The organism is Bacillus sp. LSHTCR4 (assembly GCF_057197025.1).
Genome location: NZ_JBXUNO010000001.1, coordinates 357,465 through 415,135, shown reverse-complemented (window position 1 = coordinate 415,135; position 57,671 = coordinate 357,465). Strand labels below are relative to the sequence as shown.

Annotated in this window: 57 protein-coding genes and 2 riboswitches (2 of these 59 cut by a window edge); of the genes, 15 read left to right on the top strand and 42 right to left on the bottom strand. The window is 35.3% G+C overall.

Going from position 1 to position 57,671, the window contains the following annotated elements; translation table 11 throughout:
- Nucleotides 1-210 carry the beginning of a 7-cyano-7-deazaguanine synthase QueC gene (gene queC, locus AC2CGR_RS02075; RefSeq protein WP_000711596.1) on the bottom strand. Its footprint begins 453 nt before the window's first position, so the window shows 210 of its 663 coding nt (coding positions 1-210); it begins with the start codon at nucleotides 208-210; its stop codon lies beyond the left edge, outside the window.
- A 93-nt stretch (nucleotides 211-303) separates the two neighbouring features.
- Nucleotides 304-347, bottom strand: a riboswitch (PreQ1 riboswitch).
- A gap of 207 nt (nucleotides 348-554) precedes the next feature.
- Between queC and kinB the strand changes: the two genes are divergently transcribed.
- Entirely contained in the window at nucleotides 555-1,763 is a 1,209-nt protein-coding gene (gene kinB, locus AC2CGR_RS02070) for a sporulation sensor histidine kinase KinB (RefSeq protein ID WP_087965297.1), read from the top strand.
- A gap of 11 nt (nucleotides 1,764-1,774) precedes the next feature.
- Here the strand turns inward: kinB and AC2CGR_RS02065 are convergent, their stop codons facing one another.
- From AC2CGR_RS02065 to AC2CGR_RS02050, 4 genes are all read right to left on the bottom strand, one after another.
- On the bottom strand, nucleotides 1,775-1,891 hold the full coding sequence (locus AC2CGR_RS02065) for a DUF6254 family protein (RefSeq protein ID WP_000038254.1): 117 nt from the start codon (nucleotides 1,889-1,891) through the stop codon (nucleotides 1,775-1,777).
- A 99-nt stretch (nucleotides 1,892-1,990) separates the two neighbouring features.
- The gene (locus AC2CGR_RS02060; RefSeq protein WP_000941964.1) at nucleotides 1,991-2,524 is read right to left on the bottom strand and encodes a DinB family protein; all 534 of its coding nucleotides are present in this window, start codon (nucleotides 2,522-2,524) and stop codon (nucleotides 1,991-1,993) included.
- Between the two features lie 138 nt (nucleotides 2,525-2,662).
- The gene (locus tag AC2CGR_RS02055) at nucleotides 2,663-4,357 is read right to left on the bottom strand and encodes a M3 family oligoendopeptidase (protein ID WP_087965299.1); all 1,695 of its coding nucleotides are present in this window, start codon (nucleotides 4,355-4,357) and stop codon (nucleotides 2,663-2,665) included.
- A gap of 160 nt (nucleotides 4,358-4,517) precedes the next feature.
- Nucleotides 4,518-4,964 (bottom strand): MarR family winged helix-turn-helix transcriptional regulator, encoded by a 447-nt coding sequence (locus AC2CGR_RS02050; RefSeq protein WP_000203348.1) that lies wholly within the window; start codon nucleotides 4,962-4,964, stop codon nucleotides 4,518-4,520.
- 190 nt (nucleotides 4,965-5,154) lie between these two features.
- Here AC2CGR_RS02050 and AC2CGR_RS02045 point away from each other — a divergent pair, with 190 nt between their 5' ends.
- On the top strand, nucleotides 5,155-6,651 hold the full coding sequence (locus AC2CGR_RS02045; RefSeq protein WP_087965301.1) for a DUF3149 domain-containing protein: 1,497 nt from the start codon (nucleotides 5,155-5,157) through the stop codon (nucleotides 6,649-6,651).
- A 29-nt stretch (nucleotides 6,652-6,680) separates the two neighbouring features.
- On the opposite strand, the gene AC2CGR_RS02040 is transcribed toward AC2CGR_RS02045, so the two are convergent.
- Nucleotides 6,681-6,962 carry an aspartyl-phosphate phosphatase Spo0E family protein gene (locus AC2CGR_RS02040; protein WP_000495541.1) on the bottom strand — a complete coding sequence of 94 codons (282 nt, stop codon included), beginning with the start codon at nucleotides 6,960-6,962 and terminating at the stop codon, nucleotides 6,681-6,683.
- A 337-nt stretch (nucleotides 6,963-7,299) separates the two neighbouring features.
- Here AC2CGR_RS02040 and AC2CGR_RS02035 point away from each other — a divergent pair, with 337 nt between their 5' ends.
- Complete coding sequence (locus AC2CGR_RS02035; protein ID WP_484480471.1) at nucleotides 7,300-8,070, top strand: divergent polysaccharide deacetylase family protein; 771 nt, start codon at nucleotides 7,300-7,302, stop codon at nucleotides 8,068-8,070.
- Between the two features lie 66 nt (nucleotides 8,071-8,136).
- On the opposite strand, the gene cbpA is transcribed toward AC2CGR_RS02035, so the two are convergent.
- The 11 genes from cbpA to AC2CGR_RS01980 all read right to left on the bottom strand — a co-directional run bounded on the left by cbpA (nucleotide 8,137) and on the right by AC2CGR_RS01980 (nucleotide 20,785).
- A complete protein-coding gene (gene cbpA, locus AC2CGR_RS02030) occupies nucleotides 8,137-8,760 on the bottom strand; it encodes a cyclic di-AMP binding protein CbpA (RefSeq protein ID WP_001264220.1) in 624 nt (207 codons plus the stop codon).
- 125 nt (nucleotides 8,761-8,885) lie between these two features.
- Nucleotides 8,886-9,515 (bottom strand): class II aldolase/adducin family protein, encoded by a 630-nt coding sequence (locus AC2CGR_RS02025; RefSeq protein WP_000895991.1) that lies wholly within the window; start codon nucleotides 9,513-9,515, stop codon nucleotides 8,886-8,888.
- 247 nt (nucleotides 9,516-9,762) lie between these two features.
- Nucleotides 9,763-12,054 (bottom strand): NEAT domain-containing leucine-rich repeat protein, encoded by a 2,292-nt coding sequence (locus AC2CGR_RS02020; RefSeq protein WP_131101707.1) that lies wholly within the window; start codon nucleotides 12,052-12,054, stop codon nucleotides 9,763-9,765.
- A gap of 411 nt (nucleotides 12,055-12,465) precedes the next feature.
- The gene (locus AC2CGR_RS02015; RefSeq protein WP_000117661.1) at nucleotides 12,466-13,248 is read right to left on the bottom strand and encodes a DeoR/GlpR family DNA-binding transcription regulator; all 783 of its coding nucleotides are present in this window, start codon (nucleotides 13,246-13,248) and stop codon (nucleotides 12,466-12,468) included.
- 40 nt (nucleotides 13,249-13,288) lie between these two features.
- Complete coding sequence (locus AC2CGR_RS02010; protein ID WP_087965306.1) at nucleotides 13,289-14,473, bottom strand: saccharopine dehydrogenase family protein; 1,185 nt, start codon at nucleotides 14,471-14,473, stop codon at nucleotides 13,289-13,291.
- Nucleotides 14,470-15,567: a 2-aminoethylphosphonate--pyruvate transaminase gene (gene phnW / locus AC2CGR_RS02005; RefSeq protein WP_484480470.1), complete on the bottom strand. Its 1,098-nt coding sequence runs from the start codon at nucleotides 15,565-15,567 to the stop codon at nucleotides 14,470-14,472. The genes AC2CGR_RS02010 and phnW overlap by 4 nt, the downstream gene beginning before the upstream one ends.
- 15 nt (nucleotides 15,568-15,582) lie before the next feature.
- Nucleotides 15,583-16,377 (bottom strand): phosphonoacetaldehyde hydrolase, encoded by a 795-nt coding sequence (gene phnX / locus AC2CGR_RS02000; RefSeq protein ID WP_087965310.1) that lies wholly within the window; start codon nucleotides 16,375-16,377, stop codon nucleotides 15,583-15,585.
- A gap of 170 nt (nucleotides 16,378-16,547) precedes the next feature.
- Nucleotides 16,548-18,305 (bottom strand): putative 2-aminoethylphosphonate ABC transporter permease subunit, encoded by a 1,758-nt coding sequence (locus tag AC2CGR_RS01995; protein WP_131101706.1) that lies wholly within the window; start codon nucleotides 18,303-18,305, stop codon nucleotides 16,548-16,550.
- Complete coding sequence (locus AC2CGR_RS01990; protein WP_087965312.1) at nucleotides 18,306-19,307, bottom strand: putative 2-aminoethylphosphonate ABC transporter ATP-binding protein; 1,002 nt, start codon at nucleotides 19,305-19,307, stop codon at nucleotides 18,306-18,308.
- A gap of 20 nt (nucleotides 19,308-19,327) precedes the next feature.
- On the bottom strand, nucleotides 19,328-20,404 hold the full coding sequence (locus AC2CGR_RS01985; protein WP_000750887.1) for a putative 2-aminoethylphosphonate ABC transporter substrate-binding protein: 1,077 nt from the start codon (nucleotides 20,402-20,404) through the stop codon (nucleotides 19,328-19,330).
- A 228-nt stretch (nucleotides 20,405-20,632) separates the two neighbouring features.
- Nucleotides 20,633-20,785 (bottom strand): hypothetical protein, encoded by a 153-nt coding sequence (locus AC2CGR_RS01980; RefSeq protein WP_000240799.1) that lies wholly within the window; start codon nucleotides 20,783-20,785, stop codon nucleotides 20,633-20,635.
- A gap of 148 nt (nucleotides 20,786-20,933) precedes the next feature.
- On the opposite strand from AC2CGR_RS01980, the gene AC2CGR_RS01975 reads away from it, so the two are divergent.
- Nucleotides 20,934-21,269, top strand: a complete 336-nt coding sequence (locus AC2CGR_RS01975; protein ID WP_131101704.1) for a DUF3905 domain-containing protein — start codon at nucleotides 20,934-20,936, stop codon at nucleotides 21,267-21,269.
- A gap of 38 nt (nucleotides 21,270-21,307) precedes the next feature.
- Here AC2CGR_RS01975 and AC2CGR_RS01970 read toward each other — a convergent pair whose 3' ends face one another.
- The 5 genes from AC2CGR_RS01970 to phaR all read right to left on the bottom strand — a co-directional run bounded on the left by AC2CGR_RS01970 (nucleotide 21,308) and on the right by phaR (nucleotide 26,514).
- Complete coding sequence (locus AC2CGR_RS01970; RefSeq protein ID WP_048553823.1) at nucleotides 21,308-22,657, bottom strand: TrkH family potassium uptake protein; 1,350 nt, start codon at nucleotides 22,655-22,657, stop codon at nucleotides 21,308-21,310.
- Nucleotides 22,658-22,680: 23 nt separating this feature from the next.
- Nucleotides 22,681-23,874 (bottom strand): NAD(P)/FAD-dependent oxidoreductase, encoded by a 1,194-nt coding sequence (locus AC2CGR_RS01965; RefSeq protein ID WP_270185369.1) that lies wholly within the window; start codon nucleotides 23,872-23,874, stop codon nucleotides 22,681-22,683.
- Between the two features lie 94 nt (nucleotides 23,875-23,968).
- Nucleotides 23,969-25,054, bottom strand: coding sequence for a class III poly(R)-hydroxyalkanoic acid synthase subunit PhaC (phaC, locus tag AC2CGR_RS01960; protein ID WP_000206336.1), 1,086 nt, complete (start codon nucleotides 25,052-25,054; stop codon nucleotides 23,969-23,971).
- Nucleotides 25,055-25,136: 82 nt separating this feature from the next.
- Nucleotides 25,137-25,880 carry an acetoacetyl-CoA reductase gene (locus AC2CGR_RS01955; protein ID WP_000250412.1) on the bottom strand — a complete coding sequence of 248 codons (744 nt, stop codon included), beginning with the start codon at nucleotides 25,878-25,880 and terminating at the stop codon, nucleotides 25,137-25,139.
- Nucleotides 25,881-26,031: 151 nt separating this feature from the next.
- Nucleotides 26,032-26,514 carry a polyhydroxyalkanoic acid synthase subunit PhaR gene (phaR, locus tag AC2CGR_RS01950; RefSeq protein ID WP_000566952.1) on the bottom strand — a complete coding sequence of 161 codons (483 nt, stop codon included), beginning with the start codon at nucleotides 26,512-26,514 and terminating at the stop codon, nucleotides 26,032-26,034.
- Between the two features lie 198 nt (nucleotides 26,515-26,712).
- Here phaR and phaQ point away from each other — a divergent pair, with 198 nt between their 5' ends.
- The 7 genes from phaQ (at nucleotide 26,713) to AC2CGR_RS01915 (ending at nucleotide 32,187) form a co-directional block, all read left to right on the top strand.
- Nucleotides 26,713-27,165 carry a poly-beta-hydroxybutyrate-responsive repressor gene (gene phaQ / locus AC2CGR_RS01945; protein WP_000939954.1) on the top strand — a complete coding sequence of 151 codons (453 nt, stop codon included), beginning with the start codon at nucleotides 26,713-26,715 and terminating at the stop codon, nucleotides 27,163-27,165.
- Between the two features lie 42 nt (nucleotides 27,166-27,207).
- Entirely contained in the window at nucleotides 27,208-27,732 is a 525-nt protein-coding gene (gene phaP, locus AC2CGR_RS01940) for a polyhydroxyalkanoic acid inclusion protein PhaP (protein ID WP_087965320.1), read from the top strand.
- A gap of 101 nt (nucleotides 27,733-27,833) precedes the next feature.
- On the top strand, nucleotides 27,834-28,277 hold the full coding sequence (locus tag AC2CGR_RS01935; RefSeq protein WP_001067916.1) for a MaoC family dehydratase: 444 nt from the start codon (nucleotides 27,834-27,836) through the stop codon (nucleotides 28,275-28,277).
- 147 nt (nucleotides 28,278-28,424) lie between these two features.
- Nucleotides 28,425-28,610, top strand: coding sequence for an alpha/beta-type small acid-soluble spore protein (locus tag AC2CGR_RS01930; RefSeq protein ID WP_000241212.1), 186 nt, complete (start codon nucleotides 28,425-28,427; stop codon nucleotides 28,608-28,610).
- Nucleotides 28,611-28,724: 114 nt separating this feature from the next.
- Nucleotides 28,725-30,044, top strand: a complete 1,320-nt coding sequence (locus tag AC2CGR_RS01925) for a TrkH family potassium uptake protein (RefSeq protein ID WP_087965322.1) — start codon at nucleotides 28,725-28,727, stop codon at nucleotides 30,042-30,044.
- A 38-nt stretch (nucleotides 30,045-30,082) separates the two neighbouring features.
- Nucleotides 30,083-30,248, top strand: a riboswitch (yybP-ykoY riboswitch).
- Nucleotides 30,249-30,338: 90 nt separating this feature from the next.
- A complete protein-coding gene (locus AC2CGR_RS01920) occupies nucleotides 30,339-31,133 on the top strand; it encodes a TerC family protein (RefSeq protein ID WP_000383320.1) in 795 nt (264 codons plus the stop codon).
- A gap of 202 nt (nucleotides 31,134-31,335) precedes the next feature.
- A complete protein-coding gene (locus AC2CGR_RS01915; RefSeq protein ID WP_000893052.1) occupies nucleotides 31,336-32,187 on the top strand; it encodes a formate/nitrite transporter family protein in 852 nt (283 codons plus the stop codon).
- A gap of 27 nt (nucleotides 32,188-32,214) precedes the next feature.
- Here the strand turns inward: AC2CGR_RS01915 and AC2CGR_RS01910 are convergent, their stop codons facing one another.
- The 9 genes from AC2CGR_RS01910 to AC2CGR_RS01870 form a co-directional block, all read right to left on the bottom strand.
- A complete protein-coding gene (locus AC2CGR_RS01910) occupies nucleotides 32,215-32,526 on the bottom strand; it encodes a cyclic-phosphate processing receiver domain-containing protein (RefSeq protein WP_484480469.1) in 312 nt (103 codons plus the stop codon).
- 14 nt (nucleotides 32,527-32,540) lie between these two features.
- Entirely contained in the window at nucleotides 32,541-33,263 is a 723-nt protein-coding gene (locus AC2CGR_RS01905; protein ID WP_131101702.1) for a prepilin peptidase, read from the bottom strand.
- A 112-nt stretch (nucleotides 33,264-33,375) separates the two neighbouring features.
- A complete protein-coding gene (locus tag AC2CGR_RS01900) occupies nucleotides 33,376-34,086 on the bottom strand; it encodes a LutC/YkgG family protein (protein WP_087965326.1) in 711 nt (236 codons plus the stop codon).
- Nucleotides 34,086-35,507 carry a LutB/LldF family L-lactate oxidation iron-sulfur protein gene (locus AC2CGR_RS01895; RefSeq protein WP_000061914.1) on the bottom strand — a complete coding sequence of 474 codons (1,422 nt, stop codon included), beginning with the start codon at nucleotides 35,505-35,507 and terminating at the stop codon, nucleotides 34,086-34,088. Before AC2CGR_RS01895 ends, AC2CGR_RS01900 begins: the two co-directional genes overlap by 1 nt.
- Nucleotides 35,508-35,523: 16 nt before the next feature.
- On the bottom strand, nucleotides 35,524-36,243 hold the full coding sequence (locus AC2CGR_RS01890; protein WP_000869155.1) for a (Fe-S)-binding protein: 720 nt from the start codon (nucleotides 36,241-36,243) through the stop codon (nucleotides 35,524-35,526).
- Between the two features lie 168 nt (nucleotides 36,244-36,411).
- Entirely contained in the window at nucleotides 36,412-37,101 is a 690-nt protein-coding gene (locus AC2CGR_RS01885; protein WP_254904405.1) for a FadR/GntR family transcriptional regulator, read from the bottom strand.
- A gap of 227 nt (nucleotides 37,102-37,328) precedes the next feature.
- On the bottom strand, nucleotides 37,329-38,729 hold the full coding sequence (locus AC2CGR_RS01880) for a sensor histidine kinase (protein ID WP_087965328.1): 1,401 nt from the start codon (nucleotides 38,727-38,729) through the stop codon (nucleotides 37,329-37,331).
- 3 nt (nucleotides 38,730-38,732) lie between these two features.
- On the bottom strand, nucleotides 38,733-39,404 hold the full coding sequence (locus AC2CGR_RS01875) for a response regulator transcription factor (protein ID WP_087965330.1): 672 nt from the start codon (nucleotides 39,402-39,404) through the stop codon (nucleotides 38,733-38,735).
- On the bottom strand, nucleotides 39,397-40,371 hold the full coding sequence (locus tag AC2CGR_RS01870) for a YncE family protein (protein ID WP_001234164.1): 975 nt from the start codon (nucleotides 40,369-40,371) through the stop codon (nucleotides 39,397-39,399). The genes AC2CGR_RS01875 and AC2CGR_RS01870 overlap by 8 nt, the downstream gene beginning before the upstream one ends.
- Nucleotides 40,372-40,507: 136 nt before the next feature.
- Between AC2CGR_RS01870 and AC2CGR_RS01865 the strand changes: the two genes are divergently transcribed.
- The 4 genes from AC2CGR_RS01865 to AC2CGR_RS01850 all read left to right on the top strand — a co-directional run bounded on the left by AC2CGR_RS01865 (nucleotide 40,508) and on the right by AC2CGR_RS01850 (nucleotide 45,771).
- Nucleotides 40,508-41,623: a CdaR family transcriptional regulator gene (locus AC2CGR_RS01865; protein ID WP_087965332.1), complete on the top strand. Its 1,116-nt coding sequence runs from the start codon at nucleotides 40,508-40,510 to the stop codon at nucleotides 41,621-41,623.
- Nucleotides 41,624-41,740: 117 nt separating this feature from the next.
- A complete protein-coding gene (glcD, locus tag AC2CGR_RS01860) occupies nucleotides 41,741-43,153 on the top strand; it encodes a glycolate oxidase subunit GlcD (RefSeq protein WP_087965334.1) in 1,413 nt (470 codons plus the stop codon).
- Nucleotides 43,150-44,478, top strand: a complete 1,329-nt coding sequence (locus tag AC2CGR_RS01855) for a (Fe-S)-binding protein (protein ID WP_087965335.1) — start codon at nucleotides 43,150-43,152, stop codon at nucleotides 44,476-44,478. The genes glcD and AC2CGR_RS01855 overlap by 4 nt, the downstream gene beginning before the upstream one ends.
- Before the next feature lie 465 nt (nucleotides 44,479-44,943).
- Entirely contained in the window at nucleotides 44,944-45,771 is an 828-nt protein-coding gene (locus AC2CGR_RS01850; RefSeq protein WP_087994482.1) for a CAP domain-containing protein, read from the top strand.
- A 40-nt stretch (nucleotides 45,772-45,811) separates the two neighbouring features.
- Here AC2CGR_RS01850 and AC2CGR_RS01845 read toward each other — a convergent pair whose 3' ends face one another.
- The 11 genes from AC2CGR_RS01845 to inhA1 all read right to left on the bottom strand — a co-directional run.
- Nucleotides 45,812-46,417, bottom strand: coding sequence for a DUF1648 domain-containing protein (locus AC2CGR_RS01845; protein ID WP_087965340.1), 606 nt, complete (start codon nucleotides 46,415-46,417; stop codon nucleotides 45,812-45,814).
- A 91-nt stretch (nucleotides 46,418-46,508) separates the two neighbouring features.
- A complete protein-coding gene (locus tag AC2CGR_RS01840; protein WP_087965342.1) occupies nucleotides 46,509-47,432 on the bottom strand; it encodes an RluA family pseudouridine synthase in 924 nt (307 codons plus the stop codon).
- Between the two features lie 98 nt (nucleotides 47,433-47,530).
- Nucleotides 47,531-47,947, bottom strand: a complete 417-nt coding sequence (locus AC2CGR_RS01835) for a histidinol dehydrogenase (protein WP_087965344.1) — start codon at nucleotides 47,945-47,947, stop codon at nucleotides 47,531-47,533.
- 101 nt (nucleotides 47,948-48,048) lie between these two features.
- The gene (locus AC2CGR_RS01830) at nucleotides 48,049-50,241 is read right to left on the bottom strand and encodes an MMPL family transporter (RefSeq protein ID WP_087965346.1); all 2,193 of its coding nucleotides are present in this window, start codon (nucleotides 50,239-50,241) and stop codon (nucleotides 48,049-48,051) included.
- A gap of 110 nt (nucleotides 50,242-50,351) precedes the next feature.
- Nucleotides 50,352-50,999, bottom strand: coding sequence for a phosphatase PAP2 family protein (locus AC2CGR_RS01825; RefSeq protein WP_131101700.1), 648 nt, complete (start codon nucleotides 50,997-50,999; stop codon nucleotides 50,352-50,354).
- A 59-nt stretch (nucleotides 51,000-51,058) separates the two neighbouring features.
- Entirely contained in the window at nucleotides 51,059-52,108 is a 1,050-nt protein-coding gene (gene potD / locus AC2CGR_RS01820; RefSeq protein ID WP_000772504.1) for a spermidine/putrescine ABC transporter substrate-binding protein PotD, read from the bottom strand.
- Between the two features lie 38 nt (nucleotides 52,109-52,146).
- Nucleotides 52,147-52,947, bottom strand: a complete 801-nt coding sequence (gene potC / locus AC2CGR_RS01815) for a spermidine/putrescine ABC transporter permease PotC (RefSeq protein ID WP_000714205.1) — start codon at nucleotides 52,945-52,947, stop codon at nucleotides 52,147-52,149.
- A 6-nt stretch (nucleotides 52,948-52,953) separates the two neighbouring features.
- Nucleotides 52,954-53,802: a spermidine/putrescine ABC transporter permease PotB gene (gene potB / locus AC2CGR_RS01810; RefSeq protein ID WP_000715494.1), complete on the bottom strand. Its 849-nt coding sequence runs from the start codon at nucleotides 53,800-53,802 to the stop codon at nucleotides 52,954-52,956.
- Nucleotides 53,799-54,782, bottom strand: a complete 984-nt coding sequence (gene potA / locus AC2CGR_RS01805) for a spermidine/putrescine ABC transporter ATP-binding protein PotA (protein WP_000720319.1) — start codon at nucleotides 54,780-54,782, stop codon at nucleotides 53,799-53,801. The genes potB and potA overlap by 4 nt, the downstream gene beginning before the upstream one ends.
- Before the next feature lie 238 nt (nucleotides 54,783-55,020).
- On the bottom strand, nucleotides 55,021-56,388 hold the full coding sequence (locus AC2CGR_RS01800; protein WP_087965348.1) for an aldehyde dehydrogenase: 1,368 nt from the start codon (nucleotides 56,386-56,388) through the stop codon (nucleotides 55,021-55,023).
- 172 nt (nucleotides 56,389-56,560) lie between these two features.
- Nucleotides 56,561-57,671, bottom strand: partial view of a M6 family metalloprotease immune inhibitor InhA1 gene (gene inhA1 / locus AC2CGR_RS01795; protein ID WP_484480468.1) — the 3' end only. 1,280 nt of this gene lie beyond the right edge of the window; the window shows 1,111 of its 2,391 coding nt (coding positions 1,281-2,391); the start codon falls outside the window, past its right edge; its stop codon occupies nucleotides 56,561-56,563.

The following is a 57,671-nucleotide window of genomic DNA, read 5'->3' as shown; positions in this document are numbered from 1 at the left end:
AAGTTGATTTAATAGACTCATATCTAGTACCGTATGTTTAATTCCTAGCTCTTTTGCAATTTCCGCTGCACAATCAATTTCTAGTTTATGACGTTGATTGTAATTAAACGTTACAGCCTCTACTTCTGCAAACTGCTCTATTGCCCAAAATAAACATGTCGTACTATCTTGTCCTCCACTAAAAACAACAACTGCCTTTTCTTTTTTCATTTCACTCATTCTCCTTCTCTACTACGAATAAGAAGAAAGAACGTTCTTGAACTGTCACAATAAAAAAACAAAACAATACCTAAAGATATTGTTGTTTCCATAGTTTTTTATAGAGGGAGTTCGCGAACCTCTCCCGTGCATTGCACGGAATTCCTTCTTTCATTGACAAAGCTTATTGTAACATATTGTATACTACCAGAAAAAATTTCTGATTTTTCCGCTATTTCTAATTTCATTTCTTGCATTTTATAGTATGATTAATCTAATGTGAGAAGAGAGGAGGCACCCCACTGAAACCCTTTATTATTTATCTCTTTTTAAATATATTATTCATCCTTGTTACAATGCTCGTATACCATTTATTTTGGAATCAAAAAGGGAAACGTTCTCCTAGATTAAATTCAACTATATTTATTACATTATGTTGCCTCGCTACCATACTATGTATTACTTTCGGAGCAAAAACAAATTATGGATTTCAATTTGATATGCGCCATATCGTATTAATTGTCGGTACATTAACAGGAGGTCCTATTGCTGGTGGATCTATATTAGTTGTATTAAATATATACCGCTTCTTATTAGGCGGAATAGGTGTTTTTCCATCGCTTATCGGTTCTATCCTTCTATTTATTGTCCTACTATTTACATACAAAGTTTTCAATCGAACTTCTAATCGTATAAAAATAACACTTGCTATTATCTACAGTCTCACATATGGATTTAGTTGGATACCTTTCTTCCTTTCAAAGGTTACAAATAAGGCTGATTATATACCACATATTATTGTGTATGAGTTATGTACGATACTTGGTACGATCCTTATTTTATATTTACTACACATATTGCAAACTCAAGTTCGTCTTCAAAACGAACTTATGAATGCTGAAAAATTTCATTTAATTGGTGAAATGGCAGCGTCTATCTCTCATGAAATTCGCAATCCATTAACTTCAACGAAAGGGTTTTTGCAACTTTTACAATCAAATACATGCACTGAGCAGGAGCGAAAATTATATATCGACATTGCCATCAACGGAATCGAACAAGCAAATCACGTTCTTACAGATTATTTAACCTTTGCAAAACCAAGTATTGAAAAAGAACAAAAATTACAGTTAGAAGAAGAACTATTGCATGCATTATCGTTAATTACACCGCTTGCTAATTTAACAAATGTGCGTACACATTATATAAAGCAAAGCACTTCTTTTTTTATCGCAGGAGAAAAGCAAAAACTAAATCAATGCTTATTAAATATTTTAAAAAACTGCATTGAGGCCATGCCAAAAGGCGGTGATCTTTATTTCACATTAGTTCCTGATCATAAGCATATTCAGTTATATATAAAAGATACAGGAGTTGGTATGGATCAAGAACAAGTAAAACGCCTTGGATCCCCTTTCTACTCAACAAAAGAAAAAGGTACTGGTCTTGGAATGATGGTCGTATTCAGCGTTGTTCAAGCTATGAATGGAAAAATTGATATTATAAGCGAAAAAGGTACTGGTACAACCTTCTTATTAACTTTTCCACTCATACAAAAAACGTGATGAAATACTCATCACGTTTTTTCTGTTCCTTCAACTAATTCAGCAAAAGCTTTCACTTTGCCATGTGGTTTTTGATTTTCTTTACGCGCTTTCCATGCGCGCTCTTCTTCTTTCTTTTTCTTGGACATACTTTTCAACTCCTTCTTATCTTTCTCCATGTAGTATTCCAAAATAAGAAAGAAAACTATACACGTATGAAAAAGAAGTGGTCTCCCACTTCCTTCTGATTATCGCTGTAAAATTGCGTGTTTCGCCTCTTTTAACTGCGTAAGATGTCTTTGTTCGTGCAAATCAAGAAATTGAACCCACTGATACAAATTCAAATCATTAAAAACAGGATGCTTTAATCCATTTTCAAATAGGTCTTTTTCATCTATAACACTATGAAGCGCGTGTAATAGTTCTTGTCGTGAATGTTCTAGTAATTGGATTCCTTGCTGTTTTTTCATTAGCGTTTCTGTTGGTTTCATTTGCTGAGGAGCTTCTCGTTTATGTGTGCGATCCAGCGTAAGTTGGAGGTCTTTAAATGGAGTCGTGTTTCTTTCATTTTTTTGTAAGGCATATGCAAGGGCAGACGTGACAGATTGTTCAACTAAATGCAAGTGATGCAAAATTTGAATAATACTCCATTTATCACGACGTGGCTTTACATTCACTTCTGTATCATTTAACATTTCAATTTCTGATAATAGCGTGCTTCGGGTAGACTGTAATGAGTTCACCAAACTTTCTAAACTCACATCCATATTAGATTGAAGCATACTTCTTTCCCCCCTTTTGTTGGTGAAAAGAGGTGCTCCTTATTAGAAACACCTCTTTAGTATTCTGAATTTTCTTTTATTATCTCATCATTTTCTCGTTATGTCGATGTTAAACATGTGAAAAAAAGCGCATGTTTTTTACAATTTTGTGTCGTCAATTGCTTGTAGCCATGCTTCAATTTCTGTAATAACACTTTTCACACAGCCTTCAGCAAATGGTGATGTTAAATTTGCAACTTCTACTAATTCCAAGAATGATTTACTTCCGCCTTGTTGGCACAGATTCACATAATCTTCCCATGCCTCTTGTCTATTATCTCTTGCACGTTTCCAAAATTGCAGTGCGCAAATTTGTGCTAACGTGTAGTCAATATAGTAGAACGGCGAGCTATAAATATGCCCTTGACGTTGCCAGAATCCACCGCGCTCTAAATAATCATTATCTTCATAATCACGATGTGGCAAATACTTTTTCTCTATATTACGCCATGCTGTCTTACGCTCTTCTGGTGATGCTTCAGGATTCTCATATACATAATGTTGATATTCATCAACAGATACACCATACGGTAAAAACAGAAGTGCTGAACTTAAGTGAGAGAAGTAATATTTATCTGCATCTTCTTCAAAGAATAACTTCATCCATGGCCATGTGAAGAATTCCATACTCATAGAATGAATTTCACACGCTTCATATGTTGGCCAATTATACTCTGGAATTTCAAATTTACGACTTTCATACACTTGGAAAGCATGGCCTGCCTCATGTGTTAATACGTCAATATCACCAGATGTTCCGTTAAAGTTTGAGAAAATAAATGGCGCTTTATAATTCTCAATATATGTACAATATCCACCGCCAGCTTTTCCTTTTTTCGCAACTAAATCTAATAAATCATTATCTAACATGAAATTGAAAAATTCATCTGTTTCAGCCGATAACTCTTTATACATCGTTTTCCCATGATTAACAATCCAATCCGCATCTCCTTTTGGAGTTGGGTTACCTGTAGGAAATTCAAAGTTTTCGTCGTAATACGCTAACTTCTCTACACCGATACGTGCTTGTTGGCGTTTTCTTAATTCCGTTGTGACGGGAACGATATAATCTAGCACTTGCTGACGATAATTCGCCACCATTTCCGCATTATAATCTGTACGGTACATTCTTGCATATCCAAGTTCAACAAAGTTTTTGAAACCTAAAGATTTGGCGATTTTTGTTCTTACTTTAACAAGCTCGTCATAAATACGATCTAACTCTTCTTCATTTTCAGCTAAAAATCCGTAATACGCCTCACTTGCTGCTTTACGTTCACTTCTTTCTTTCCCTTGCATAAATGGAATAAGCTGTGATAACGTTCTTTCTTCTCCTGCAAAATCAATTTTTGCAGATGCTAACAATTGTGTATATTGTGAAGATAATTTATTCTCTAATTGTAAATCCTTCACGACTTCATCAGAATATGTTTTTAAATCACACTCCGCAAGAGCAAATAATTGCTTTCCATAATACGCTTCTAATTCTTCACGGAATGGAGAATGAATTAACGCATTATAATACTTTGTACCATACCCTTGTACAACTGGAGAGAATTCATCAAAGAAATCTTGCTCTTCCTTATAAAAAACATCTGTCGTATCAACAGAATGACGAATGTAACAAAGATTCCCCATTGTACCAAAATCGTTACGAATTTCGTTAATTGAATGAATGACTTGTTTTTGTTCTTCTACAGTTTTTGCGTTATCAAACTTCTCTAAAGCAACTGTAAACTTCTCTTTTAATTCTTCAATATTTGGCCTTTTATATTCATAGTCTTTAAATGACATGAACGAGCCTCCTCTCCATTATATGCATCCTTACTATAATTCAATGCTTACTTACAAATCTCCTCTTATTCTTCAACAAAATGCGGCATATGCCGTCATAATTATATGTAAATAAAAAAGCCTTGGATTTTTTTATCCAAAGCTCCTTTGGAACATACTATTATTTTTCATACTTACCAATTTTTTTTAATAAATCAAGTAATTCATCCTTTTCCTCTTTCGTTAACATTTCAAAAGACTGATGTATAACTTGCTCATGCCCTGGAAAAATAGAAGCAATAAAAGTCTCTCCAGACTCAGTTAATTGTGCATAAATAACACGTCTGTCATTCGGGCACGGAATTCTCTTTACCAGTCCCTTTTTCTCTAGCTTATCTACAACATATGTAATGCTGCCACTAGCTATTAAAATACGCTCACCAATTTGCTGAAGTGGTTGACCGCCTTTATGATATAGCAGTTCTAATACAGCAAACTCAGTTGGATTTAAACCGTTACTTTGTATAGATTTATTTGTAGTATCCATAACAGAACGATGTACACGAGATAATGCAATAAATACTTTTAAAGATTGAGAAATATCTTCTCGTTCATTATTTGATGTCATACAACTTTCAACCCTTCACTTAAATTCTCAGTAATAAAAAGAACAAACTAGTACTTCATATAAATTCCGAATGAGCATTCACTCATTCATTATCTCTCCCCAAATATATTATGAATGATTCTTGAATAAAAACATGACAATTTTAACATAGTTTATATATAATGATAATAAAAAAGAAGGAGTACCAAATTTGAAAGTCAAATTCCACAGCATAGTTTTATATATATTGCTTGTTATCCTACCAACTATAGGGATTGGTGCTACATTTTATTCATATCATTCATATAAAATGAAACAAGAAAACAAACGAGTTGCCCATACGGTTCTCTTTTTATACAGAGACTATTTAGATCACCACCTTGGCGAAGCAATTTCTGCATTAGAAATGCTCTCAAAGGTCGTAGGAACCGAGACTGGAAATATTAATGGAATGAAAGAAATTGTACATGATACAGATGGAAACGATGCACGTTTTTCTGGTCTATATTATGCTACACCAGAAGGTATCATTACAATCGTATCGGAAGGCGACCGACCACCTGTTGATGTCTCAGATCGTAAATATATTCAAAACGCATTACAAACTAAGAAAACAACTGTATCATCCGCCATTACAGATCGTGTTCTTGGTCATCAAGCTATTATGATTGCTTCTCCCATTTTCAATAAACAGAAGGAACTCTCAGGCTTATTGTTAGCAAGTTTACGCTTTGACTACATTTCATCATCTTTAAATGCCATTAAGCCACAATACCATTTTGAAGTAACTGATAAGTATGGTGTAGTTTTTCTAAACGATGATAATAACGAAACAAGTGATGCGCATTCTAATATGCTTACTACTCCACTCCAAAGATTAGATTGGAAGGTCTCTGTTTCTCCGTTACCTATTCATCAAAAAACTTTAAACCAGTGGGTTGCCGTAGAATGTATAGCTACTTTATTTTTAATGTCAATTTTATTTCTACTCGCTCAATATATGTTGTTAAAACGACAAACAAAACTGGAAAGACAACAAAATGAACTACAAAAAATTGAATTAGTTGGAACTTTTGCAGCTAGTACAGCCCACGAAATCCGTAATCCACTTACCGGAATTAAAGGGCTCGTTGCTCTATTAAAAGAGAAATATAAAGATGAACAAGATCAGTTCTATTTTTCCATCATCGAACAAGAAATAGAACGAATTAATGAAATTGTAAGCGAATTTCTTATTCTTGGAAAGCCAACTGCAATCATTGAACAAACATATGATGTGAGAACTATTCTAAATGAGGTAGCATTAATTATTCAATCTGAGGCGAATCTACATAACATTGTATTCCATTTACATTTGCCAGACCATCCTGTTCATATCCGTTGCTCAAAAGACCATATGAAACAAGTGGTTTTAAACATTACAAAAAATGCATTTGAAGCTATGGCTTCTAGTGATACACTAACTATTTCCGTAACAAACAATGCAACACACGCACAATTGCAAATTATAGATACTGGAAAAGGAATTCCAAAACATATTCAAAAACACCTCTTTCATCCGTTCTTTACTAATAAAGATACTGGAACAGGTCTTGGACTTGTCATCTGTAAACGAATTGTAGAGATGTACAATGGGCATATTTTTATTGACAGTATAGAAAACGAAGGAACGACAGTTCATATCGAAATTCCATTACACATAGTATAATTATCCTTATCCCTAAAGGGTAATTATACTTATTTCATAAAACCAGCCACAAGCATTCGCCAAAAATTACTTGATTTCCGTTCATACCCAATTTGAAAAATAGGTACCTTTATAATTGATAACCATTTTGGTGTTTGTTTTTCTTTATAACGCTGGTACTGTAAAATAAGCTTGTCCAATTCTTGACTAACTTGAATCGTCTCCGTACTATTTAACCCACTCGTTAAACCTAATTGAATCATCTCTTCACGTTTCATATGAATATCACGTGAAAGCTTTTCTAGTGTGTACTTCCTTTTTACAGTAAACATTCATATCCCCCTTATTATACTTCCATGCTCTCTACTTCACTTCTCCATCGGACTTTTAACTGCTTAATCGTATTTGAATTTGAAGAATCAGAAAATTTAACATTTTCTCCCTGTAATTTACAAATCTTTACCCTCACTTTGAGAATTATTACAAATTATTCTATCTTTGTAAATACATTCGCAATAATAGACAATTTTTTCATCTTCTTTTTTTACAAACATCAACTAAATAGCGGATTCTCTATTTTCCATATACTTTTCTTCGACATTTTTTGTTTAATTTATATAAAAAAGCAAACCATAATGATGATTGATAATATAGAAAGGAAATATTTATATGCGCAAATATACGATTGCATTGCTTATTTTGACTATGTTCTTACCATCCTGCTTGTTTCCTGTTCAAGCCAAGGCCCATACAAACAAAGTAGCTATTGTCATTGATGACTTCGGCAATAATATGAAGGGGACTGATAAAATGTTATCACTTCCTATTCCACTAACTGTTGCTGTTATGCCTTTTCTTCCTTCCACAAAGGAAGATGCGATAGCGGCTCATAAGAAAGGACACGAAGTTATTATACATATGCCAATGGAACCGATTAAAGGTAAAAAAGAATGGCTTGGACCAAAAGCAATTACAACTGATTTAAGCGACGAAGAAATAAACAACCGACTCGAACAAGCGATTCAAGAAGTACCACATGCAATTGGGATGAATAATCATATGGGCTCAAAAGTGACTGCGGACGAAAGAATTGTACGACTTATACTTGCAGCTTGTAAAAAACACGGTTTATTTTATTTAGATAGCAAAACAAATCCTAAGAGTGTCGTCCCAAAAATCGGGAAAGAATTAGGAGTGCCAATTATTGAAAATCAATTATTTTTTGATGACGTGTACACAGCGGCACATATTTCAAAACAAGCCCAATTACTCATTAATAAACTTCAAGAAAAACCGATTATGGTAGCTATCGGACATGTTGGGCCTCCAGGTGAAATTACATCACGTGTTATAGAGACTTCTATTCCTAAAATTCGTGAACATGCAGATTTTATTTTTTTATCCGATTTAGCATTATCTCCGCCTCCTGTTTCAAAATAAGATTCATGACTCAAACTAAAAAAGGAGCAATCTGCATATAGCAAATTGCTCCCTTTCCTTTTCATCTTAAATATAATCTACATGACTCACCCTGAATCCTTTTTTCTCTATTTTTTCGATTAATTGCTTTAATCTTTTTTCATTTAACTCATCTGTTATATTTACAATAACACGGCGAATATATTGATCGCCGTTATCTAGCGTAAATAGTCCACCGATATGAAATGATTTCAACAATGTCCCAAGTTCTTTAATCGTTCCCTTACAATCTTGTGTTGCAATCGTTAATATATAACCACCCGTCCGCATACCAAATGAGTCTTCAATAACATCAAATATATTGGAATGCGTTAAGATGCCAACAAATTCATTATAATCATTTAGTACAGCTAAAAACGGAAGACGACGAATAACATAAAATGCTCTGAAAAAAGAGTCCTTTTCAAAAATAAATGCAGTGGAATCTTCCAGCATATGTTCCGTACTTAATTCCTCTAATCCACCATTACACTTCTTTTCTAAAAGATCCACTTTATAAATAATCCCCATGAATTTCTTTTCATCTTCTGCTAATACAGGGATTGCTCGAAATCCCGTTTCATTCATAATTTGCAGAGCCTTCTTACCTGAATCGTTCATTTTGCAAAATGTTACTTGCTGTTTTGGCAGAAAATGATATTTAACTCGCAAAATATGTTCCTCCTTACATGTCAACATGTAATCTATATATAATAAGGAGACCTATATTTTATGAGTAAAATTATTTTTAAAACGCTTTCATTTACTTATTGACTTGTAACGACATCACAAATATTTCATATAACAGAGCTCTTTGCACCTTTTATCATTAACAATTTTACATGGTAGTTCATTAAATATTCTATACCCTCCAACCATTTTTTTGCTTCTTCTGGAGTTTTTCCCCACACAATCATGCCATAATTATGAACGAGAACTACTCCTCCACCTTCAATAAAATTCGGCACATTATTCTCTAATAAATCAGCGAATTTTTTCTCATCTTCTACAATGGGAATTGTCATTTCTGTTATACCTTCTTTTCCAAAAACACGTTCCACGGTACGTTTATCGAATGTTACTTCCCCTTCTTCTCCATACAACTCTGATATTAAATGACTATCTACAGTCTGTACTTGTAAAATACATTCTGCACTACTTTTTTTATAAATATCCGCATGCATAAATGATTCCGCAGCTGGTTTTTCTTCATTTTCAAATACTGGTTCACACATACAGTTTACAACAATAAAATCTTCTTCTGAAAATAACCCTTTATCCCTTCCCTCAACGTTTACTAAAAAAGTTAACGGCTCTTTTGACGTACAGAGTGATAAACTAATTTTTGTACCATAAAACCAATCACGAAGTGCTAGTTCAGATTTCACATCTTTTAATTCATTCCACTTCTTTAGAAAAAATAACATTTCGTCACCCCCGGCGTAATATTCATATAATGTTCGAATCCTTTCTATGTAAAAGGAGTATTTTTTGATTATTCTAAAAATTTAATTGAATTATCACATGAGAATGTCTTTTTGTCAATATAGTTTCACAGCTCTTCTTTAAAATGGGCCTTCATATGTCTATACTCCTGTCTATTGACTATTTCATTTTATACATAAAAAATACGTTATTCTTTTTCAATCAAAGAATAACGTATTTTCTCATCTTTTATTTCGTTATTGCGTTATATAAGAACTGTGCATATTGTTCACGTGTTACAAAATCATCACCTAAAAATTTTCCTTTTCCATCACCTTTTGATATGTTATTATCCACTAACGCTTTCACATATCCTTCTGCCCAATGACCAGTTGGTACATCATTAAAGTTCACTTTATTATTTTCATCTTCTTTTAACTGAAATACTTTATATAATACTACAGACATTTCGTATCGAGTTAATACTCCATCTGGACGAAATTCCCCAGCACCATCTCCTTGCATAATTCCAGCTTGCGCAACTGTAGCAATATCTTGTTCAAACATATGCCCTTTCGTATCTGTAAATCTCTCTTTCTGCTCTACTTTATTTTCTAATTTCAAGTACCTTTGTACTAAAGATGCAACTTGTCCACGAGTAATACTATCCCCAAATCCAAATTGTCCATTTCCATATCCCTTGAAAATATTTTCTTTCGCTAAATAGTTAATTGCTTCTTCTGACCAATGTCCTTTTGGCACATCTTTAAATTCTACTTTTTCATCTTCTTTGGAAGTGTTATCTCCTTGGCTTTCTACCACATTTTGAATCACAGATCCTGTGAAGAAGATTCCTGTATCCGCAAATGGATCTTTCACACCAAATTCGTATATTTTCTCGCCTAATGTACTCCACTTAACTGCATCATTACTATACGTACCACCTTCGCTCTTCAAACGAATTTTTGTAGAAATTTTACCATCTTTTTCGTATATAGGTACTTTTACTTCTTTATTTACTTCTGTTTCCTCTAAAAATACTTTTTGATTTTGAACATTGATGTAGGCTGTTTTACTTAGTTCTATCACTGGCCGAACATCACGAATTTCATTTGCAACAAAACTTAAGAATACTAACTTTTTCAAATTACTAGCTGGTGTTAAGTCTGAAATATAATTCGCTTCTAAATCAAGTTTTTGTAAGTTTACTAGACTTGATAATGGCGTAATATCCTTTAACTCATTGTTAGGTAAGTGTAATTCTTTCAACTGTGTCATCTTACTTAGCGGAGTAACATCTTTTATTTCATTTTTCCCGATCCACAATTCTTCTAATTGCTTCATTTGCTCAATGCCGGATAAATCTTTAACTTTATTACGTGTTAATACTAAGTCTGTTAAAGGTAATGAATATAACGGTTTAATATCTTCAATTTGATTACCTGCTAAAGTTAAGTATGTTACATTTTTCAACGCGCTTAATGGCGCAACATTCGTAATTTTATTATTTGCTAAATTCAAGTAATCTAGTTGTTCCATTTTCGCTAATGCTGTTACATCTTCTATTTGGTTACCTGATAGATATAAACTTTTTACATTTTTCATTTCAATTAGTGGTGCAACGTTTGTAATTTTATTATTACTCAAATCAAGAGACTCTAAATGATCCATCTTAACAAGTGGCGTTACATCTGAAAATTCATTACCACGCAATGCTAAATGTTTCAATTGCTTTAAGCTCGTAAAGAATGATGGATCTTTTATCTTCGCATTCGCAACTGTTAAAGATTTTAAATTTGGCATATATTTTAATGCACTATAATCAAGTATCTCATTCGTATTTAAAAATAAATCCTTTACTTGTAATAACTCTTCTTTCGTAATTGGTGTATTTAAATCTTTTCTATTAAATACTTTTTTATTCACAAGTTCTCTTAATTTGTTATCTGTTATCATATTTTGATTATCAACTGGATGATCCGTTTCCGTATTGCCTGAATTAGAGTTATCATCTGGTTTCTCTGTTTCTTTGTTACCTACAGTTGGATCTTTAATTTCAAATTGAACTTGATATTTGTGATCATATCCAATAGCCGGAATAAGTATATGCATTTGCATATTGTGCTTCTTCTCAAACTCGCCAATTTCAAATTGAACTACTTTCGTTCCATTCTTCCTCTTATCTTCTGACAAAACTTTCACATCATGAAATACACCTGGCTGGTTTCTATCTTCTATTCTAAGATATTGAAAATAATCGCTATCCTGCATTGTTACAGTAACAATTTTTTTGCCAGCTGCAATCGTTACTTTAGGATCTTTTATATATTGAGAAACCATAGATGGCTCGTCTTTTTGGTCCTTATATATTTTAATCTCAGTAGCGTATGTACGTTCACTAGCTGCTACCACCGACTGATTTGCTTCAGCTTTTAGTGCTGCTAACGCTGGAGTAGAGTATGCAGCAAATGGAATTGCTAATGTTGTCGCTACTACTAGCGCCTTCATATAATTTTTTTTCAAAATAATATCCCCTATCATATATAATTTTCATAATTGATAAATGTTATCAATTATCCACAAATAAATGATAATGAATATCATTATCATTGTCAACGAGAATATTACATTAAATTTATATTTTTAAAGGTGAAAAATAAAAAAGCCCTTTATTCAAAGAGCTTTTTTACCTATCGTATGAAGAATTTCATTTTTTTCCTTCTCATTGATGACACCGATTTTTTGCAAAATATTCGCGTACAATACAAGTTTATTATATATTCGTTCTGACATGTTCTCCCTTCTTTCCTTCGACCAACTTTTTTTGTATTGGTAAATTATATGAAAGAGATGAGAAAATGTGTCCACTTTTTGCATAAATACAAATCTTTTATCCCGCTGTTTGCTGGCAGTAGAACTCCCACCTTAAAATCGGGTAGGAGTTCAATGTATTTAGCAAATTGTCCATTGAATATTATGTTTTTTAACTTCCTCTTCAAAACTATAGGGCATTTTTTTATCACAAATAACATGCTGAATACGGGAAAATGCTGCTATTCGATAATTCCCTTTTACGCCTACCTTTGTATGATCACATAGAATATATGTTTTTTCCGCTAATTTCATCATCGCTTCTGACAGTTTCGCCTTTTCTAATTCAAAACTAGAAACTCCAAAACCAGGTAATAATCCATCAATCGAAACAAATGCTTTATGAAAATGAAATTGCTGGATTACTTGCTGCGAAATAGATCCTGATACGCGTGAATGTTTTGGAGATACTTTTCCACCAATAAATAAAACTTCACCGTGAAACATCTTTTTATTAATAGAAGAAATTAATTGTGTCGCTACTGGAAATGAACTTGTTACAATCGTTAAATTTTTGCGATGTACAAGATATGGTACCATTTGAAGTGGTGTACTTCCGTCATCAATCGCAATCACATCTCCATCTTCTACAAATGTTGCTGCTTTATATCCAATTCTCTTCTTCTCTTCTATATGCAGCATCTCTCGTTCCAACATTGGTGCCTCTATTCCAGCTCCTGGAAGTTGTACGGCTCCACCATACACTTTTTTTAACTTTTTTTCACGATCCAATTCTTCTAAATAACGGCGAATCGTCTCCGTTGATACAGCAAACTCTCTCGCTAATTCTGAAACTTTTACTTTCCCTTTAAACTCTACCTTCTCAAGGATAGTTCGCTTTCTTTCTTCACCTACTACAGACATAACCTCACCCCATTAATTTCTACGCCATAAACCGCCTTACTTATACAAAGTTATAACTTTCTTTGTAAGTAGAAACTTCTTCATGAATATGAATACCACGCTTTTTTAGTTCATCAAAAATAATTTGTGGTTTGACAAAAGCTTCCTCAGGTGTCACAACACCAACTTTATTTACATCCCCATTTGCGATTAACTCTGTAGCAACCCCAAATGGAATACCGACGTTTCTCGTATAAGCTCTTAATTTTTCCCATCCTATAACAGATCCATCAGATAACGGGTGTGTATGATATAATACGCGTCTTTGTTTCTCATTATTTTTCATACCTATTACTTCTACATGAAGTGCATAACCGTAAATTTCTGTTTCTTGTCCTTCTTTCGATTGCAATAAATACTTCGAAATACAATCCATAATGCCGATTTCTTTTCCATTTATGTCAACCCGATCATTACGCAATATACCATAATCATATAAAGCACGTACGAGCTGCATATTTTGCTTTGGCCAAGTTCCTCTCGTCTCTATCAGTTTAACGCCTTTATTTTCTAATGCTTTTGCTAACGTAATCGTTTCAGAATGCGGTATGATATACTGCATTGCCTTACCATAAGGCGCCGGTAATTCAATTTCTCTTGGACGCGCAAACGGAGGTACTTGTTTAAACTCACCATCTTCATATACTGTACGCGATGGTAAATGTGGATCATATTCATATGTCGTTGTTTCTGTAATGGATGCAGAAAAAGCAATTGGGCGATACGAGCCATGACTGACACGAACTGACTCTACAGTATCTAGCTGATTTGCTGCATGCATTGCCATCATTTGCGTTACACCTGGCGTCATACCAAAACCAGGTAAACACGTTTTTCCGTTTTGAACAAATACAGAATGAAATTCATTTTCTTCACCAAATCCATTCAAATTCACACCGTGACAACCTGCTTCTGCAATACATCGAGTAGACAATCCATTTAATTTAATTGTCGTACCATCCATTACAATGTCATAGCCTTTCATTTTTGCAACCGTATCCCCGTGATTCGTTACATCTACTTTCACAAAATCAACACGAGGATCGTTGAGCCATTCTACTACTTTCAGGCCCTCTTCTTCATTAAAATCAGCTACTGTAATCGTCTCAAAAGATGAAAATTGCACTAAATCTAAAATTGCTTCACGACAAATTTTACCTGCTCCACCTAAGCAAAATACTTTCAACCTATAACAACCCCTTTAGCAATACTATCTACTAAACGATTTATGTCTTCCTCATATACATCCCCAATATTTCCAATGCGGAACGTATCTACTTTTGAAATTTTCCCAGGATAAATAACAAATCCATAGCGTTTTAACTCATTGTATAACTGTTGAAACTCGAAGTTCCCTTCCGGGTAAATGAAAGATGTAATAATAGGAGATTGATATTTTTCATCTACGAGTGGCTTAAAGCCAATTTCCCCCATTCTATTCACTAATAGTTTTTGGTTATTGTAATATCGATTGTAACGTGCGCTTACTCCGCCTTCTTTTTCTAATTCAAGCAAAGCTTGATAAAAAGCATGTACAACATGTGTAGGTGACGTAAAACGCCATTTTCCATTTTGATTTTCCATCGTTTCCCATTGATCGTATAAATCTAAAGATAATGAACGTGCCTGCCCTTTACATTTCAACAATTCATCGCGCTTTGCAATAACAAATCCGAACCCTGGAACCCCTTGAATACATTTATTCGCACTACTAATTAGAAAGTCAATTTGCAACTCAGCGATATCTATTTCAATACCACCAAAACTACTCATTGCATCAACTAATGTTACTTTTCCGTATTGCTTACCTAATTTACATACGTCTACAATTGGATTCATAATGCCTGTTGTTGTTTCACAATGAACAACTGCAATATGTGTAATATCTTTATCTTGTTGTAATATCTTTTCTACTTCTACAATATTAGTAGGCTCCCACTCTTCTGTTTGACTGACCACCACATCTATATGTAACATCTCTGCCATTTGTACAATTCGCTTACCGTACGCACCATTTGTACAAACGAGCAGCTTCCCATTTGCCGAAATAACAGAACCAATTACTGCTTCAACTGAAAACGTACCGCTTCCTTGCATTAACACTGTTGTATATTTCTCTTCTTCCTTCGTCGCTAACGATACAAGTTTAGCTCTTACTTCTTGCACCATCGTATTATATTCAACATCCCACGTACACCAATCGTATAGCATAACTTCTTTTACTGATTTTGTTGTCGTTAATGGTCCTGGCGTTAATAATAAGTAGTGATTTTCAGTCATGATCCTATTCCCCTTTTATGAAATAATAAGTTCTTGTTTTTCGATATGTTCCATTACGCTTTCGAGTTCCTGCATCGTTTCAATCGTAAAGTGTGCCCCATTTTCCACGAAACGATTACGAACTACTTCTATTTTTTCACGAAGTTCTGCTGGATCCATATTCTCCACTTCTTCTTCCGTTAAACCAAGCTCGCTACTGCCAAGAATTACACCAACTGTCCACATTCCAGCATTTCTACCTTCTTTCATATCTGATACTGTGTCCCCTACTTTTATCATATGGTTCATCGGATACACACCCAGTTCCATTGCATTTTTATAGCACATCCATGGGTATGGACGTCCCGCTGGAACATCATCTGGCGTCACAAGAAAATCGGGTTTATACCCTTGTATTTCGGCTTCTTTTGCTACAATGTCCATCATTTCTCTCGTATAACCAGTCGTTGAGCCAATTTTGATTCCTCTTTCACGTAAAGAAGCAATCACTTCCTTTACTCCATGAATTGGCGACGCATAGCGCGGTAAAATAGTGAAGAGGATCTCTTCAAATTCTTCATACATCTCCTGAATGTCTGTTTCTGTTGGTAACTGTCCGAAAACACGATTCCACTCACTCGCGATACGAGGCATCTCTGTAAGTGCCCTTACGTGATCAATTTTTAATAACCCCATTGGCTTACGTGCTTCTTCTGCTGTAATTGCCACACCGCGTTTATGGAAAATCTCCATAAATACTTCCAGTGGTGCAAAACATCCGTAATCAACTGTCGTACCTGCCCAATCAAAAATAACCGCTTCTACTTTCATTCAATCCATCACCCTTCTTATTTATCCCGCGTTAACGGGCAGTAAGACTTCCCCCTCAAAATTCGGCTGGAGCAAAAAAGTTAAGTAGGAGATCAACTGCCCGTAAACGCCCGATTGGTTCAACTAATAATCAGTAGGGGAGAAACACCCCCACTGATTAAAGTTTCACTTTATCTTTTTTGCCATTGTGACGTTCGGTTACGAAGTGCTTTCGTTCCCCATTCATATACAACTCTCACTACAATATTTGTAACAACAATAAGTACACTCATTGCAGCTGCTGGCGCTACATTTCCTGCATCATCCATATTTACGATTGATACGGCAGCTAGTTTAAAATCAGCTGCGTATAAGAATACAACTGCTGACACAGTTACCATTGAATTTACGAAGTAGTACATGACCATTTCTAAAATGGCTGGTAAACACATTGGTACTGTTACTCTAAAGAATGTTTTATAAAACGGAATGCCCATCGACTGCGAAACAAGTTCAAACTCTCGGTCTAATTTCTTTAAGGCAGTCGTTGCCGTGACAAATGTTACAGAATAAAAATGAATGATATTTACTAGTACTAATACAGCGATTGTTCCGTATAAAGAATGAAACGGATTCGTTACTGAAAGTCCAAGTATTTGAATCGTTGGTTGACTAAAGAAAAAGACGTATCCCAATCCAAGTACTAGACCTGGGATTGCTAAAGGTACGATAGAGAAAAAGTAACCTGTTTTTCGGAAAAATTGTAGCTGGTCTATTTTCTCAATTGCATATGCGAATACAAATGTTAAAATCGCCCCAATAACTGCTGTAACTGCTGAGACAATTACACTATTTTTAAATGCTTCAAGTCCATCTCCTGTTAAACTCGAAAAATTAAAATGCTCAAATGTAAAACTCATATTATATGGCCATACTTTCACACTTGCCGCAATGCCAACTGCCACAAATAAAAGAATAATCATAAGTGTAATCACACTACAATATATGAATGAGACTACATCTCTTTTCTTATTAGCCGTTATTCTATATGGCACCGCTTTTGAAGATAAGAAATTTGCCTGCTTTCTTTGCGTAATACGATCAACTGCAAACGCGAATATAGCCGGGATTAATAAAATCATTCCGACAGTTGCACCCATCGGCATATTTTGTTGCCCAATTACTTGTTTGTATACATCAGTAGCAAGTACATTATATTGCCCACCAACAATTTTGGGTGCGCCAAAATCAGTAAAACTAAGTGTAAACACAACGAACATCGCACTAATTAATCCGTACTTTACACTAGGTAAAGTAACAGTGAGAAATTGCTTTGTTTTACTCGCTCCTAACATATTAGAAGCTTCATATAAACGATAATCAGAGCCTTGGAAAGCAATTAGCAATATAAGAAAGGCTTGTGGAAATGTATACATGACTTCAGCCATTACAATTCCTACTGGTCCATATAAAGGGATTTGTATCCCTTCAAACAAGCCAAACATCCCTTTCGTTACTAATCCTTGATTACCAAATAAATATGTCAGTGCGATACCGTGCATCATCGTTGGTGCGAATAACGGTAACAACGCGACATATTGAAATACACGCTTTCCAAACACATTCGTACGAGCAATTGCATAGGCGTAAGCGAACGCAAGTGTCACCGCAATAATTGTTGTCGCGCCCGAAATCCATACCGTATTTTGTAATGATTGAACTAGCGTTGGTGTTGTGAAATATTTACTGAAATTCGCAACACCAATGAAAGCTCCATCTTTATCATAAAAAGCTTGTGTAAACAGTTGTAATAGTGGCAATACAAGCATAACTAAAAAGGCCAGAAGCATACCGATAATTAATAGTCTTTGTATCCACTCTTCTTTACCGATACGTCTCTTAATCTTTTTTTTCATATTTTCTATCTTTAAATTTTCTAACATCTCCATCTATACAACAACCTTCTTTCCATATGACAACATATGATTTTCTGAGAAAGAGATTTGAATCGGCTTTCCTTTCCTAATAGCTGTTTTTTCTACTTCTGATGCCAATATATCTACAACGATTTTCTCATTATATAGATGTGTTTTCTCATCTATAACTCGCACTTCTGTCCGGTATACAGATCCGCGGAACTCCATACTTTCCACAACCGTTTTAATACCATCATTTTGTACAAGCGTCACATGTTCAGGACGAATTGCATGTTCTTCATTATTTTTCGAAAAGAAATTAATAGAACCAATAAAATCTGCCACAAACGGATTGGCTGGTCTTTGATAAATCTCCTCTGGTGTTCCAATCTGCATAATTTCCGCATGATTCATTACAACAATTTTATCAGCCATCGTTAATGCCTCTTCTTGATCATGCGTGACCATAATAGTTGTTACTCCTACTTTTTCTTGCAAATCACGCATTTCTCTACGTAACTTTTCACGTACTTTTGCATCTAAAGCAGATAACGGCTCATCTAGTAACAAAATATCCGGAGACAGAGCGAGTGCACGTGCAAGTGCCACTCGCTGCTGTTGTCCACCAGACATTTGAGCAGGATATTTATCTTTTACATTCAGTAAATCAACTAGTTCTAATGCCGATAGCGCCTTCTCTTTTACTTCTACTTTTCCATATTTTTTTGTCTTTAAGCCGTATTCAATGTTTTCAAGTGCTGTTAAATTCGGAAATAATGCATATGATTGAAACACCATTCCGAAATTTCTCTTTCCAGGAGGTAATGCTGTAATATCTTTTCCATTCACAGCTATACTACCTGTTGTTGCCTCTTCTAGCCCTGCTAAAATTCGAAGCAATGTTGTTTTCCCACAGCCACTTGGGCCTAACAAACATACAAACTCATTTTTTTTCACAGTAAAAGAAATATCTTTTAACGCTGTAAATGCATCAAACTGTTTTTGAATGTGTTGAATTGATAAATATTCGCTCATTTTTTCTCTCTCCCACTCACTTACTTTTTCGGTTCTGCTTTTTGGCCAAACTCTTTTTCCCATTTTTCTAAAATTTTGTCGCGATTTTCTGCTGCCCACTTAAAGTCATTCTTTTTGTATAACTTTTCCGTCACATCTTTAGGGAATCCATCTGGAAGTTTATAATCATTTTTAATTGTCGCAAATCCATTTTTCTCGAAGTATAACTTCATTACATCATCAGTAATTGCCCAATCTAAAAATGCTTGCGCTAATTTTTCATTTTTTGCATTATCTTTTTTAATAAGTGCATTTGCTTCTACTTCCCAACCTAATCCTTCTTTCGGCAATACAACTTCAACTGGTGCACCTTTTTGTTTCTCTTTCAAAGCACTATAAACCATCGATACGCCAACTGGATATTCACCCGCACCTGCTAATTTTGCTGGTTTTGAACCTGAATGCGTATAAGTTGCCATATTATCATGAAGTTTCTTCATGTAATCCCAGCCTTTATCTTCCCCCATAATTTGTAACCATGCAGAAACTGTTAAAAATCCTGTTCCAGAAGAAGCTGGATGTGGCATAACAAGCGTTCCTTTATATTCTGGTTTCGTTAAGTCTTCGTATGATTCTGGCATCGGTAAATTTTTCTTCTTTAATTCTTCTTTATTTATAGCAATCCCCGTCATAAATGCAGTATTTCCTACCCATTTTTCTGGTTGTTTGTCATCTTTAAATTGCGGAAGAACGCGATCCGCTCCTTTTGGAGAGTATCCTTTTAACATATCTTTTTTATCTAAAGCTAATAGACTTGATGCTGCAGTTCCCCACACAACATCTGCTTGTGTATTTTTCCCTTCAGCTAGCAATTTCGCTGTAATAACTCCAGTTGAATCACGAACAATGTTCAGCTTCACATCTGGATATTTCTTTTTAAAAGAATCAAGATAAATTGGTACAAGCTCTTCTTCAATCGCTGTGTAAACAGTTAATGATCCAGATAATTTATCATCTTTTACTTTTGCCCCAGCACTTTCTTCTTTCTTTGCACCACACCCCATTAATAACGAAAATACCATTCCAGTTGCTACAGCTTTAAAGATTGTTTTCTTCACTGTCTCTCTCTCCTTTTACAAATCTTATGTACAACTCAAATATAAACAACTAGTGTAAAAGCAGTATTAAACCAACATTAATCTTTTGTTTGTTGTTTGTTTTTGTGTAATACGTTGCTACTTCTATGTTTTTTCGCATTTTTCTGCTAATAATGAACACTAAATTTACAAATAATTAAAAAAACCTTTATAATCCCACAAAAAAATGAGGCGTTTGTAAAAAACGCCTCATTTTTGTTTACCTTTTTTTGAATTACGATTTGCATACTTCGCGCTATTTTCTCCTTCATACTCTAATGCAAATTCTGCATCTGGTAAGCTTTCTTTCGGAGTTTTATTATTGTTGATTGCCGCATTTTGTTTCACTTTTCTTTTTACCAATACATTCACCTGCTCTCAAGAAATCACTTTCTACTCTAGTTTGAAACAACTTAAAATAATTATTACTGGCAAGTGTTAACAAGTACATAAGAAGCGTTCGATGGAAATACTACGTATGAAGAAATCATTATAAAAAGGAGCGATGATTTTGAAGAAAAAAGAAAAGATTCAATCACCAATTTTAGACGAAACGCTCCCGCATCAAATGAATTTTCCATCTTTTAAAGGAACAGAAAAAACGATGCAACAACCTTTCGTAAATCAATATGATGTTGTAATTGGGGACAGTAAATATAATTCCGAGAACAGTCCGCTTCACAATTGGAGTGATGAAGTAGATCCTGCCATTATGGCTGGCGATGAGTGGATTCATCCTACAAATGATATTGGGTGGATTTCAGAAGAAAATCAAGAGTTGCTAAAAAACGAATCAGATAATAAAAATGAAGCTTTTATGCATCCACAATTTGGAATTAACGACTAAAAAACCATTCTACCTAATGTAGGTAGAATGGTTTCATACTATCCAATAATAATCCGCTCTTTCGGGTATTTATAGCGAGGTGGTTGTTCCCTTCCACCACTAGCTAAAATAAATGTTAAAATACCAACGCGTCCGATAAACATAAGCACAATGAGTACAAGTTTCCCAACAGTTGTTAAATCAGGCGTAACACCTGTTGATAGTCCCGTCGTTCCGAAAGCAGAACAAACTTCAACAATTAAGCTCATAAGCGGTACATTTTCCGTAATAGATAAAATGAATAGCGCAGTAGCACATAACAAAATCCCCATCGTCATAACGACAGATGCTTTCAGTACATCCTCTTCATGTAGCTGACGTTTGAAGACTCTAACTGTTCTACCGCCTCTTGCAAAGGTGTATAGTGACAATATACTAACAGCAAATGTTGTTGTACGTATTCCGCCCCCAACCGAACTTGGAGATGCCCCTATAAACATTAATATACTCATAAATAAAAGTGTCGGTTGTGACAATTCACGTATATCCATCGTAGCAAGTCCACCACTTCGCGTCGTCACAGATTGGAATAATGTATAAAATACAGTTTCATGCCATGACTTTCCTACTAAAAAATGATTTCTCTCCAGTAAAAAAATCATAATTGTACCAACAACAACGAGTGCAAAAAATGTTGTTGTCGTCAATTTTGTAAATAATGAAAAACGAAATAATTGTTGTCCCCTTTTACTAAGGAATTGTTTCACTTCCATTAGTACTGGGAAACCAATCGCGCCTAAAATAATCAGTAACATATGAATCATTTGAACAATGTAATCTTTTTTATACGGAATTAGCGATTGTCCTGTTAAATCAAATCCACCGTTCGTAGTTGCACTAACAGCCGCAAAGAAACCGTGAAAATAAGCTTCTTGCCAAGTTGGAAAGTAAAGTAAGAATCTTGTACCTAATAATATTGCTCCAATAAGTTCTATTGAAATAATTACAATTAAAATGGAACGCATCAATTCTACAAGGCCTGATAAATTCCCTTGATTATGGTCTGCCATAATCAGCCTTCTTCTCTGCAAACCAATCTTTTTTCCTGTTATAATCCAAACGAATGTACCAAGCGCCATAATTCCTAAGCCGCCCAATTGTAAAATAAGGGCTAAAATAATAATTCCTGCTGTAGTAAATGTATCTGAAATCGTAATAACAGACAGGCCCGTAACACTTACCGCACTAACCGATGTAAAAAGTGCATCTATAAATGTCCATTTGACACCAGGCTTCGTAACAAACGGTAAACTAAGTAATATCACCGATACAACTACCGCTAATAAATAAAACAGCACGATGAGTTGTACAGGGCGTAATTTTTGTAAAAACTTTTTTATATCTCTCATTCCATCACTTCGCTACCTTTTTTCTATCGATTAAATAAAGAAAAATCTTTACTTTCTTTATTTGTAAATAACTGCTCAAATAATTTGGCAAAGACCATTCCATATACAGTTCCATTACCTCCATACGGCAATGCGTAAAACAAATTATGTATCTTATCGTCTTCTTTTAAAATGGGGAGACCATCATGAGTACCACCAAATGCGGCTGCCCAATAGTAGTCTGCCTGTATATTTTTATACTGCGGGAACATCTCTTTTACAATATTAATAAGGATATCACGCTTATGCAATAATTTCGTATCACCGATTGTTTGAATTTTCATCGATTCATCTAATCCACCTACAATAATACGATTTTCATACGTCCGAAAATATAAGTAAGGACGTGCTGTTTCCCAAATTAATGATTGTTCATGCCAGCCTTCAAATGAATCTACCTTATTTGTCACAACTGCATATGATGTTTCCACTGCTGTATTTTTTTCTTTCTTTCCAAAAAGCGCTTCATAACCCGTTGCCATAATAATATTCTTTGCTACAATTTGATTTCCTGTTTTCGTGTAACAAATTAAATCATTTTGACGTTTTTTTATATGTATGGCCTCTGTCTGTTCATATATAGTAGCACTCATTTGATTTGCTTTATGCAAAAGGCTATGCACTAATAAATACGGATTCACCTCAGCATCACCTTGCGTATATAACGCTGCTTGTTTTGCAAAAGAATAACGTTTCTTAATATCAGCTTCTGTAAAATATTCAACTGGAAATCCATAATTCTGTAACGTATTATATTCCTCTTGTAAAAATGAGATATCCTCACTTTTACTTGCATAATATAAACTATTTCGCGGAATAAAATGGGGATCAATATCAAGAGTCGGTATAACCTCTTCCATTGTTCTTAGCGCTTCATAACAAAGCTTATATGCTCGTACCCCTTTTTCTTTACCAAATGTATGGATAAGAGAGGTTAACGATTTATCATGAAGAAATTGTAGTAAACCTGTATTAGCAGCTGTGCTACCACACGCAATTGCTCTTTTTTCAATCAGTGTAACACTCATGCCGATTTTCGCTAACGAATGCGCTATATGAGCACCGGCTTCGCCGCTTCCGACTACAAGCACATCACATATCATATCATTTTCTAACGACGGATAACAAGGTACAGAAACTCCTGTATTCCAAAACAACTTACCAGTCATAAGTTTCATAATTATACTCCTAAAATATAAATTTCTCCTCTCTATGTTTTGTTATTTTCCATAAAAAAATCCAACTAACATAGGCTAGTTGGATTTTTTATTTTTAATTAGAACGCTCTTCAAGCCAATTTCCAATCGTCGGATATGTTTGTTTTACAGCTGTTCCACCGTAAACGATAGACATATGCCCTGTCGGTAAACATACATATTGTTTATCTGTGCTAGAAATATGGTCTAGTAATGCTTCTACTTGACATGGCAAAGCGATATGATCACGTTTTCCGGAAATATTTAAGACATTCGCCTTAATATTTGCAAGGTCTACCTTTTGTCCGCGAATCACAAGTTCACCCTTAACCAATTTATTATTTTGATAAAAATCACGAATCCACTGTCTGTATGATTCACCCGGGAACGGAATACCATCACCAACCCACTTTTGAACCAATCTCCAGCTTTCGACGAAGCGCTCATTCTCTGAACGATCTACTAAAGCAACATATGGACCAACAAAGTTTGTAATTGGTTTTAGCATTTTGTTTCCGAAATCAATCATTTCTGGCGGAATATTTCCAAATGTATCAACTGCTTTATCTAAATTGAAATATTTCTCATCTAATAAAGGACCATATAATCCTGTTTCAGAGAAATCAAAAGGACTTGTCATAAAGATTAAGTTGCGAATTGGCATGTGCGGATGAAGTGCCGCATAAATAGAAGTTAGCGTTCCACCCATGCAATAACCAAGTAAAGAAATCTCGTCCGATTTTGCAGTTCGCATTACTTTTTTCACTGCTTTTGCAATATAATCAAACACGAAATCATCAAATTTCAAATGACTATCTTCTAAACCAAATGTGCCCCAATCAAGCATATACACATCAAAACCACGGTCCACTAGATATTCCACTAAACTATTTCCAGGAGTTAAGTCCATAATATATGGTTTATTAATAAGAGCATATATTAATAGAATTGGAACTCTTTGTGTTTTTTCTTGTTTTGGAATGTAGCGATAAAGCTTCGTCTTATTCTTCGTCCAAATAACCTCTTTCGGCGTTAATCCTACTTGTGGCTCTGGTTCACGTAATAAAATTTCACTCGCCCTTTTCACCCGGCGGTATGCTTTTCGGTACTCTTCTGGGTACAGCTCTAATTGCTTTTCCCATTCTGTTGCGAATGTAGTCATTTTTCTATCTCCTTTTTGGTCGATTTCCTTCTAAAAAAAGAAGTGCATTCCTGCTATGGATATGCACTTTTTTCTTACTTCATTACATATATAATCCGCCGTTAATGTTTAATTGCTGACCTGTGATATAAGCACCGTCACGGCATAGGTATACTACACCTTTTGCAATTTCATCAGCTTGACCAAAACGTTTTTTCGGGATTTTAGCAACGATTTTTTGGCGTACTTCTTCTGGTACTTCTGCTACCATTTCAGTATCAATAAATCCTGGGCAAATAGCGTTTACAGTTACATTTGTTTTTGCAAGCTCTAATGCTAATGATTTTGTAAATCCTAGCATACCTGCTTTTGCTGCTGAGTAGTTTGTTTGTCCAAATCCACCCGCTTGACCAATAATAGAAGAAATGCTAATGATTCTTCCTTCTTCTGCTTCCGTTATGTATGGAAGTACAGCGCTTGTTGTATTAAATACACTGCTTAAGTTCACGTCAATTACGCGCTCCCAATCTTCACGATTTAACTTTTTGAATGTACGATCTCTTGTAATACCAGCATTATTAACAAGAATATCCACTTTACCAAAATGATTCACTGCTTCTTCTACAAGTCGGTTTGCGTCCTCTACTTTAGAAACATCCGCTTGAACTGCATAAACGTCATGTCCTTCTTTTCCTAGTTCATTTACTAAGTTTTCAGCTGCTTCTTTACTGCTGTTATAGTTAATAACAACTTTTGCTCCCTCTTGTGCTAGCGCTACTGTAATCGCTTTACCAATCCCTTTTGCCCCACCTGTTACGATTGCTACTTTTCCATTTAATTGAACCATTTCTTTTCCCCCTTAAATGAATTTGTGAACGACTATTATGAATCATTTTGGTACTCATACAATGGAGTCCCTATATCATTATGTTTCGCTGTTTATACATAGAAAAGAGATTCTCCCTCTCTCTTTCATATGTTATAAACAAGCGCTATTATCATTTTTTATTTTCTGGCTTATTCGTAGGTTTTACTTCTTCTTTTACAGGTTCTTGTAGTTTCGCTAGTACTGCATTTTGCTTTTCTAGCAATTCTAAAATTTGATCAACTTTCGTTTCTAATGTGCGAAGATCTTGTTTTACTTTCGTAACATCACGCTTTAATGTAGGAGCTTGTCCTAACGAATCCACTTTCTCTTCTAGAACTTCCTCAATGTTATCTACTTTATTTTCTAAGTTAATAACAAGCGTAGCCACTCTAGCGATATCCTCTTTCGTAGGCACATTTACCTGCTCTAAATAGTTTTTTGTTGTATCATTTAATGCTTTTTGATAAAACAAATTCAAATCTAGAACACTGCCCATCCAAGCAGAATATTCTTCTGTTTTAATTGTTTCATTGAGCGCTTTTCCCCAAAATGTTTCGGTTTGTTCATAAGCATTTTTCCATGCTTGTAGTGGATCGAATTTTTGATCAATCACTTTACCTACACTCCCTTTTTTGTTTTTGAAACAATTCAACCTATTCACTATTTTCTAATATTCTGAATAAAACTTCAAGTCTATATTTTATTTTTCTTTATTTTCCAACAAATGTATTGACATTAAAAACAGATAGGTGTAAATTGCACTTATAAGCAAAAAATTCCATCTAACTGATTCATGAGGTGATGCACAATCATGCTACAAAATGAACCAGAACAACGCGAAAGTTTGGAGAATAACCAAGCGAAACAACCAAACTCCATGCCAAAAAACTTCTTAGTTCCCTTCTTACTTCTATGTCTAAAAGACTGGAGTCTTCATGGTTACAAACTTATTCAAATGCTAATGGATATCGGCTTCTCTTCTGTTGACCAAGGTAATGTGTACAGAACACTACGCAAATTAGAAAAAGAAAACCTTATTTCTTCTACTTGGGATACAAGCGACGGAGGGCCAGCCAAAAGAATTTATTCTTTAACTGAATATGGAGAGCAATACTTAACAACATGTGCGACTTCTTTTGAACATTATCAAAATATGTTGCGGACGTTTTTCACGTTATACACCAATGCATTCTTTCCATTTTCTACTTCTCCAGAAAAGGATGAAAAGGATTCTTCATCTTCACCTGGTGGTACAGCAGAGTAATCTGCGTTCACAATATGTAAAAAAACATTTGGGGGTCAAACAATGGAAACTAAACCATACGAATTAGTCGATGCATTTTGGAAAAACTGGTCTCAATCTCTTTCCCTATTCTCTTCAGCTGGGAAACAATTAGAGCAACTTACTTTAGAAACATTAAAACAACAACAAGATGCTTTGCATAAATTAACATCAGGAGTAGATGAACTAGAAAAAGAACTACAACAATTCACTGCTCAGTTCAATAACCAATATACAGATTACGTGAAGCAATTAACTGGAAACTCCTTAAATGATCAAATTAATGAGTGGCAAGACAAGTGGAAAGAACTTTCTGCTCATATGCAACAACTTACTGTTTCTCCTACAAAAACATCTTTGTCTATTCTTACTCAAACAAGCGGTCAATTTGAAGAAACGACAAAGCAATTTATTGAACAACAACAATTACAACGTGAAGAGGCTCAAAAACAGTTAGAAGGTTTTTTGGAAGAGTTCAAGTCAAAACAGTTGGAACTCGCAAAAAAGTTCGAGGAAAACTCAAAAAATCTATTTACTTCCATCAAGTAAGAAAAATGTGGGAGCTAACTGCAGCACAAACAAAACTCTTTCTTCCTCCTACTACATCAAGATGGCTAACATTTTTCGATATGGAAAAGAAGGAGGACAAAATGAATCCATTTCAAGAAGCACAAACTGTTCCGGAGCTTCGTTATGATGAGATTCAAGTCGGTGATCAAGCATCACTTACAAAAACGATTACGGATGAGGACGTTATCAATTTTGCAAAATTGACTGGAGATGTGAATCCTATTCATATTTTAGACTCTTTTGCAAAAACGACAATGTTTAAAGAACGGATTGCTCATGGTATGCTCGTTTCGAGTTTTATTTCTACCATACTTGGAACGAAACTCCCCGGCAAAAACACGATTTATTTATCTCAAAATGTTTCATTCCGCGCTCCTGTCAAAATCGGCGATACACTTCGCGTTGTGGCAGAGGTCATTAAAAAACGTGACGATAAAAAAATCATTACGCTGCAAACAAATATATATAATCAATCGGATGATATTGTCGTGGAAGGTACAGCGACAATACTGAAAAAAGAGTAGCAAATTTGCTACTCTTTTTTCTATCCAATAACTTCTAATCACACCGATTACTTCCGCGTATGAGTACGCCGGTTCCACATAAAATAACGGTACCAGTTCAGATAAGTACTTAGCTGAACTGGACTACTCATAAGGATGTGTATCAATATGGTAAAAACAAACAAATTACTAGTTCCTGGTGCTGAACAAGCACTTGAACAATTTAAATATGAAATTGCACAAGAATTCGGCGTAAGCTTAGGATCTAATACAGCATCTCGTTCTAACGGATCAGTTGGCGGTGAAGTAACAAAACGTCTTGTCGCTTTAGCTCAACAACAATTACGTGGATAACAATATAACATATGGCTTAGAGGCAGATATTCTCTGCCTCTTTCTATTTTTAACATACATAATCATACTTTTTCACATACTAGTAAGAGCAAACTGAAAGGAACGATATGTAACATGAAACGGATTAACATTCGCATGAGTCCTCCCCGTGTTCTTACTTTTTCTTTTATTATGTTATCAATTATCGGTACATGCTTATTAAAATTGCCAATTGCTACAACGACGTCTATTTCATGGCTCGATGCTTTATTTACAACCGTTTCTGCTTGTACGGTTACAGGTCTTGGTGTTGTGGACACTGGGAAAGTATTTACCTTATTTGGCCAATGTGTCATTTTAACACTTATACAAGTGGGTGGACTTGGCATTATGAGCTTTGCTGTTTTAATTGCGATTATGCTCGGCAGAAAAATTGGTCTTCAAAACCGAATTTTACTGCAACAAGCGTTAAATCAAACGAATATAGGCGGTGTCATTCGTCTTGCCAAAGCATTATTTTTATTCTCTTTTACAGTCGAATGTATCGCTACCTTGATTCTCTCTTTTGAATGGGTACCGAAATATGGGATTGCTAAAGGGCTCTATTATAGCTTTTTTCATTCAATCTCTGCGTTTAACAATGCTGGTTTTTCTGTATGGAGCGATAATTTAATGTCCCATTCTCATAGCATTCTTGTCAATCTCGTTATTTCCTCCCTCATTATTTTAGGTGGGATTGGTTTTACAGTAATCGTAGATATAAAAAGAAAGAAAAATTTTAAAAACCTTACATTACACTCAAAACTTATGCTCTCTTCTACTCTAATCGTCAATATTATTGCAACTGTTTTTATTTTCATATTCGAGTTTCACAATTCTCTTTCTATGAAAGGCTTTACCCCATTTGAAGAAGGAATGGCCGCTTATTTTCAGGCAGTTTCAACGCGTACTGCTGGTTTTAATACAGTGGATATTTCTGCCTTATCAAAGCCTTCCCTACTATTAATGATGCTTCTTATGTTTATTGGCGCTGGTAGTGCTTCAACTGGTGGTGGGATTAAGTTGACAACATTTTTAATCATGTTTTTTGGGGTATTTAAATTTTTACAAGAACAAGATGATATTGTCGTGTTTAAAAAATCCATTAAAGATACTCTCATTGTCAAATCATTGACCATCGCTATTATTTCTATTTCATTTATTTTTTTTGCTATTTTAATTTTAAGTATTACTGAGCGCGTACCTCTATTGATGAGTGCTTTCGAAGTATTTTCAGCATTTGGGACTGTCGGTCTCAGTATGAATTTCACACCACACTTAACTATGATCGGAAAAGCTATTATCATCTTTATGATGTTTTTTGGAAAGATGGGACCTTTAACATTGGCTTTTTCATTTGCACGTAAAAAGAACCGGAAAATAAAATATCCGAATGAAGACATTTTAACAGGTTGACAACCGTATAAATTATCCATATAATGAGAGTACAATAGCATATCTCCAAAGGGGAGTAGCGTCCAAGAATATTTCTTGGAAACAAAGTCGTCATTACGTAGAACTTAGTTCTTCCGGCTTTGTTGGCATTTTCATTACATATGTCTAGCAAGACCTTTGCCTATTAACGGCAGAGGTCTTTTTTGCATTCATTTCCAAATTCTTCCAAAGTTAATAGGCAGGAGTATGGGGAAACTAAATAGTGGGGAAATTCTTCACTTATTTAGTACTTATAGAAATGAGAGGAGAATGTACATGGATGTATCATTATTATTGGAGTATGGTTGGGTATTACTCATCCTAATTGCACTAGAGGGGATTTTAGCGGCTGACAACGCTCTTGTTCTTGCAATTATGGTAAAACATTTACCAGAAGAAAAAAGAAAGAAAGCACTATTTTATGGATTAGCAGGGGCATTTGTTTTCCGTTTTGGATCGTTATTTATGATTTCGTTCTTAGTCGACGTATGGCAAGTGCAAGCAATCGGTGCCATTTACCTTATGTTTATCGCTGGTAATCACTTATTTAAAACGTATGTTAAAAAGAATACGGATGAAGAAACAGAAGAAAAAGAAGCAAAGAAAAAACAAGAGAACTTTTGGTGGACTGTATTTAAAGTTGAAGTTGCAGATATCGCCTTCGCAGTTGATTCAATTTTAGCTGCTGTTGCATTAGCAATGACTTTACCAAAGACAGGATTAGGTACAATTGGTAGTCTTGATACTGGGCAATTCGTTGTTATCTTTGTAGGTGGACTTATCGGATTAATCATTATGCGATTTGCAGCAACTGCTTTCGTACAAATCTTAAAACGTAAACCAGGACTTGAAACTGCAGCATTCTTAATTGTAGGTTGGGTTGGTGTGAAACTAGCAGTTTATACGTTAGCACACCCTGCATTAAATGTAATTCCGCATTCATTCCCAGAATCGACACCATGGAAGCTTATATTCTGGATTGTATTAGTTGGAATCGCAGTTGGTGGTTGGTTCTTCTCGAAAGAAGTAGAAGTAAAAGTAGAAAAGAATTTAGACGAAAAAGCGCTGTAATTACAGCGCTTTTTCTTTTTTCCCTTCCCCTCTCAATGTCCAGAAAAAACTCTATTATACTATCTTTTGTAAACGTTTTCTTAATATATGTATGTCCTTTTTGTGAAACATTGCACAAACTTATTGAAACTAAGACCGAATCCATGTACTTTATTCATATAAGGAGTATTTATAGATGATGTACTAAAGGAGCGTATTACTCATGCTAGAACAAGGATTAGATTATGTTGTCAAACTGGCTAAGAGCAAAAAACAAATGCTAGATACAAACCCGATGCAATATTTCATTCGTGCCACACTTGCAGGTATTTATATCGGTTTTATTATTGTACTATGTTTTAAATTAGGTAACTTTTTTCACATTGCAGATTCACCAGCAACTTATTTAGCTGCTTCTATGTTTTTCGGAATTGCCCTCGTACTTATTATATATGGTGGTGCTGAGTTGTTTACTGGAAACACAATGTACTTCACTGTAGCAACTTTAAGAAAAGAAACAACAATTGCTGATACACTTCGTAACTGGGTTGCTTGTTATGCAGGTAATTTAGCTGGTGCTTTATTCTTTGCCTTACTATTTTATGCAACTGGCATTTTTGAAGCAATTGATCACGGTCATTTCATGAATAAAGTAGTCGAAGGAAAAATGAATACACCTACAATGCAACTATTCTTTAAAGCAATTTTATGTAACTGGCTTGTATGTCTTGCTTGTTTCTTACCTTCTCAAGTTAAAGGTGATACAGCAAAAATTATGATGATGATGATGCTCGTTTTCACATTCTTCTTATCTGGTTACGAGCATAGCATCGCAAACTTATCACTGTTTGCTTTATCTTTAGTTTCACCCCATCCGGAGACAATTTCTTTTGCAGGTGCTATTCATAACTTAATTCCAGTTACAATCGGTAACATTATTGGCGGGTCTGTATTTGTCGGTATGGTTTACCATTACTTAACAAAGAAAGCACCTGACGTGAAACAAGAAGAAACTGAATTAGTAGCAACTCAACAAGAAGAAATCATTCCGTTGCAAGCGCATATGAAACATTAAAAACTCCAAAGTTTTACTTTGGAGTTTTTAGCTCCCCACATATTTAACAACAAGATTAGGATTAATCTCTCCTCCTTCCTTTCCCTTATTAATTCTCTGTTTCATCTTATGCATACCGATGACATCATTCGTATGAAAGTGTATTTCATTTACATATAAACCCTCTTTACAAAAAGCTTCTACAAAATCTAATCCACTTTTTTCTCCCCACCCCATGTTAAAATCAAGAGAAAGAATATTCACATCATAATCCCGCACCATTTGCAAAGCATATTCTACTGTAGTTGCGAGCACATACCCGTACGGACAACTTCTTTGATCATCCATATATACATTCATTTTCTATCCCCTCTCTATTTTGCATACGTGACCAACATGTAACATATTGCCCCGAGGCTAATAAAAGGGCCAAACGGTATTTGAGTCCTCATTTTCATACGTTTTAATACGAGACCAGCTCCAAAGAAACAAAGACTAAAGAAAGATGCTAAAAATAAAATCATAAAAATCCCTTTCAGTCCCGCAATAAATCCAAGTAACGAAAGTAATTTTACATCTCCTCCGCCAAGTCCTTCTGGATATATCTTTTGCATGCAGTATAACAAAATGAATATAACGCAACTACCAACTATACTATCTGTCCAAGTGACTAACGGTACAAAAGCACATTCTAAAATGAGTAAACAGGCAAACCAAGCTAAAATACGATTTGGGATTAACATATATATGTAATCTGTAACTGAAATAATAAGAAGTAACGAAAAAAGTGATAAAACGATAATAAGGTCTCGTTCCACCCCAATCATATATACAGTAAGAAGACATATCATTCCAGTTATAAGTTCAAATACTACGTACAAAATTGAAATTTTCCTCTTACAATTCGTACAACGTCCTCTTTGTATACAAAAAGAAATGATTGGAATCAATTCTTTTGGCTTTAGCACATACTTACAATAATGACAATATGAACGCGGGGTTATGATAGACTCACCTAGCGGAACTCTCATCGCAATTACCATAAAAAAAGAACCAAACACCATCCCCGCTAACAATGCATATACATAAGTGAACATCCCTTCCTCTCCTTTCCAGAAGAACATAGCAAAAAAAGGAGAGAACTTCTACTTCATATTATCTCTATTCTATTAAAAAAGCAGGCCATTTTCTGGCCTGCTTTCCCCTATTTTATACGATGAAATATACTGCTTTTAATGGTCCGTGTACTCCGACAACAAGATTCATTTCTATATCTGCCGAGTTACTAGGTCCTGTAATAAAGTTAATACAAGATGCCACTGTCTCGCCATTTTCTACACGCTTGTTCATATCCTCAACTGCTTGTGTAATACGAGGCACAAGTGTTTCACGTGGAATAATAGCAAAGTATACAGTCGGTAAAAAGTGTAAAGAACGACCTTGGCCTTTATGACTTTGTACAACGATCGTACCAGATTCAGCTAAAGTATAATCACTAAATGCAATTCCAATATTCGCTCTTTCCGCGATACGCATATTCTCTTCTTTTTTCTCAGGATCCCATACGTTCACTTCAACATTTTGCTTTGGAAGTTCTTCTTTAAATAAAGAAGTCAACCCATAAGAATCAAAACGTTCATCAGCCGATAACATAATAGGTCCCCCGCCGTTTTCAACGATTACTTTTTGAATATCTTCACGTAAACGATCGTTTGTCGTTTCCACAACAGTTGTATGAATGTTTGTACATTGATTTTTAAATACTTCTAACAATTCTTCTTGTGAATAATCTTTTAACGTTTCTTTATTTACATTATTTTTCCATACTGGACGTTTTACACCATCCGTTTTACGCGCGCGTCCAAGCTCTTTTGCAATATTCTCTAGAAAGGACTCACGGTTTTGAATTAATCCTGTCATTATTTGTCCCCGCCTTTCTTATGATCTTTATACCAATCACGGAATCGTTCTTTACTTGGAGCCGGGAATTCACGAATATCTGTCCAGTTTTTAAGTGGCCCAACACCTTTTGATACACGGTTACCAGATGTAAATGGACTCATTGCTGCTGGCGCCATTTTTGATCCCATTTTATATAAAGCTGCTGAAGATGCACCCATACTAAACATTTTCATTGCTAATTTTTCTGCAAGTGGAGCACGTCCTTCTTGCTCAACGATAACTTGACGATGTTTTAATAATAAATCATGCAATGGAATTTTTACTGGACAAGCTTCTGTACACGCTCCGCATAAACTAGAAGCATAAGGAAGCTCTTTGTAATCATCATATCCACCTAAAAGTGGTGTTAATACCGCACCAATTGGCCCTGAGTATATAGAGCCATATGAATGTCCACCAACATGACGATATACAGGGCATACGTTCACACAAGCAGCACATCGAATACATTGCAACACTTGACGGAATTCAGATCCAAGAATTTGAGAACGACCATTATCAACCACAACTAAGTGGAATTCTTCTGGGCCATCTACTTCCTCTTCTTGAATTGGTCCCGCTACCGTTACATAACTTGTTAATTTTTGCCCTACTGCACTACGACATAGTAAACCAACTAAAACATCTAATTCTTCCATTGTCGGAACCATACGTTCCATACCCATAACTGCAATTTGTGTTTTCGGAATCGACATGACAAGATCGGCATTCCCTTCATTCGTTACTAAACAAAGGGAGCCCGTATTTGCAACAGCAAAGTTACAACCTGTTACACCAATTTCTGCATCCATAAATTTTTCACGAAGTTGTTTACGAACAAACTTTGTCATTTCATATGGGTCATCAGAATTTTCATAGCCAAGCTTTTCTTTAAATACATCACGAATTTGCGTTCTATTTTTATGAAGTGCAGGCGCAATAATATGTGAAGGTGGATCGTTATCTACTTGCAAAATATACTCTCCTAAGTCACTTTCTAACACTTCACAACCAATTTCTTCAAGCGCATGGTTCATACTAATTTCTTCTGTTACCATCGACTTTGATTTTACTACTTTTTTTGCCTGCTTCTTTTTTGCAACGTCTTGAATATACTTTGCTGCTTCCTCTTTCGTTTTTGCAAAGTACACATGTCCGCCTCTTTTTGATACATTTTCACTTAACTGCATTAAGTAATAATCAAGATTTTCTAACGTATGTTGACGAATTTCTTCACCGAGTTCACGCCATTCTTCCCAGTTTCCTAATTCGTCCGCTGCTTTTAAGCGATTCGTATATAAACGCGTTTGTGCAGAAGATACTGCTCCGCGCATAAACGAATCTTGAATTCCATCGCCAACGCGATCATTAAATTTTTTCTCACTGATTTTCATAGACATAGCTTATGTTCCCCCTTCATGAGCGACTATTCAGTACCTCAGCAATATGCATTACTTTTATTTCTTTTCCTAAACGCTCAATACGTCCGCCAATGTTTAACAAACACCCACAATCTGCACCGATTAAATAATCAGCGCCTGTTTCCATTGCACTATCTACCTTTTCATCTACCATTTGCTCAGAAATTGGAGTCATCTTCACTGAAAACGTTCCCCCAAACCCACAACAATTTTGCACATTTGGTAACTCTCTCACAGTTAACCCTTTTACATTTGATAATAAAATTCCTGGTGCCTCTGTTACTCCAAGCATACGTGTCATATGACATGATTTATGAATAGTAGCAATCCCTGGTAAACTTGCACCAACATCAGTAACCTTTAAAACGTCTACAATAAATTGTGTAAATTCATATGTTTTATCAGCAACTTTTTGTGCACGTGTAGCCCACTTCGGATCATCTTTAAAAACATGCGGATACTCATGAAACATTGTCGCACAAGAACCAGATGGCGTAACGATATATTCTGCATCTTCGAAAGTTTCAATCATATGTTTCATCGCTTCTTTTGCTGCTTCTACATGGCCGCTATTATACGCAGGCTGACCGCAACAAACTTGCGCTTCTGGAAATTCAATTTCACAACCTAAACGCTCCAACACCTCAACTGTTGCTTTGCCGACATTTGTTTCAAACATATCGACTAAACAAGTAACAAATAAAGTAACTTTCATAATTATTACTCCCCCTTTTTACAACTCCACCAACAAACATATGGTCATCAGATGACTGAAGAAAGAAGAAGTAGGCTCAACCATGGCCTATCCTCTCCCTCTTCTAAAGAAAACGCTTACTTAATCTCTCTCTATTTTATCAGAAAATTAGATTTTTAAAAGATTAAATTAAGAATTTATATCGTTTCTACCTGTGACAATATGCTCTACATTTGTTAAATGATCTAGCATTGCTTGCTGCGCTAATTCTACATCTTGCTTTAACACTGCATCATATATAACTTGATGCTCTTCTATAAGTCGTTCTGATGTTGTTTGTTCACCATATAAAATAATGCGTCTTGATTCACCAATCGTTTCAGCAATCATCTCTGAAACATGATTCATAAGTTCAATCAAAATGTTGTTATGCGAAGACTCCGCAATTCCCATATGGAACTGAAAATCTGCTTTTTCACCAGCTTTTTCATCTCCAACGCTCTTTGCCATTTCATCTAACCAATGCTTCATATTTTGCAAATTATCTTCCGTACGTTTTGCCGCAGCTACTCGAACTGCCCCCACTTCAAGCACCTTTCGTACTTCTAATAAATTCAAAATATCTTCTTTCTTCATCAATAATCTATTGTTTAATGATTTTGTTAATGAAGAAGAATCGAAGTTCTTCACATATGTACCTTCTCCTTGTTTCATCTCAATTAAGCCCATTGCTCTTAGCGCGCTTAACGCTTCACGAACAGCAGATCTACCAACTTGAAACTGCTCAGCTAATTGATGTACAGGAAGTAGTTTGTCACCAGGTTTTAACGTACCATTTTTAATCATTGTTAAAATAGCTTCAGATACTTCTTCGTAAATCTTTTTCGGTTTAATAGATTTGTACTCCAGTTAAATCACCTCAGTATCTTCCAAACAACAATTGAAACGATTTATAAGAACTTTGCATCATAACTATTTTAGAACGAATTAGTAAGAAGTACAAATGTTTTGTTCATAAAATCGTCAAAATTCCGATATTTATTACATATTAATTTATATCTTTACGTATAACTATTGTCTGCAATATAAAGAACATGCTCTAAAAATTAGAACATGCTCTCCTCATCCTGTACTTTCAATTTAATACTAACCGTCGTTCCATTCCCTTTTTCACTTTCAATTCGCCACTGTCCATCATGTATATGAACAATCTGTCTTACAATTGCCAGGCCTAAACCTGTTCCACCATGTTGACGACTTCTCGCTTTATCAACTCGGTAAAAACGTTGACCAAGGTTTTCTAAATGCTCTGTATCAATACCAATTCCCGTATCTTTTATGTTCAATTCACAGTAATCATCTATCTGCCTGAGCGTTATCATAATAGCCCCGTTTTGATTTGTATACCGTATCGCATTATCTAACACGTTATGAAGCACTTGTTGCATACGATCCTCATCAATCATTACAATGATTTCTGGATTTAAATTTGTTGAAATACAAATTTTCTTTTCTATAAACTTAATCTCATACGTATCTAACACATCTTCAATCAGTTGTGAAAAAACGATAGGTTGTTTCTTTAATGGAAAATGTTCACCTTCTAATTGTGCTAAATCTAATAAATCATGAACAAGACGCTGCATACGATCAGCTTCTTTATGAATGAGCTGTGTTACTTTTTCCTGCTGTGGTCCCTTCGCTACACCATCTAAAATAGCCTCGCTATAACCTTTTATATAACTAAGCGGTGTTCTTAGTTCATGCGAAACATTAGCTAAAAACTCCTTACGCTTTACGTCTTCTGTCTCTAAAGAATTTGCCATTTTATTAAATGCCTTTCCTAATCGTCCAATTTCATCTTCAGAAGAAATTGTAATTCGTTCTGAGAAATCTCCCGTAGCCAAATGATTGGCAACTCGTTCCATTTGCGAAAGTGGTCTCGTAATAGCAATAATAATTTTTCTACCAATCCATATTGTTAGTAAAGTAATAGCAATTGCTAACGGTGCTAAAATAAGTCCCATATCATATATTAAGTCTTTTATACTTTTTAAAGGAATATAAGAATATACAATGCCAACTAATTTCTTATTTTCTAAAACAGGGATGACAACCCCCATAATATTACGATCAAAATGTTCCTCATATCCTATCTTTGTTACAGTTTTTCCATCTAATAAAGATTGCCTGTCCCCTTCACTTATAAGAGAATGATGATGCACATCAAAAGGTAAACATGCGCTTAAATCACGTGGATTAGATACGAAAAGAACATCTGAACTAGATATTTGATCAAATGCTCTTACTTTCTCTTCAAAAGTTGATATTCCTTCACGCTTATCATATTGCGCAGCAAGACGCTTTCCTTCCATTACTAATGAATCTTTTAAATTATCAACGTATAGTTTTTCATACGAATATAAAGATACAAAGTAAAGAAAGGACACTGTTACAAATACTGCACATACTACTGTCAGCCAAAGCTTCTGTACCATCGTAAACATACGTTACACCTCAAATTTATAGCCTACACCCCAAACAGTTTGAATGTAGTTTCCACTTTCTCCAAGCTTCAAACGCATCGTTTTCACGTGCGTATCTACTGTTCTTGTACTTCCGGCATAATCATATCCCCATACCTTTTCCAGCAATTGTTCTCGGCTAAATACTTGTCCCGTATGTTGGCAAAGAAAATAGAGTAAATCAAACTCTTTTACTGTAAGAGAAATCGGCTCACCATCAGCCTCAATCTTCCTACTTTTTTCATTAATAAGGATCGGGCCAAACTGAATCTCCTCTTGTTGCTCTTGCTTTGTATAACGTCTTAACACAGCTTCTATACGAGCGATTAATTCACCAGGACTAAACGGCTTTACAATATAATCATCTGCTCCCATACGTAAGCCGTTCACCCTATTCCACTCTTCACCTTTTGCTGTTAAAAATATAATTGGTACATCTGACGTTTTTCTAATTTCTTTACATACTGAAAGTCCATCCATCTCTGGCATCATAATATCTAGTACAACGAAATCATAATGATTCGTCTCTAATTTTTTTAGAGCTTCTTTTCCATTTTCAGCTTCTCCCCACTCGTATCCGAAATTATCTAAATACATTCCGACAAGTTGTCTCATATCACTTTCATCATCTACAACTAGTACCCTATATTTATTCATTGTCCTCCCCTTCCCTCTCTATGAGTTGAAACGGCCCTTTTCCAACTTTAATTGTTTGTTTTATTTTCAAGTTCTTCATATCCATGACGCAAACTTCATCACTATCATAGCTTGCTACGTACCCTTCTGCCCCGCTCTTCAAAAATGCAAATGGGTTCGATCCTACTTCTACAGAATCTACCTCTTTATATGTGCTAACATCAAACTTTCTAAGCGTATTTGAACCGTGACTTAATGCATATACATACTTATTATCCTTCGTTATATTCACAGGCATAAACGGAGCGTGTAAAGAACGTACCATTTCTCCGCTCTGCAAAGAATACACTAATACTTTCTCATTGACTTGATTTCCATCACCATGTCCACCAATCCATATTTCTTTCCCATCAGGACTAATTGTCGCTCCCGTTGACGCTGGGGGAATCATAAAGGATTGTATCACTTCTTTTTTCTTTGAATCAATTGTCGTTAGTTTCGTATCATAAAAGTTTAATACAGATAACTGGTTATGGTACTCTACCATCGTTATTGGCCCTTTTCCGGTTGACACACTTCCTGTCTCTTTACCTTTTATCGTAAAGAACCTTACCTTTTGTGCATTTTGATCGGCAGCAAATAATTGCTTTTTATCTTCTGATACGACTACATTTACAATGCCTTTTCCTGTTTTATATTTTTCCACTTGCCTTCCTTCTGCTAGTGAATATACATACATGTACTCTAACTGCTTACCATATACAAGTATGTCCTCACCGTTTGGAAGGAGTGCAATTCCTGCCATTGGTTCGTTAAGTTCCCATGTCGTAATTAACTTTTTAGTTTGCTTATCAACAAAACTAATACTACCTTCTTTTATATTCGTTGTTATAATAACGCTTTTATCTTTAGCAATCGGTGTATATGAACTTCCTTGACACCCTACTAATAGAAATAAAAAACAGAGAAGAAAAACATACTTTCTCAAAAGATTCCCTCCATCTTCGGATGATTTCGTTATAATTGTAAAATAACAAATAAATGTGTGGAAAGTGTGAAATTTCCCTTTCTTACTTCATTTACATATATAATGTACAACAAATAGAATTTGAGGTGGGCAAATTATGCTTTTTCCTGATTTAGCGAATAAAATTGTACGAGAAGTACGCAGACTAATTAAAGAAAATATTATTATCATTAATATACACGGCGTTATTATTGCAAGTACAGATATAGAAAGAATCGGCCAATTTCATGAAGGCGCACTCCGCTGTGCGAAACAAAAGAAAACTGTCATTATTACAAAAGAAGATGAACGACGTTTGCAAGGCGTAAAAGCGGGTATGAACCTCCCTTTACTATTCCATGACGAAGTAATTGGTGTCATTGGAATTACAGGCGAACCTGAAAATATTTCACAATACGGAGAAATATTACGTAAAATGACCGAACTACTCATCCATGAAAACTATTTTTTAGAACAACTAGAACTTGAACACCGTTCTTATGAAGCATTTGTCTTTGATTGGCTTCAAAATACAGACTGGTCTCCAAGCTTTCTCGATCGCGCCAAAACACTTGGTATTGATTTGTATAAGAAAAAACAACTTATTTTGTTCTCTATCGATCAAAATGACACGATGCTTCAGCGTAAAATTTGGCAACATGTACGCAACCTATTAACAAAGGAGCATCTATTTGTTCGCTGGGGAAATGATCGATTTATTTTATTTACAACCACGAACTCCAAAGAGCAAACGTATCAATTTTTAAAACGATTAAAACAAGACTGTGAAACTTTATTTTCTATTCCTTTATATATTGGGATTGGAAAATCCGTTACGCCAAGCAATATGAACTTATCATACGAACAAGCATTACAAGCTCTTTCCGTATCACTTGAAACAAAAAAAATTGTATTTAATGAAGATTTACGTTTAGAAATGTGCTTACAAGATATTTCTGCTGAAACGCGGGAACAGTTTCTAAAGCGCACCATCGAAAACTTACTATCATCACCTGAGCTTATGCACACTTTACGTTTATTTATCGATTATAACCAATCCTATAAACAAACAGCGCAGCAATTACATATACACATTAACACATTGCATTACAGACTTAAAAAGATTGAGGAGTATACAGGACTTGATCCGAAACAATTCAAAGACTTAAACATTTTATACTTCTCGCTCCTCTTATTAGATAATCACACAAAAAAGAACGATAAAAATGATTAATCTTTAGATGATTATACATAGAAAGAATCCCCCGATTTTTTTATCATTATAACGAAAGCACTGTGACAACGTTTTTTATTATGACTCATTACGTTAACAGTTTGAGGGGGATTTCCAATGTTAGAAAAGCAAATTATTGATTCATTCGTATCCATTGTTGGCGAAGATAATGTAGATACATCCAATATGGGGCGTTTAACGTATAGTTATGATGCCACTCCAAACTTCCAAGCAATGCCTGATGCAGTCATTGCTCCTCGTAATACAAATGAAGTAGCAGAAGTGTTAAAAGTATGTAACACTCACAACATTCCTGTATATGTTCGTGGCTCTGGAACAAACCTTTGCGCAGGAACATGTCCACTTGAAGGCGGTATCGTCCTTATCTTCCGTCATATGAATAACATTTTAGAAATTGATGAAGAGAATTTAACAATCACAGTACAAGCTGGTGTGATTACGCTTGATATTATCAAAGCAGTAGAAGAAAAAGGTTTATTTTACCCACCAGATCCAAGCTCAATGAAAATTTCTACAATCGGCGGTAACATTAATGAAAACTCAGGTGGCTTACGCGGATTAAAATATGGCGTAACACGTGATTATGTGATGGGTCTTGAACTTGTCTTACCAAATGGTGATATGATTCGCACTGGTGGTAAATTAGCAAAAGATGTAGCTGGTTACGATCTAACTCGGTTATTTATCGGTTCTGAAGGAACACTTGGCGTCGTAACAGAAGCAATATTAAAACTTGTTCCTATGCCTGAAACGAAGAAAACGATGCTTGCACTCTATGAAGATATTAATGAAGCTGCACGTGCTGTTTCTTCTATTATTGCAAATAAAATCATTCCAGCGACACTTGAGTTTTTAGACCAGCCGACAATTGAAGTAGTAGAAGAGTTTGCTCAAATCGGTTTACCAACTGACGTAAAAGCAATTTTATTAATTGAGCAAGATGGTCCGCCTGAAGTTGTCAATCGAGATATTGAAAAAATGGCTAACGTTTGTCGTTCTATGAATGCAGTTGATGTTCGCGTTGCAAAAGATGAAGCAGAAGCAGATGCGCTTCGAACAGCTCGCCGTAGTGCACTATCAGCACTTGCAAGATTAAAACCTACTACAATACTGGAAGATGCAACGGTACCACGTTCACAAATCGCTCCAATGGTTGAAGCGATTAATGCCATTGCAAAAAAATATAATATTCCTATTTGTACGTTTGGGCATGCTGGTGATGGTAACTTACATCCAACTTGTATGACAGATGCTCGTAATGAAGAAGAAATGCACAGAGCTGAACAAGCTTTCGCTGAAATATTTGCGAAAGCAATTGAACTTGGCGGCACGATTACTGGTGAACATGGTGTTGGTGCGATGAAAGCTCCGTATTTAGAAATGAAATTAGGTAAAGAAGGTATTGCTGCTATGCAAGGGATTAAACAAACCTTCGATCCAAATAACATTATGAATCCAGGAAAGATGTTCGCGAAGGACACTCGTAAAAGAGTGGTGGTTGAGCGATGACAACATTAAATAAAGAAAACATTCAAAAGGAATTTAAAGAACGATTAAGTGAAGATGAACTACTAAACTGTATGCGATGCGGTTTCTGCTTACCAACTTGTCCTACTTATATTCAATCTGGATATAAAGAATCACATTCACCACGTGGACGTATCGCATTAATGAAAGCAGTCGTTGACGGTTTAATTGAGCCAGATGAAGATGTTGAAAACACATTAAATGTTTGCCTCGGCTGTCGTGCTTGTGAACCTGTTTGTCCATCTGGTGTGAATTATGGACATTTATTAGAAGAAGCTCGTGATATTATAAATCAAAACAAAAAGTTCTCAGTGCCAGTGAGAGCTGTTCGTAAAGTCGTTTTTGAAGGACTGTTCCCGCACCAAAATCGAATGAGAACATTAACCGGACTAATTGGTTTTTATCAGCGTTCTGGTTTACAAACGCTAACACATAAAACAGGGATTATGAAGTTATTCCCTGAAACACTTGCAACGATGGATCTCGTTTTACCAAAAGTCCCAAAAATGAAAGCAATGAAAGATCGTCCTGAATTTTTACCTGCTGAAAGTACAAAAAAGAAACAAGTTGCATTCTTCACAGGTTGTTTAATGGATACAATGTTTTTAGAAACAAATAACGCAACGATGAAACTTCTTCAGTTAGCTGGTTGTGATATCGTTATTCCGAAAACACAAAGTTGCTGCGGGGCATTACACGGGCATGCTGGTGAGAAAAGTGGAGCAAAAGAATTAGCGAAACGCAATATAAAAGCATTCGAAGATTTAAGCATCGACCATATTATTACGAATGCTGGTGGTTGCGGAGCTTACCTCGTAGACTACGATTACCTGTTAAAAGATGATCCACAGTGGGCTGAACGGGCAAAGCAGTTTGTTTCTAAAATTAAAGATATTACTGCTATTCTAGTAGAACTAGATTTCCATAAACGTAATGACTTACGACTCACGCCGCAAGTTATTACGTATCAAGACTCTTGTCACTTACGCAATGTTATGCGCACATCTTCAGAACCTCGTATGTTACTAGAAGCAATTCAAGGCGCAACATACCGTGAAATGAAAGATGCGGATCGCTGCTGTGGTTCTGCTGGTATTTATAACATTGTCCATTCAGAGCTATCAATGGAATTTCTAGATTACAAAATGGACCGTGTGCATGAAACAGAAGCAGCAACCATTGTCACTGCAAATCCAGGTTGTTTATTACAAATGAAATTAGGTATTGAACGAGAAGGTCTTTCTCATAAAATGAGAGGAATTCACATTGTTGATTTATTATTAGAAGCAATTGAAACCAACTCGTAATAACTCGTAACATACGTAATAATAGGAAAACGGCTATCTCCTTCGTCTATGTAAAGAGATAGCCGCTTTTTTGTCCGCTACAACATTAAAAATATGTTACTTTATTATAAAAAAGAACAACAGAAACATTACAGTTTTGTAAAAATCAATCCAGTATATTCCTCAAAAAAACGCTCAAACCATTGATACAATAGGATTCTTCATTTTCAATATAGGTACATTTATCCAAAAACCCCCTCTTATAACCAAGTATAAAAATGCTGAAAATTCCTTTTATACTCTATGTTTCTCTTATTTTTCCCCCTTTCCCCTCTTAGGATAAATTAGGTAAATTTTAAGTCTATGAATTTTTTTCCATCTTTTTTCTCACAAAATCTATGCTACGATGAATTTGTCAGTCAGACAGGCTGTCAAAAACAAATCGTGTGAAAACAAATTAAAACTTTATATAGGGGGACACACATCATGAAAAAGCGTGTTTTATTATCTGTAGCTGCTGCAACGGCTCTTACTTTAGGAGTATCTTCTCTAGATGCACAAGCTGCAACAGTACAACCATCTAACATAAAGGTTCAAAATATTCAGCATTCAAAAGTGATGATGAAGCAAATGAGCCAACAAGAATTACAAGCATTCTTACAATCTATGGGCGTTGAGTCATTAGCACAATGGCAACAAGGAAACTTCCAACCAAATTGCATTATTCCTGGTCAACAACCTACTGAAAATGTTGTAACTGAGCAACCAACAGCTAAGCCAGAAACTCAAAAGCCTGCTGAGCAAAAGCCAGTTGAGCAAAAACCTGCTGAAGAGGTGCAAAAACCAGAAGCTCAAAAGCCTGCTGAAAACAATAATACTCAAAAACCTGCTGAACAAAAACCTGCTGAGCAAAAGCCTGCTGAAGAAGCAAAATCTTTAAGCGAGTTCGAACAACGTGTTGTTGAATTAACAAACGCTGAGCGTGCAAAACAAGGTTTACCAGCTTTAAAAATCGACACTGAATTAAGCAAAGTAGCACGCATTAAATCTGAAGATATGCAAAAAAATAACTACTTTGACCATAACAGCCCTACATACGGGTCTCCGTTTGACATGATGAAGAAATTTGGTATTTCTTATACATCTGCAGGTGAAAACATCGCCCAAGGCCAACGTACACCTGAAGAAGTAGTACAAGCTTGGATGAACAGTGCTGGACACCGTGCAAACATCTTAAATAATGGCTTCACTCATATCGGTGTTGGCTATGTAGAAAGCGGTAACTACTGGACACAACAATTTATTACGAAGTAAATAGATTAAAAGAGTCTTCTCATAATGAGAAGACTCTTTTTTATGTTTCATAACTTTCTATTATGTATGAGTATAAAGCGTAGAACATAAACAAAATAGAACCACTACTTATTACGCTAAGTAACACATAAAATCCCCATTTCAAGTTCAAAAACAATGAAAACAATATACTACATGCCATCGCCTGAAAAATCCGCCTACTCACTAAACGGATCTTTTTTAATTGGATCGAGTCTTTTTCCGTACTCTGAACTTTTTTAAACGCCTTACTAAACATAAAAAGAAACATACTAATCCCAATTGTTAGTCCTGTTTGAAAGGATATCATGCTTCCAAAATTAATAAAGAGAATGAGCATATGGATAAACAACATAAATAAAGTAATCGTCTTTAGAAATCCACTTATAATGACATGCTCGTCTTCATTAAACTTGTATATATTATGTGAAATAATATACATCAATCCATGTAAGAAAATAATAAGACAAGGAATAAGTGCTATAACAACTTGTTTACTCATAAACTCGTTCGGCCGACCATTTACATCCCAGTGTACCGCCAAATGCTCTGATAAATATGGATAGAGACATAGAGTAACTAAAAGACAAGCGAAAAATATTCCTAGTATATATTTATATTTGACCAAGTGATTCTCACCTCTCTTTTCTCTTAACGGCTTCGCTTCTTTTAGAGAAATTCCTGCAAAAATCTACTTTTCTCAAATTTAAACTTACACTTTACGCATTCACTCTTTGAAATTCTTTCATTGTGTCATTTAATTTTGTTGGAAATGGTACATCAACTTCAATCTCTTCTTTCGTAATTGGATGTAAAAAGTTTATCTTCATCGCATGTAACGCTTGCCTAGACATATATTTCGTTTGTCCACCATATAATACATCTCCAACTAACGGATTACCATCATAACTCATATGAACACGAATTTGATGGGTTCTACCAGTTTCTAATTGTAATGTGACGAGTGTAACATTTTGTTTTTTAAAATACTTCTCTACTTTATAATATGTGATTGCTTGGTCTCCCTTTGGAGAAACACGTCGTCTCGTCGCATGATGGCGATCTCTTCCGATAGCTGCGTCAATTGTTCCTTGCTTCTTTTTTACTTTTCCTTCAACAAGCGCCGCATATGTTCTTTTAATTTTTCGTTCCATTAATAAACGATCCATAATTGCACCAGCAATTCTATGCTTAGCAAATACGACACCTCCTGTCGTATCTTTATCTAACCGATGAATATGACGTACCTTCGTCTCTAAACCTTGCATTTGATAATGAAAGGCAACAAGATTTGCAAGTGTTCCCATCCCACCTTTTTCAGAAGGATGCGTATCCATCTTCTCAGGCTTATTTACAATGAGTACATGATCGTCTTCATATACTACATGTAATTCGCCATATTCAGGCTCTACACCATATTCTTCCTCCATAAACATATGAACTTGTAACTTATCGCCTTCTTTTAAAAGCTCATTCCATCTTCTTTGTTCTCCGTTAACGGTAACACCTTTCTCCATACGAAGCTGATGTAACAACTTTTTCGGTATTTCCCATTCTATTTTTAATAACGAATCAATACTTATGCCATTCCATTTCGCTGGAACAGTAATTTCGCACCATTCGCCCTTTTTCTTCGTTTCCATACTGTATCACCTTATTTCTATTGATTCTCTCATTGTAACGGAAAATACACTTTGATGCACCGTCAAAAATAGAGGACAGTCTTATAATAGACTGCCCCTCATGCTCTACGCCTTCTCATTTCCTGCAACACCTCTTCCGCTTTTTGTTCATATGATAAATCTTTAAAGAAATCGGCCAATCGCTTATAATCGTTATACGTATCTAATAAGTCATCTATCTTTTCCCCTTTCATCACTTGTTGTTTTTGCTTCATTTTTACCGGATAACGATAGCCCGATACTTCTTGTATTTTGTAATACTCATCCTCTACTTGAATGACCTTTACAAGTTCCTCTTCTTCCGCATCCATCGTATACCCATCAAAATCTCTAAGCAATTCATAAATGATATGAGTCCATTCATCTTTTGGGTAAAACCCTTTTTCTAACCGATAACCGACAATGCGATACATATGCCCATCGTTTTCTGCAAACTGTACTGTATCATTTAGCTTAAATTTAAAATAACGAAACATTGTCTTCACCTACTTATATGTAATGTTCTTATCACATACTATTTGCAAAATGTAGGTCTTGCTATTCATAAAAAAATACTCATCTTATAGATGAGTATTTTTTACGATGATTTTTCTCTTTTCTTTCGAAATGGTAACCACCAATTCCAGTCTCCAAACAATTTCATTAAGCTTGGTACAAGCATAAGACGAATAATTGTTGCATCAAGAAATATCGCTAATGCAACGCCAAGACCCATTTGCCTTACTGGTAAAATATCAGTAAAGGCGAAAGCACCAGTTACAACAATCATAATTAATGCAGCAGATGTAATAATTCTACTTGTTGAAACAAGTCCTTCTAACGTCGCTTGATCGTTATCCCCTGTTTCTTCATACAGCTCATGGATACGCGAAATAAGAAAAACTTCATAATCCATGCTAAGCCCAAATACGAGGCCGAAAATGAAGATTGGTAAGACAAATAAAACAGGACTTGCTTCTAAACCAAAATGCCCACCTTCAAATAACCAAACAACAATTCCAATTGTCGCGCTTAAACTAAGTATATTCATAATAATCGCCTTAATTGGAATGAGTATAGATCGGAATGCAAATAATAATATAACAAAGGTCGACCCAAATATAACAGACATACCAATTGCAACTTTATCTTTAATTTCATCTTCTAACTCTTGTTGGAACGTCGTCATTCCGCCTAGATAATACGTAACATTCGTTTCTTTATAATTTTGTTTAAAATCACGAACCCATTGTTTCGCCATTTCTGTACGTGGTTTCGTATCTAAAAAGACTTCGATTATTGTCTTATTTTCTTTCGTATACGCTTCAAATACCGGAGCTATTTTAGCAGCTTCTGGCGACTGTAACATCCCAGCTACTTGATCTGATTTCATTCCATTTAAACTGTCATATAAACTTCTTACTTCATATACTTTCTTATCACCTTTTAACTTTTGAACGACTTCTTCTACCTTTTGTAAACTTTCTTTTTCTTTCATATTTTTTTTCGTCTCTACCGCTAACGTAACATCAGCATGTGTTTTTGCAGTTTCATTAAATGCCTCTTCGTACTTTTCATATGCAATTCTTGTATCACTTTGTTTAGGTAGAGCTTCCACGTCAGGGAACTGCAAATTAGCTGTACGTAATGGTAATAAGCAAATCACAATAAATGTTGTAACAACAATAATCATCACAATTGGATGTTTCATTACAAATTGTGCAAATGTACGCCACGCCTTTGCCGGCGTATGTGCTACTTGATTCTTTTTTAATATTCGTTTACCAATTAATGATAATAACGCTGGAAGAAGTGTGAGTGAGAATAAAATACTCATAATTACAACAATCATTCCGCTAATTGCGACTGACTGAATATAATCAATTTTAAAGAAGAACAAACCGGATAAACCAACAAATACACATAATCCTGAAAATACGATCGCACGCCCTGCCGTCTGATATGTAATTGCTATCGCTTCTTTTACTGTTCGCTTTGCAACTTCCTCTCGAAAGCGATTTACAAATAATAGTGCAAAATCAATAGATAACGCAAGTCCGATCATCGGTGCTACATTTAACACAAAGATAGATAGTTCCTTATCGCTACCTATAAAGTATAATATGCCCATCGTACTAATAACACTAAGTGCCCCATTTACAATTGGTAAAATAGATGCCAAAAGGCTACCGAATGAAAATAGTAATACGAGAAATGCAATCGGTAACCCAATCATCTCTGCTACTTTTAAATCATTTTGCGTTCTTTCATTAATCTCTTTGTTAATTTTCGGAAACCCTGTAGGCGTTACTTTTAATGCCGCATTACTTTCCTTTTCGATTTTATCAGCAAATTGTAATGTCTTTTCCATTCGTTCTTTATTTGTTTTCCCGGAAAATAAAATTGTCGCATAGCCGATATCATCTTGTAACATTTCTTTATTTTGCACTGGATGATGGAAAGATTCATATGTCTCTTTCTCTTGTACATTTTTTACAACACTCTCTACTTGCTTTTGAAATTCGTCATATGAAACACCCTTATTTTTCTCAAAAACAAGTAGGAGCGTATCTTGGGACCTCTTAAAATCTTTATCTAAAATTTCTTTCGTTTTTTGATAGTCCCCTTCTGTTTGGAAACCATCACCGCCTAATACTCCCGGTAACTTTGGAGCAAAAATCCCAAGTGCTACCGCAAGTAAAACTAACACTACAATTACTGTATAACGAAATTGATACAAAAAAGCTCCTAACTTTCCCCACTTATCTACTTTATGTACATTTGTTTTCATACATTTTCACCTACTTTACATCATTCAATTGTCATTTATACTGTATCACATCTTCATGCAAACAAAAAACGTCTGGAAACACTATAATGATAGTTTTTCCAGACGTTTTTTTATCTTTCTTTATTAAGCCCCAATCTCTCGGTAAGTAAACGATGGCAATAAATCACCATAATTAACAAAATACCACCTACGCAATAACCTGCTAAAATATCAGTTGGATAATGTACATTTAAAATAACTCTACTTAATCCAATCGATATAATTACTACTCCCATCAAAATCGTTATAACATATTTTCCCGTTACACTCTTCAAATTTGCTGCAATGATATAAGCGAGAAACCCGAATGTCATAATAGATAACATTGCATGCCCACTAGGGAAACTATATCCAAGTGCATCCAATGCTTCGTTTAACGAAGGACGATCTCTTTTCACAATTTCTTTTATCCCTTTATTCACAAGATGTGTGATTAAAATGCCCATTGGATACACGATCATAGCAGCATAATAATGTTTTCTCCAAAAAACAAGTAAACTTATAACGAGCACAGTTACAATACCAATGGCAGATCCTAATTTTGTATAATATGAAAAAAATGTAAGTGAACCTTCTGTTTGTAATCCTTTCACTAATCCGCGGACATATGTATCCATCACTGTAACACCACCCGCATGTACGCGCCAAGCAACAATACCAAATACAGCAAGTAATAAACCGATACACATTACCTCATATTGATGTAACTTCTTCTTCAAACGATTTCCTCCTACTATGAAAAAATGCGATTTCTACTTTAGAAACCGCATTTCCTCACTTATTTACCTTTCGTTTTTAACTCTGTCCAGTAACGATCATAGTCTTTTAACTTATCGTCTACATCAACAAGCCATTCTGTACGATCTAATTCTTCTTTCGTTAAGAAGATCATGTGGTTATCACGATATTCTTTACTATGAAGAGGATGAGCTTTTTCATTTGGATTACTGTATCCAATTGACTCGTAGTTTTTCACACTTACTTTCTCATCTAGTAAGTAGTTCATAAACTTCTCTGCAAGCTCTTTGTTTTTTGCACCTTTTGGAATTGCTAACGTATCAGCCCAAATTGTGCCGCCTTCTTTTGGTACAACGTACTCTACATCTTTATTATCTTTTGCGATAAATGCTGCATCTCCAGACCAAACTGTTCCGATCCAAGCATCTTCTGTAATGAATTTTTGTTTAATATTATCTGTATCAAATGCTAATAAGTTTGGAAGTAGCTTCTGTAAATCAGTTGCTGCTGTCTTTAACTGTGCATCATCTTTCGTACTGTTTGAGAATCCATGCTTCTTAAGACCCATTCCTAACACTTCACGAGAATCATTTAATAAAGTCACATGCCCTTTATATTTCTCGTTCCATAGGTCAGCCCAGCTTGTAGGTGCTTCCTTCACATACTTTTTATTGTATGCAATACCTGTTACGCCCCAAGTATATACTAAAGAATATTTATTCTCTGGATCAAACGCAGGTGTTTTGAAATTAGAAACCATATTTTCGATATTCGGGATATTCTTTTTATCTAACGGCGCTAATAAATCCATTTTCGCCATTGTTTTAACCATGTAATCAGACGGCTGAATTAAATCATACTTCGCGCCACCTGCTTGTAACTTCGCAAGCATTTCTTCATTACTTGCGTACTTATCATAGTTAACTTTCACGTTATATTTCTTTTCAAAATCTCTTAGCACTTGCTCATCAAAATTGTCAGCCCAGCTATAAATGTTTAACTCTTCTTTTTTTTCACCACAACCAGCAAGTACACCAGCAACAAGGCTAAAGCTAATTGCTGCGCCGGCTAATCTTTTCATTAATTTCATCGGTTTATTACCCCCTCGTACTTTCTATATCGTTCGTATTATAAAGGAAGGTGTCCTCCAGAGTTTTCTTCACCATCTGCACCTTTGTTACGGAAGATTTCAGATAGAACCATTAATCCTACGATAGCTACAATTAAAATTGTAGAAAGTGCATTGATTTCTGGTGATACTCCGCGCTTAACCATACTGTAAATGTATAATGGCAATGTTGTTGATCCTGGTCCTGATACGAAGAAACTAATTACAAAATCATCAATTGATAATGTGAATGTTAATAATGCGGCTGAAATAACTCCTGGTGCAATTGCTGGGAACGTTACATAACGAAACGTTTGCCACGGCGTTGCTCCTAGATCATTCGCAGCCTCTTCTAAATCACGTCCCATACCAGAAAGGCGTGCTGCTAAAATAACGACAACAAATGAAATACTAAATGTAATGTGTGCAATAATAATTGTTGTTTTACCAAGTTCCATACCTAATTGACTAAATAAAATAAGTAAAGATAATCCCATTAAAATATCAGGAATTAAAATTGGTAAATACACAAGACCATTAATCGCACCTTCATAACGATATTTATAACGATGTAATGCAATTGCGAAAATCACACCAAGAACAGTCGTTACAATCGTCGTTACGACTGCAATCGTCATACTATTTACAAACGCATCAATAACATCTTGTTTTTGAAATAAATCTGTATACCAATGGAATGTGAATCCTTCCCATTCCGCATTAATGCGAGAATCATTGAAGGAATACACCATTAAAACCATCATTGGAAAATACAAGAACAATAAAATTAACCAAGAATAAGAAACTAAAAACTTCTTCATCTTTGCCTATTCCCCTCCGTTCCCATCATATTTATATACTTTCGTTGCACGATAATATAAGTAAATTAACAGAACAGAGAATAGAACAACAATCATAGATAACGCAGATCCAAACGGCCAATCACGCGCTCCTAAGAATTGATTTTGAATTACGTTTCCGATTAATGCTACTTTCGATCCACCCATAACGTCTGATACAACAAACATTCCGATAGAAGAAACAAACACTAAAATAGAACCAGTAGCAATCCCTGACATCGTCATTGGTACTGTAACATTCCAAAATGCCTTTACTGGTGTCGCCCCTAAATCATAAGCTGCTTCTAGCTTACGTTTATCAAGCTGCTCAATCGCTGCATACACTGGTAAAATCATAAATGGTAATAAAGAATATACCATTCCGAGTATTACAGAAGGTGTATTATATAGTAAATTTAAAGGCTCACTAATAATACCTAGCTTCAATAGCAATGTGTTTACAAGACCTTGTGAACGTAAAATAACAATCCATGCGTATGAACGAACAAGGAAGTTAATCCAAAACGGGATCGTTGCCAATAATAAAAGAATCGAACGATATTTGCGATCAACAATTGTAATTGTATATGCAAATGGGTAACCAATCAGTAAACATATTACCGTGGTAATAACCGCAATTTTCACTGTTTCCCATAACGTCCCCATATATAATGGGTCAAATACACGTGCTATGTTTTCTAATGTAAATTGCATTTCCACTGTCCCATATGCTCCGCGCTGCATGAAGGCAAATGCCAATACAAACAGAAGGGGAATTAGGAAGAAGATTAACAGCCATGCGACTGTAGGTAGTGCGAGTAATTTCCCTTTTTTCAATTTAAGGTCACCTCGTCCTCTTGCTCCCAGCCTACGTATACATTATCTCCAATGCTCCACTGTGCTGCTTCTTCAGCAGTTTGATATGCCATTAGTAATTCTGATGTTTTCTCATCACGTACATAAAGCTTTTCCATATTTCCAACGAACTCAATGTCTTCAATATGGCCAAGATGGTATTCTTTTAAAATCGGCTCTTCAACCGAACGCACTTTTACATTTTCAGGGCGAATTGCTACATAGCCTTCCCCGTTTTTCACAATATTATTTTCACCGATAAATGTCGCAACGAACAACGTTTTCGGCTTATTATAAATTTCTTTCGGCGTTCCGATTTGTTCAATATGGCCTTTATTCATAACAACGATGCGATCACTCATGCTCATCGCTTCTTCTTGATCGTGCGTTACGTATATGAACGTAATTCCTAAATTACGTTGTAAGTTTTTCAATTCACGTTGCAAGTCTTTTCTTAACTTAAAGTCTAACGCCCCAAGTGGCTCATCTAGTAATAATACACGCGGGTTATTTACAATCGCTCTCGCAATTGCTACACGCTGCTGCTGTCCACCAGAAAGCTTTGCAGGTTTACGATTACGGAACTCAAGTAACTGCGTTAAACGCATTGCCTCTTCAGCACGCTCTTTCTGCTCTGCTGCCGGTACCTTCTGCATTTTCATACCGAAACAAATATTTTTCTCCACATTCATATGTGGGAATAGCGCATAATGTTGGAACACTAGGTTCATATGACGCTTATATGGTGGCAAATCGTTAATCTTTTCATCATCTAATAAAAGATTCCCTTTAGTTGGAGTTTCAAATCCTGCGATCATACGAAGTAACGTCGTTTTCCCGCAACCACTCGGTCCTAAAATAGTTAAAAATTCCCCTTCTTTAATATCTAAAGAAAGCGGTGGGATAATCACTTGATTTCCAAAATGTTTTTCTACTGCTTCAACTTTAATAATCTTTTTCATTTTCCCGTCCTATCTACCTCAAATTTAAATTTTTATATTCATGAATAAATATTTATGTTCTATAGACTATTTTTTGTTTCGATCCAAACAAAAATGGTTATTTAGCAAACGTTCTCTTCTATTCTTTATGTAGTATGTTTGATTCATTTTTGCATGATACATAATGTCGAACAGAAAAACCCCTTCCATTGCGAAGGGGCTATTATCATACGGCTACGCCTACTGATAAACACCATCATCATTTTAACAACTTTCGTATGAATTTTAAAGCACTTTTTGTAGAAGAGTAACGAATTTTCATATCGAATGCCGTAGATTGGGCTAAAATGCTTTTATAATGTGAAAAAGTCCGAAAACTTTCTTCCCCATGATAACTCCCTAATCCACTACTTCCGACGCCCCCAAAAGGTAAATATGGCGTTGCAAGATGATAGACGACATCATTAATACAGCCTCCACCATACGAAATATTACTCGTTACTTTCTTTTGCACTTCTTTATCTTCAGAAAATACATATAACGCTAATGGCTTCGGATGTTGCTGAATCGTGTCAATTACATCTTCTATGTTTTCATATTCTACAATTGGTAAAATCGGACCAAAAATTTCATCTTCCATAACAGCATCTTGCCATGTAATGTTCGTTACTACTGTCGGCTCAATATGTAATGTATCCTTCTTATAGTTCCCACCAATTACGACTTGACCATCTTGTAAAAATCGACATAATCGTTCAAAATGCCGCTCACTCACAATTCGTACGTAATTATCATTATGCAGTGGCTCTTTGCCATACTGCTCCGCAATTTCATGTCGCAGTGCCTCAATTAACTGTTCTTTCACTGAAGCATGCACATACATATAATCAGGTGCTACACACGTTTGCCCTGCATTTAAAAACTTCCCCCACACAATTCTTCTTGCTGTTACATCTATTTTTGCATCTTTATGTACAATACATGGGCTTTTTCCACCAAGTTCTAACGTAAGCGGCGTCAACTGTTTTGCTGCTGCTTCCATGACAACTTTCCCAACGCCCACACTACCTGTGAAGAAAATATAATCAAATGGTTCCTTCAGCAAAGCTGTACTCTCTTCAACCCCGCCTTCTACTACCGCTACAAGCTCTTCTTGGAATAATTCCTCTAACATCCTCGTAAGCACTTTGGAAACGTTTGGCGTTAACTCCGACGGCTTTAAAACGATTGTATTTCCAGCTGCCAGCGCTCCTACAAGCGGTGCAATTGCTAATTGAAATGGATAGTTCCACGGTGCAATAATAAGTGTCACACCGTACGGTTCGGGCACTACTTTCCCCTTTGATCCAAAATGAGTGAGTGCTGTTCGAACACGCTTCGGTTTACTCCACGATGAAATATGCTTCAATTGAAAAGAGATTTCTTTTAATACATATCCCACTTCCGTTGTAAATGACTCATGAACTGACTTATTTAAATCTAATTTTAACGCCTGAAATATTTCTTCTTCAAAACGCTGAACGCCTTCATAAAGCTTCTTCAAATTATTCTTTCTCACTTCTACACTTCTTGTATGGCCATTTTGAAAATATTCCTTTTGTTTATTTACAATAGAAGAAATACTCATTCATTCACCTTCTCCCACTATTTTTATCCAATTCTTTCATTATTTATATAGACTTCATATATAATAAATTTCTATTCGTAAAGTTACATTATATATAATTTCTTTTTGTATATAAAATTCATTGCTCACAAAAAAACTACCGAAAGAAAAATCTTTCGGTAGTTTTACTGTATTAACGATATAAACGAACAGCACCTGCAGAATTATCATCAGCTTGTCCTACTACTTCAAACTTCAGACCAAGATTCGGTAAAATACGTCCTGCATCTGGAATCTGTTGGTTAATATACGTTTTCGAATCATCAAACTTCGGTACACCTGCTAAGCCATCATACGTAAACGTTCCACGCGTTGGAGATACAACTTTCCAAGCTGGCGTTTTGTCGAATGAGAACGCCGCATCAGCAATTTGGAATCGTGTACTACTCTTAACTGTCGGTTTACCATTTAAAGTTCCTACAATTGCTTCTGGGTGAGAGTCAACTACTCCAAGGAAACCGTGTCCTGGATGTACGCCAACCCAGTTATCTGTATAAGCAGAGTCCGCATACCATACAACCATACCAGTGTTAAATACTGGACCACGAGCAAATTTCAATGCGTTATCTGCACCAGCATAGTTTCTCCACTCTACATAGTAGTTATGTTTTTTCTTCTCAGTTCCGTTAGATACAACAAAACCATCTAACTTTAATTGTGGTGTACCTTCTGCATCATCAGAGAATACTACTTTACCATCTACTGTTAATGAAGCATTATCAAGAGCAAATCCATTTAATGCTAAACCACCATCAGTAATGTAATCAAATGTTAATTTTACTTTCTTACCTTTGAATTGGCTTAAATCATATGATTTGTCAATCCATTTTCCATTTGTTGAATCTGCATTTCCACTATTAGCTTTCTCACCAAGTCTTTCAATTAACGTTTGTTTACCATCTTCTGTTACAGCATGTACTTCAAGGAAGTCATACCCTGCTTCAATTTCATATAATGATTTGAAATCAAATTTTGCAGTCGTTGCATTCGTTAAATCGAACAGTGGTGTTTCCATCTTCGTATGAAGATCGTCACCTTTTGTGCTGTAGTAATACTGTTTACCAAATGCTGGGGCAATTGTTTTTACATCTTTATCAGGTAAGTTTACACGAATCATACCTGGACGGTTCGATTTCGTAACACTTTGGTCTAAATATGTTGCTAGACCGATACCTTTATTTAATTTCTCGTAATCTACTTCTACGATATTTGCCCAGTTACCACCGATTGTTTTTTGGAAAAAC

What these genes read in the sequence shown, in the direction of transcription:
- kinB (WP_087965297.1), top strand. Translation starts at nt 555, where the DNA reads ATGCTCGTATACCATTTATTTTGGAATCAAAAAGGGAAACGTTCTCCT.
- AC2CGR_RS02065 (WP_000038254.1), bottom strand. Translation starts at nt 1,891, where the DNA reads ATGTCCAAGAAAAAGAAAGAAGAAGAGCGCGCATGGAAAGCGCGTAAA.
- AC2CGR_RS02060 (WP_000941964.1), bottom strand. Translation starts at nt 2,524, where the DNA reads ATGCTTCAATCTAATATGGATGTGAGTTTAGAAAGTTTGGTGAACTCA.
- AC2CGR_RS02055 (WP_087965299.1), bottom strand. Translation starts at nt 4,357, where the DNA reads ATGTCATTTAAAGACTATGAATATAAAAGGCCAAATATTGAAGAATTA.
- AC2CGR_RS02050 (WP_000203348.1), bottom strand. Translation starts at nt 4,964, where the DNA reads ATGACATCAAATAATGAACGAGAAGATATTTCTCAATCTTTAAAAGTA.
- AC2CGR_RS02040 (WP_000495541.1), bottom strand. Translation starts at nt 6,962, where the DNA reads ATGTTTACTGTAAAAAGGAAGTACACACTAGAAAAGCTTTCACGTGAT.
- AC2CGR_RS02035 (WP_484480471.1), top strand. Translation starts at nt 7,300, where the DNA reads ATGCGCAAATATACGATTGCATTGCTTATTTTGACTATGTTCTTACCA.
- AC2CGR_RS02025 (WP_000895991.1), bottom strand. Translation starts at nt 9,515, where the DNA reads ATGTTATTTTTTCTAAAGAAGTGGAATGAATTAAAAGATGTGAAATCT.
- AC2CGR_RS02020 (WP_131101707.1), bottom strand. Translation starts at nt 12,054, where the DNA reads ATGATAGGGGATATTATTTTGAAAAAAAATTATATGAAGGCGCTAGTA.
- AC2CGR_RS02015 (WP_000117661.1), bottom strand. Translation starts at nt 13,248, where the DNA reads ATGTCTGTAGTAGGTGAAGAAAGAAAGCGAACTATCCTTGAGAAGGTA.
- phnW (WP_484480470.1), bottom strand. Translation starts at nt 15,567, where the DNA reads ATGACTGAAAATCACTACTTATTATTAACGCCAGGACCATTAACGACA.
- phnX (WP_087965310.1), bottom strand. Translation starts at nt 16,377, where the DNA reads ATGAAAGTAGAAGCGGTTATTTTTGATTGGGCAGGTACGACAGTTGAT.
- AC2CGR_RS01995 (WP_131101706.1), bottom strand. Translation starts at nt 18,305, where the DNA reads ATGGAGATGTTAGAAAATTTAAAGATAGAAAATATGAAAAAAAAGATT.
- AC2CGR_RS01990 (WP_087965312.1), bottom strand. Translation starts at nt 19,307, where the DNA reads ATGAGCGAATATTTATCAATTCAACACATTCAAAAACAGTTTGATGCA.
- AC2CGR_RS01970 (WP_048553823.1), bottom strand. Translation starts at nt 22,657, where the DNA reads ATGAGAGATATAAAAAAGTTTTTACAAAAATTACGCCCTGTACAACTC.
- AC2CGR_RS01965 (WP_270185369.1), bottom strand. Translation starts at nt 23,874, where the DNA reads ATGAAACTTATGACTGGTAAGTTGTTTTGGAATACAGGAGTTTCTGTA.
- phaC (WP_000206336.1), bottom strand. Translation starts at nt 25,054, where the DNA reads ATGACTACATTCGCAACAGAATGGGAAAAGCAATTAGAGCTGTACCCA.
- AC2CGR_RS01955 (WP_000250412.1), bottom strand. Translation starts at nt 25,880, where the DNA reads ATGGTTCAATTAAATGGAAAAGTAGCAATCGTAACAGGTGGGGCAAAA.
- phaQ (WP_000939954.1), top strand. Translation starts at nt 26,713, where the DNA reads ATGCTACAAAATGAACCAGAACAACGCGAAAGTTTGGAGAATAACCAA.
- phaP (WP_087965320.1), top strand. Translation starts at nt 27,208, where the DNA reads ATGGAAACTAAACCATACGAATTAGTCGATGCATTTTGGAAAAACTGG.
- AC2CGR_RS01935 (WP_001067916.1), top strand. Translation starts at nt 27,834, where the DNA reads ATGAATCCATTTCAAGAAGCACAAACTGTTCCGGAGCTTCGTTATGAT.
- AC2CGR_RS01930 (WP_000241212.1), top strand. Translation starts at nt 28,425, where the DNA reads ATGGTAAAAACAAACAAATTACTAGTTCCTGGTGCTGAACAAGCACTT.
- AC2CGR_RS01925 (WP_087965322.1), top strand. Translation starts at nt 28,725, where the DNA reads ATGAAACGGATTAACATTCGCATGAGTCCTCCCCGTGTTCTTACTTTT.
- AC2CGR_RS01920 (WP_000383320.1), top strand. Translation starts at nt 30,339, where the DNA reads ATGGATGTATCATTATTATTGGAGTATGGTTGGGTATTACTCATCCTA.
- AC2CGR_RS01915 (WP_000893052.1), top strand. Translation starts at nt 31,336, where the DNA reads ATGCTAGAACAAGGATTAGATTATGTTGTCAAACTGGCTAAGAGCAAA.
- AC2CGR_RS01910 (WP_484480469.1), bottom strand. Translation starts at nt 32,526, where the DNA reads ATGAATGTATATATGGATGATCAAAGAAGTTGTCCGTACGGGTATGTG.
- AC2CGR_RS01905 (WP_131101702.1), bottom strand. Translation starts at nt 33,263, where the DNA reads ATGTTCACTTATGTATATGCATTGTTAGCGGGGATGGTGTTTGGTTCT.
- AC2CGR_RS01900 (WP_087965326.1), bottom strand. Translation starts at nt 34,086, where the DNA reads ATGACAGGATTAATTCAAAACCGTGAGTCCTTTCTAGAGAATATTGCA.
- AC2CGR_RS01895 (WP_000061914.1), bottom strand. Translation starts at nt 35,507, where the DNA reads ATGTCTATGAAAATCAGTGAGAAAAAATTTAATGATCGCGTTGGCGAT.
- AC2CGR_RS01890 (WP_000869155.1), bottom strand. Translation starts at nt 36,243, where the DNA reads ATGAAAGTTACTTTATTTGTTACTTGTTTAGTCGATATGTTTGAAACA.
- AC2CGR_RS01880 (WP_087965328.1), bottom strand. Translation starts at nt 38,729, where the DNA reads ATGTTTACGATGGTACAGAAGCTTTGGCTGACAGTAGTATGTGCAGTA.
- AC2CGR_RS01875 (WP_087965330.1), bottom strand. Translation starts at nt 39,404, where the DNA reads ATGAATAAATATAGGGTACTAGTTGTAGATGATGAAAGTGATATGAGA.
- AC2CGR_RS01865 (WP_087965332.1), top strand. Translation starts at nt 40,508, where the DNA reads ATGCTTTTTCCTGATTTAGCGAATAAAATTGTACGAGAAGTACGCAGA.
- glcD (WP_087965334.1), top strand. Translation starts at nt 41,741, where the DNA reads ATGTTAGAAAAGCAAATTATTGATTCATTCGTATCCATTGTTGGCGAA.
- AC2CGR_RS01855 (WP_087965335.1), top strand. Translation starts at nt 43,150, where the DNA reads ATGACAACATTAAATAAAGAAAACATTCAAAAGGAATTTAAAGAACGA.
- AC2CGR_RS01850 (WP_087994482.1), top strand. Translation starts at nt 44,944, where the DNA reads ATGAAAAAGCGTGTTTTATTATCTGTAGCTGCTGCAACGGCTCTTACT.
- AC2CGR_RS01840 (WP_087965342.1), bottom strand. Translation starts at nt 47,432, where the DNA reads ATGGAAACGAAGAAAAAGGGCGAATGGTGCGAAATTACTGTTCCAGCG.
- AC2CGR_RS01835 (WP_087965344.1), bottom strand. Translation starts at nt 47,947, where the DNA reads ATGTTTCGTTATTTTAAATTTAAGCTAAATGATACAGTACAGTTTGCA.
- AC2CGR_RS01830 (WP_087965346.1), bottom strand. Translation starts at nt 50,241, where the DNA reads ATGAAAACAAATGTACATAAAGTAGATAAGTGGGGAAAGTTAGGAGCT.
- potD (WP_000772504.1), bottom strand. Translation starts at nt 52,108, where the DNA reads ATGAAATTAATGAAAAGATTAGCCGGCGCAGCAATTAGCTTTAGCCTT.
- potC (WP_000714205.1), bottom strand. Translation starts at nt 52,947, where the DNA reads ATGAAGAAGTTTTTAGTTTCTTATTCTTGGTTAATTTTATTGTTCTTG.
- potA (WP_000720319.1), bottom strand. Translation starts at nt 54,782, where the DNA reads ATGAAAAAGATTATTAAAGTTGAAGCAGTAGAAAAACATTTTGGAAAT.
- AC2CGR_RS01800 (WP_087965348.1), bottom strand. Translation starts at nt 56,388, where the DNA reads ATGAGTATTTCTTCTATTGTAAATAAACAAAAGGAATATTTTCAAAAT.